Genomic DNA, 57671 nt, shown 5'->3' on the forward strand with positions numbered 1-57671 from the left:
CATCCCGATCGGCCCCGCCACCACCGCAGGCGCCATCTCCACCAGCCAGAAGGCAATGCCGAACGCCAGCGGCACCGCGAACACCAGCGCCAGCAGCGTCGTCGCCACCGAGCCGAACACCGGCGCCGCCGCCCCGAAATGCTGCGATACAGGATTCCACACCGTGCTCCACACAAAGCCCGGTCCGAACGCCGACCACGCCGAAAGCCCGCCCCACGCCAGAACCGCGATCAACCCGCCCAGCAGGCCAAGCATCAGCCACCCGGACAGACGTACCAGCCCCGCAAACACAGGGTCCCCCACCCCGCCGGTCGCGCGGGGCTGAACAGGAGAAGCCGCGGCAGACGACGCGGACGAAGACCCGGGCGAAGACGGGGACGATGTTTGATCCATGCGGACTCCGGACAGCAGGACGCCCCACATGGAAGCGACGTCAGGATCGGCCGCGCCGGACCGGCGCGAACGCGCGACCATTACTGGAGCGCACCCCGATCCGGCAACCTTCCATCGCCCCGTCTCAGCGCTTTATGGCGATCCGATGCCAAAGCGCGACAGGCGCTCGATCACCAGATCGAAGTAACCCTCGGCATCCACCCTGTTGAGAACAAGGGCGTTCGGATGCCCGCCGGTCACGCTCCACCAGTCGATCACCGTCATGCCCCGCGTCAGCGTTCCGTGGCATTCGACCGCGACATGCGCCAGCCGGCCGCTGAACAGATCCGGGCGCAGCAGCGCCGCAATCACCGTCGGATCATGCAGCGGCCCGCCATCCGTGCCCCACTGGCGCGCATTGAAGCGCTTGTTGAAGGTCAGCAGGTGATAGAACGCCTCGGCCAACGGCGTGCCGATCGCCCGCAGCCGTGCCATGCGCGCCGCCGTCGTCAGCGCCCGGTGCGTGCAGTCCAGCGGGATCATCGTGATCGGAACGCCCGATTCGAAAATCCGCGCCGCGGCTTCCGGGTCGACATGGATATTATATTCCGCCGCCGGGGTGATGTTTCCCCCCTCGGTCCGCGCCCCGCCCATCAGCACGATTCCGTGCAGGTGTTCGGCCAGGCGCGGCTCGCGCGCCATTGCCAGCGCGATATTGGTCAGCGGCGCCAGGCAGCACAGCGTCACGCTGTCGCGCGGGCGGCTCATCACCAGTTCGACGATCCGATCAGGGGCGAAGCCCTCGGCCGCCTGCAGCGAAGGCGGCGGCAGGTCATAGCCATCGAATCCGGTGGTGCCATGCACATGCTCGGCGGTACGCAGCGCCCCCACCAGCGGCCCCGCCGCCCCGGCATAGACCGGCACATCCCCCCGTCCCGCCAGTTCCAGCGCCATCAGGGCGTTTCGCGTGGTCAACGCCAGCGGCACGTTGCCCCCCACCGTCGTCAGCGCCAGCACCTCCAGCTCGTCGGGCGACGCCAGCGCCATGAGGAAAGCGACCGCATCGTCCGGCGACGGGTCAGTGTCGATAATGATGGCGCGCGCCACAATATCCCTCCTTCAATCGGACCGATCGTCCGGCACCCAGTACAGCATCCGCGCCAACGCCCGGTCCACCCCCCACCAGAGCAGCACCGTCATCGTCGCCAGTACCAGCAGCGCCGCGAACATCAGGTCGGTCTCGAAGCGTGTATTGGCCGTCTGCATCAAAAAGCCCAGCCCGGACGACGCCCCCACCCATTCCCCCACCACCGCGCCCAGCGGCGCGATCGCGGCGGCCACCCGCAGGCCGGAGGCAAAGGCCGGCAGCGCCGCCGGCAGCCGCAGCCGCAGCAGCACCAGCCCAGGCCGCGCATCCATGCTCCGCGCCAGATCCAGCCAGCCCGGCGGCGTGCGGCGCAAGCCATCGAAGAAGGACGAGGTGATGGGAAAGAAGATCACCAGCACCGCCATCACCACCTTCGAGGCGATGCCGAAGCCGAACCACAGCACCAGCAGCGGCGCCAGCGCAAAGACCGGCACCGCCTGACTGAGCAGCACCAGCGGCATCATCCAGCGCCGCACGGGGGCCGACGCCATCATCAGCAACGCCAGAACGCCACCGCCCAACGTGCCCAGCAGCAGCCCCGACACGGTTTCCAGCAGGGTCGTTCCCGCCGCGCCAGCCAGCAATCCACGCTGCGCCCACAGGGCCCGCCCCACCGCTCCCGGCGGCGGCAACAGATAGGGCGGCACCCCGCCCAGCCGGACGATCCCCCACCATAGCAGGCCCAGCCCGCACAACGTGCCCACCAGCCGGCCCAGCCGCCCCGCGATTCGCCGCATGCTCATGGCCCCGCCGCATCCAGCATGCGGCGCAGCAGCACCCCCTGGGCATGCAGCACGGATTCCTCATCCGCCGGCCGGGGCACCGCGCCCTCCGGCACCGCAATGCCCGCCACACGCACCGGGTCCCCCGCCATCAGCAGGATTTCCTGCCCCAGCCGGCAGGCCTCCAGCGGGTCATGGGTAATCAGCACCACCGTGCGCCCATGCAGCGTCTCGGCCGCCAGATCCTGCATCCGCGCCCGCGTCGCGCTGTCCAGCGCCGAAAAGGGCTCGTCCATCAGCACGACCGGACGATCCTCGTACAATGTCCGGGCCAGCGCCACACGCTGGCGCATCCCGCCCGACAGTTCGGCCGGCAGCGCCGCCAGCCGGTCGGCCAGCCCCATCCGCCGCAGCAACTCCGCCGCCCGGTCGCGATCGGGCCGCCGGCCGCGCAGCCGATCGCCCAGCATCACATTGTCGATCACCCGCGCCCAGGGTTGCAGCAGGTCGCGCTGGCCCATCCAGGCCACCCGGCCCGCCAGCGGCGCGCCGTCATCGGCCGCGACCGTGCCCACCGCCGGGCGGTCCAGCCCCGCGATCACACGCAGCAGGCTGGTCTTGCCCACCCCGCTGGAACCCAGCAGCACGGAAAACACCCCGGCCGGCAGCGTCAGGTCCAGTCCGGTGAACAACACGCGCCCGCCATGCGCCACGGCCAGATCCCGCAGCCTCAGCGCAGGTGCCGGTGCCGTCACCGGCGGCGAACGGGATAGGCCAGCCCCAGCGCGTCGCGTGCCGCCGTGGCCAGCCGGTCGACCCGCTCGTTATTCTCGTCGCCCGAATGGCCGCGCACCCAGCGCCACTCGACCTGGTGGCGCTTGCTGATCTCCAGCAGCCGCCGCCACAGATCCATGTTGGCGACAGGATCGCCCGAGGCATTGCGCCAGTTCCGACGCACCCAGCCGGTGTGCCAGCGGGTGATGCCGTTGCGCACATATTCGCTGTCGGTATGCAGTACCACGATGCAGGGGCGCTTCAGCGCCTCCAGCGCTTCGGCTGCCGCCGTCAGTTCCATGCGATTGTTGGTGGTCTCGGCCTCGCCACCCGAAATCTCGCGCTCGGTGCCACGGAATTTCAGCAGCGCCGCCCAGCCGCCCGGGCCGGGATTGGGCTTGCAGCCGCCATCGGTCCAGATCTCGACCGGCGCGGACGCGTTCGGCACGTCAAGCTCGAATGCGGCATCGGCCTCGATCGGCCGGTCGGTATCAGACGCCATAGACCGACGCATCCTCCGCCGCACGATGAAAGCGCAGGCGGCGCAGGTAATCGAGCGGGTCCTTGCGCGTCACCATCGCGCCGGGTGGCGTGTTCAGCCAGTCATACAGCCGGGTCAGCAGAAACCGCATCGCGGCCCCCGCGGCCAGCACCTTCATCGCCCGCCGCTCGGCCGGACTGAGAGGCCGCACCGTTTCATACCCCGCGATCAGCGCCCGCGCCCGCTCGGGCACGAACGCGCCATCTTCCTCGAAACACCAGGCATTCAGGCAGATCGCAATGTCATAGGCCAGGAAATCGGTGCAGGCGAAATAGAAATCGATCAGCCCCGACACCCTGCCCTCCAGAAAGAAGACATTGTCAGGGAACAGATCCGCATGGATCTGCCCACGCGGCAACGCGTCGGCTCCCGGCCAGGCCGGCAGGATCGCGGCCAGCGCGGCATCCAGTTCGGCCCCAAGGCCCGGCGACACCGAATCCGCGTCCGCCCGGCAGGAGTCCAGCAGGGGCGCCCAGGCGGCCGGCCCCAGCCCGTTCGCACGTTCGGCCGTATAATCCCGCCCCGCGACATGCAGCGCCGCCAGCGCGGCCCCCACCGGCGCACAATGCTCCACCCGCACGTCGCGCGGCCACACACCGGGCAGAAAGGTCGTGATCGCCGCCGGCCGTCCGGCCAGGCTGCGCAGGGCATCGCCGTCGCGCCCCGCCACCGGGCGCGGGCAGGACAGGCCGTGATCGGCCAGAGCCCCCATCAGCCCCAGGAACCAGGGCAGATCGGCGGGATTCACCCGCCGCTCATACAATGTCAGGATAAAATCGCCGTCCGTGGTCCGCAGGACGAAATTGCTGTTCTCGACCCCTTCGGCAATGCCCCGATAAGCCGTGAGTTCACCGATATCGTAGAGGGACAGGAACGCCCGCAGCGCCCCATCCGACACATCCGTATAGACAGCCATGCGAACCGGGCCTGATCAGCCCAGCGGCGCCGGCAGGCGGAAGGTCACATTCTCTTCCTTGACCGTCCGTTCCTCGATTTCCAGCGTGAAATGCTTGGCCAGCGCCGTCACCATTTCCTGCACCAGCGCCTCGGGGGCCGAGGCCCCGGCGGTGATGCCCAGCGTGTTCACCCCGTCCAGCACCGACCAGTCCAGGTTGCTCAGGCGCGGCACCAGCAGGGCGCGCGGCGCGCCGGAGCGTTCCGCCACCTCGCGCAGGCGCTGGGAGTTGGAGGAATTCGGCGAGCCGATCACGATCACGAGGTCGCAACCCGGCGCAATGGCCTTGACCGCTTCCTGGCGGTTGGTGGTGGCGTAGCAGATATCCTCGCGCTTCGGCCCTTCGATCAGCGGGAAGCGGCGGCGCAGGATCTCGACGATCTCGGCAGTGTCATCGACCGACAGCGTGGTCTGGGTGATGAAGGCCAGGCGCGCGGGGTCGGCCGGCTGCACGGTCCGGGCCTCTTCCGCGTCGTTGATCAGGGTCACCGCGCCGGCCGGCAGCTGGCCCATCGTGCCCACCACTTCCGGGTGTCCGGCATGGCCGATCATCAGGATGTGGCGGCTCTCCGGGCCACCATCGGCGAAATGACGCTCGGCCTCGCGATGCACCTTGGAGACCAGCGGGCAGGTCGCATCCAGATACAGCAGGTTGCGCCGCTCGGCCTCGGCCGGCACCGTCTTGGGCACGCCATGGGCCGAGAACACCACATGCGCGTCGGCCGGCACCTCGTCCAGTTCCTCGACGAAGATGGCACCCTGCGCTTCCAGCTCCTCGACCACGGTCCGGTTATGCACGATCTCGTGCCGCACATAGACCGGCGCGCCATAGCGGCGGATCGCTTCCTCGACCACCCGGATCGCGCGATCCACCCCGGCGCAGAAGCCGCGCGGCCCGGCCAGAAGAACCTTCAGCGACCGCATGGGCGCCTCGACGGAAGCGGAATCGGAGGTCTGAATCATCTGGTCGGGCATGGTGTTCCCCAAACGGCCGGCGAGCGGTATAGGATACGGGCCGGGGGCTGCGACCGGCCGGCCGCGCATCCCGGTGCTGGTCCGGCCCTACGCAAACCGGGGCCATGGCGCAAGCCATTTTCCTGTAACCCCGGTGCATTTGGACATACAAGTCCAGCCGGCGCCACACAAGCAGCCCGTCCACATGGCGGTCCCCGCAACCATGACCAAGCACGAGACCCCGGAACCCGCATGACCTCCCGCATGACCATCGTCAGCCCGAGCGGCCTTCGCCGCTTTCGCCCCGCCCATCTCAGCGGCCTGGCGATCCTGCCGCTCGCCATGTCGCTGGCGGCATGCAGCCTGGACAATCCGGATGCCTTCGCACCGTCCTGCCCGATCGTCGAGGTCCCCGGCGCGGCGGCCGACCTCGTCGCCTTCACCGGCCCGTCGCACGATATCGGCCATCTTGCCTCCCGTGCCAGCGTGACGCGCGTCACCGGCCAGTGCCATAAAGGCGAGGGAAAATCGGCCTCGGTCGTCGCCGATATCAGCCTGGGCCTGAACGTCACGCGCGGCCCCGGCGCCGGGCGCACGCTCGAAATCCCGTATTTCGTCGCCGTGGTCTATGGCGACGAGATCAAGAACAAGAAGCAGTTCACCGAGACGGTGCAGTTCCCGGCCAACGTCACCCAGATGCTGACCCACACCCGCATCGTGCCGATCACGCTGCCCGTATCCAAGCATGTCACGATCGACGGCTACCGGCTGGAAGTCGGCCTCCAGTTGACGAAGGAGCAACTGGATTACAACCAGACCCACCTGATCGCGCCGACCTTCCATCACATGTGACCAGCAAGCGGCCGCAGGCGCGCAACCATGCCGGCGGCGGCCGGCGCCCGCCCGCGGCCTTCACCGACAGACCAAGCGATATCAGCGACATGAAGACAGCATGACGGACACCGCCCTTTCCCAGACCGCGCCCGCCCTCAGCCAGCGGGAAATGACCGTGCGCGGTTTTATCCTCGGTGCCCTGATCACCATCGTCTTCACCGCCTCCAACATCTATCTGGGGCTCAAGATCGGCCTGACCGTCGCGTCGTCGATTCCGGCGGCCGTGATCTCCATGTCCGTACTGCGGGCGATGGGCGGCTCCACGATCCTCGAGAACAACATGGTCCAGACGCAGGCCTCGGCGGCCGGCACGCTGTCCTGCGTGTTCGTCTCGCTGCCCTGCATGATCATGATCGGCTACTGGCAGCATTTTCCCTATCTGGAGACGACGCTGATCACACTGGCCGGCGGCATGACCGGCGTGCTGTTCACCGTTCCGCTGCGCCGGGCCATGGTGACCAACAGCGACCTGCCCTACCCCGAAGGCGTCGCGGCGGCCGAGATCCTGAAGGCTGGGTCCGAAAGCGGCAGCCCCGAGAGCCTGCGCGCCCTGCTGACCGGCGGCATCCTGTCGGCCCTGGTCACGTTCGCCACCGGCGGGCTGCGCCTGCTGGCCGACGGCGCGGCACTGACCGCGACCTGGGGCGGCGCCGTCTTCCGCGCCTCGACCGGCTTCTCGCTGGCCCTGCTGGGCGCGGGCTACCTGGTCGGAATCGCCGGCGGCCTCGCCATGCTGATCGGCACCCTCATCGCGTGGGACGTCGCGGTCCCGATCCTCAGCGTCCGGCTGCCCAATCCCGGCCACCTCGCCGCCGGCGATTTCGCAACCCAGCTCTGGACGCACAAGGTGCGGTTCCTGGGCGCCGGCACCATCGCCATCTCCGCCATCTGGACACTGGCCCTGCTGGCGCGCCCGGTCGCGGCCGGCATCCGCGACATGATGCACGCCCATGGTTCGGACGGCGAGGACGGGCGCATGCGCGACCTTACGCCGCGCACGCTCCTGCTGCTGACCGGCCTGTGCCTGGCCATCCTGTTCGTCCTGTTCGTCGCCTTCCAGTATCCCTTCGCCCATGGCGGTGCCATCGTCACGGCGGCGCTGGCGGCGGTGGCGTTCTGCGCCCTGTTCGGCTTCCTGGTCGCCGCCGCATGCGGCTACATGGCCGGCATCGTGGGGTCCTCCTCCTCGCCCCTCTCAGGCATCGCGATCATCGCCATCGTCCTGGTCGCATCCTTCATGCTGGTGCTGGAACCGCTGGGCGTCCTGCCCACCGCGATGTCCGCCAACGGCCGGCACCTGGCCGTGGCCTTCGCGCTCTATATCCTCTCGGCCATCGTCGCCTCCTCGGCCATTTCCAACGACAACCTCCAGGACCTCAAGACCGGTCAATTGGTCGGGGCCTCGCCCTGGCGGCAGCAGGTGGCGCTGCTGGTGGGCTGCGTCAGCGGCGCCATCGTCATTCCGCCGGTGCTGGAACTGCTGTACCAGGCCTATGGCTTCGTCGGCGCCATGCCCCATGCGGGCATGAACCCCGACCATGCCCTGCCCGCACCGCAACCCGCCCTCCTGACCACCATCGCCATCGGCATCTTCCAGCACCAGCTCGACTGGACGATGATCCTGATCGGCATCGCGCTGGGCGTCGTACTCATCGTCGCCGATCTGGGCCTGCGCCGCATCGGCGGGGCCCTGCCGCCGCTGGCGGTCGGCATCGGGCTGTATCTTCCCCCGGCGGTCAGCGTCACGCTGGCCATCGGCGCCATCATCGGCTGGGCCTGCGCGCGCGGTGCCCGTCAGGCCGAAGGCGGCGTTGCCACCATGCTGGCCTCGGGCTTCATCGTAGGCGAAAGCCTGACGGGCGTGCTGCTGGCCGGCGTCGCCGGCGCCACCGGCCGCGACGACACGCTGGCCATCCTCTCACCCGACACGACCACGCTGCCGTCGGTACTGGGATTCCTGGTCTTTGCCGCCATATGTGCATGGTTCGGCCACCGCATCCGCCGCGCCTGATGGGACATGCGCGCTGGCGGCGATCCAGCCCACATGTCCCATCAGGCCCTGAGAGCGTCGACACGAACGGCAAAAGGAGTTTCGGACGTTGATCCCCTTCTCGGTCCTCGACCTGTCCCTGATCGTTCGCGGCAGTGACGCCGCCACAGCTTTTCGCAACAGCCTCGACCTCGCGCGCCATGCCGAGGCGCTGGGCTTTCACCGCTACTGGGTGGCCGAACATCATGCCATGCCGGCCATCGCGTCGGCGGCGACCGCCATCCTGATCGGCCATCTAGCGGCGGGCACGCAGCATATCCGCGTCGGCGCCGGAGGCATCATGCTGCCCAACCACGCCCCCTTGATGGTGGCCGAACAGTTCGGCACGCTGGAAAGCCTGTTCCCCGGCCGGATCGACCTCGGGCTGGGCCGCGCCCCCGGCTCGGACCAGGAAACGATGCGCGCCCTGCGCCGCGACCCCACCAGCGCCGATCGCTTCCCGCAGGACGTCGCCGAGCTGCTGCATTATTTCGCCCCGCCCCAGCCCGGCCAGCGCGTGCAGGCCGTGCCCGGCGCGGGCATGGATATCCCGGTCTGGCTGCTGGGATCGTCGCTGTTCTCGGCCCATCTGGCAGCCCATCTGGGCCTGCCCTTCGCCTTTGCCTCGCATTTCGCACCGGACATGATGGAAGAGGCCGTCACGCTCTACCGCCAGCATTTCACCCCATCCGCCCGGCTGGCGCAGCCCTACGTCATGCTGGGGCTGAACGTGGTGGCCGCCGACACCGACGCGCAGGCCCGGTTCCTGTTCACCTCGCACCAGCAGCAATTCGTCGCCCTGCGCCGGGGCCGGCCCGGCCAGTTTCCGCCCCCAGTTGCCGAAACGGAAGGACTATGGACCCCGGCCGAACAGGCCGGAATCGACCGGGCGCTGGCCTGCGCCGTCGTGGGCGGCCCTGACACCGTGCGCACCGGCCTGGCCCGCTTCATCGCACGCCACCAGCCCGACGAGCTGATGATCGTCGGCGCGATCCACGACCACGCCGCCCGCCTGCATTCCTTCGCCCTCGCGGCGGCGGCGCGGCACGCGCTGGCCGGGGCTTGACCGCACAGGACCGTGGACGGGCCGTATCGCGAATGCGATGATGCAGCCATGTCCATCCAATTCGCCGACCTCACTTTCCCTCCCCCCTCCGCCGAAAGCCTCGATGCGGCCTTCGGCGCCGTATCCGCCCTGCTGGACGAAGGCGACCGCGCCCAGGCACTGGCCCGCTTCGACGCCGAACGCCGGGCCTATGACAGTTGGGCCTCGATGGTCGCCCTGCGCTTCTCCCAGGACACCACCAGCCAGCAGGCCCGCTCCGATCGCGACCTGGCCGACCGCCTGACCCCGCACGTGACCGAGCTTGAAGTCGCCATCAAGCGCCGGCTGCTGGATGATCCCGACCGCGCGGGCCTCGCCACCGCCATCGGCACCCACACGGTCCGCCTGTGGGAAACCGACATCACCACCTTCGATCCGCGCATCCGCGAGGCCCTGGAAGAGGAAGCCCGGCTGGGCGCCGACTATACCGCCCTGCTGGCGGCCGCACGCGTGACGGTGCAGGGCCAGACGGTCAATCTGTCCGGCCTCGCCCCCTTCGCCGAACATCCCGACCGCGCCGTCCGCCACGAGGCCGAGAAGGCGCGATGGGACTTCTTCGCCGCCAACGGGCCCGAGCTGGACCGGATCTACGACCAGTTGGTCCGGGTGCGCCACGGCATGGCGCGCACGCTGGGCTATGATACCTACACCCCCCTGGGCTACCGGCGGATGCGCCGCGTCGATTACGGGCCCGAGGACGTCGCGCGCTTTCGCGACGACGTGCTGGCCCATATCGTGCCGCTGGTAAGCGCGATCATGGAAAACCGCCGCCTGACCATGAACTGGGACCGGCTGCATTTCTGGGACGAATCGCTGATCGACCCGCTGGGCAACCCGAAGCCGGCCGGCGACCACGACCTGCTGCTGGAACGGGCCCAGACGATGTTCGACCGCATGGGCGGCGATCTGGGCGCGTTCTACCGCCAGATGGTCGCAGGCGGCTTCCTCGACCTGCGCAATCGCGAGGGCAAGGCCGGCGGCGGCTTCTGCACCGCCTTTCCCAGCGTCGGGATGCCCTTCATCTTCGCCAATTTCAACGGCACCCAGCACGACATCACCGTCTTCACGCACGAGATGGGCCACGCCTACCAGAACTGGAAGAGCCGCGACCTGCCGGGGATCGACCTGCTGTGGCCAACCATGGACGCCGCCGAGATCCATTCGATGGCGCTGGAATTCCTCACCTGGCCGCAGATCGACCTGATGGTCGAGGAGGGGCTGGCCGACCGCTTCCGCCGCATGCACCTGATCGGCTCGCTGAGCTTCCTGCCCTACGCCGTCTGCGTCGATCATTTCCAGCACGAGATCTACGCCAACCCCGATATGACGGCCGCCGAACGGCATGAAACCTGGCAGCGCCTGGAAAAGCTGTACCTGCCCTGGCGCGATTACGGCGACCTGTCATGGCCAGCCGGCGGCGGCCGCTGGCAGGCCCAGGGCCATATCTACCGCTCGCCGTTCTATTATATCGACTACACGCTGGCCCTGTGCTGCGCGATGCAGTTCTGGCTGCACAGCCGGGCCGACCAGGCAGGCGCGATGGCAATCTATGCCGACCTCTGCGCGCTGGGCGGCTCGCAGCCCTTCACCGGCCTGGTCGACGCCGCCGGCCTGATCAGCCCCTTCAAGCAGGGCACCCTGGCCGACATCGTGCAGGAGGCCGACCGCTTCCTGCACACGCGCTAAAGGCTGCTTGCAAAGTCACCCTGCCGGCGATCCGGCGTGCCGCTTCGCGGCACCCTCACCCGGCAGGCCGACTTTTCAAACAGCCTTTCGAATCAAGAAAGGCGGGGGAAACCCCCGCCCTTCCATTCAGGCCCCGCGCCCGTTCCAGCCGGCCAGCAGGTCAACGACCGCCTGGGCCGACATGCGCCGCGCATTCCCCAGTTCCAACGTACCGTCCGGGTTCAGCAGCCGCCCCTGCGGCGTGACGATCAGCACCGTGGGCACGGCCTTGATCGTCACCCCATAATGCTGGGCGATATCCAGGTTGGTATTGATCCGCCCGACATTGACCATCACGGTAACGAAATGCGCCGCCACCCAGGGCGCGACCGAGGGCAGCGCCAGAACACCCGACAGCATGCGGCAATCCGGGCACCAGTTGCCGCCGAAATCGATCAGCACATTGCGGCCGGATTCCTTGGCCGTCTTGAAGGCGGCATCGACCTGCGCCTGCGCACCCTCGGTCGGCCCATAGGGTGCGGCGACCGGCTTCGGCGTTTCCTGCCCCACCTGGGGCACGGGCGGCAGGTCGGCCAGGGCCGGGGTGGCGGCCAGGCCGGCCATCAGGACGGTCAGGGGAAGAAGGCGGCGGAAAATCATGAAATTCAGTCCATGAAGCCAGGGATGAACAAGGCATAATATCAGGTTAAGATGGATCTTACGCGGCGAAAGCCATACAGATCCATCATGACGATAAAAGGATCTTCTCCCGGATGACAGAGGCCGCGCAACCCGGCATCGCCCGCACCCTGATCAAGACCGCCGCCATGGTGGCCGTGACGGCCGGCCTGATGGCCACCCTGCGCTACAGCGCCCATGTCGCCTACCTGGTCGATCACATTGCCGGAACACGGCTGTGGAGCAGCCTGTATGGCATGACCGGCGCCTCGGACGCCGAGGCGCGCGAACGGCTGATCGTGATGGGGGTCGCCGTCGCCTGCTTCCTGCTGGCCCTGCCGATCGTGCAGGGCGGCGAATGGGCAATCGACCGGCTACGCGCGCGCCGGTCCTCAGCCGGGCGGTAACGGCCCGGCCTGCGCCGCCGCATCGCGGTCCCACAGAAACGTCAGCTCATGCTTGTTGTGCCACAGATGCAGCACCCGCCCGCCGGCAATCGCGGCGAAGGCGGCAGCGGTCTCGTGGTCGGTGGTGCCCTGGAACTTGATGGTCATCACGATGCGCCGCGCCGTGCCGCCCGCGATCCAGCGCCGCGCCAGCGCCAGCAGGCGCGTCGGATAGGCGATGATATCGGAGAACATCCAGTCCACCGCCCCCAGTTCGGCGGGCTCGATCCCGAACGCGCTTTCCCGGCGCAGCGTCACGCCCGGCATCGCCGCCACCTGTGGCGCGAGGTCCGCACGATCCACCGCCACCACGTCCGCCCCACATTGCGCAATCGCCCAAGTCCACCCGCCGGGCGACGCCCCGAGATCGACGCAGCGTTCGCCCGGCATGGGCCACGCACCCAGCCGGGCGCAGGCTTCCCATAATTTCAGATAGGCGCGCGAAGGCGGCCCCACCCGATCCTCGACGAACGGCACCACCCCGTTCACGAAGGGCGAGGATTTGCGCGTCGACAGCAACAGCGTATCCGGCGCCAGCAGCGTCCACCCGCCCAGATGCCCGGTGGGCGCCGCGGCGGGAAAGACCAGCGGCCGGGCGGCTACCGGCGGCAGGCGATCGGCAATCAGCGCCGCGCGACGGTGATGGCGCACGGCATGGCAGGCCCAGTTGCGCTGCCGGCCGCGCAGCAGCGCCACCGCCGCGCCGATCGAGGCGACGGAATGGATCTCGGGCTCCAGCCAGATATCCAGCGCCCATGCCGCCGCAACCGGCGGGCTGGCCGAAAGCGCCAGCCGCCCATGCCACGCCATGATGTCCGCGCCCTGCCGGCCCAGTTCCTCGGCCAGCGCATCCTCGAACCCTTCGGCCGCCAGATAGGCCCCACGTACCGGGTGCGGCAGCACGACCGGCGCCTCATCGCCATGAACAGGTGCGGTCATCGGCGCAGCCCGTCCACCGCCAGCAGCAGCCACCCCAGCATCAGCAGGCTGCCACCCGTGGGCGCAACCGGGCCCAGATGCCGCCCCGTCACGCCGGTCCAGCCGACGGCACCGCTGAACAGCACCACCCCCAGCGCAAAGGCGGCGCCGGCCAGCAGCAGCGGCACCCGCCGCCCCCGCACGCACAGCAGAATGCCGACCGCCAGCAGCGCGGGCGCATGCCACATGCCCATCTGCACGGCCTCGCGCGCCAGATCACGGCCCGAGGAAGTGGCGAACATCGCATCGGGCAGGTGCGCTGCCAGCGCGCCGCCCGCCACCGACAGCAGCCCCAGCAGGCCGCCCAGCGACAGGAAAAGCCGGGCCGGGCGCGGCACCGAACAAACCGAACAAGGAGAACCAGACAAAGTCATCACGACCGGCAGTCTAGCCGGGCGCCCCTGTTGCCGTATAGTCGCCCCATGCCACGCCACGACCTGTTTCCGGACATCGCGCCGTACGAAAGCGGCACCCTGCCTGTCGGCGACGGGCACGAACTCTATTGGGAACAGGCGGGCAATCCGGCCGGGCGGCCGGTCCTGTTCCTGCATGGCGGCCCCGGCGCGGGCAGCGGGGCGGTCCATCGCCGCTTCTTCGATCCCACGCACTGGCGAATCGTGCTGTTCGACCAGCGCGGCGCGGGCCGCTCGCGCCCGCACGCCTCGGTGGTCGCCAACACCACGCCGCACCTGGTGCAGGATATCGAGCGCCTGCGCACGGCGCTGGGCATCGCAGACTGGCTCCTGTTCGGCGGTTCATGGGGCTCGACGCTGGCACTATCCTACGCCCAGGCCCACCCCGAACGGGTGCGGGCGATGATCCTGCGCGGCATCTTCCTGGGCCGGCCGAGCGAACTGGACTGGTTCTTCCACGGGCTGGCCCAGGTCTTTCCCGACGCGCATGCGGCCTTCCTGTCGCACCTGCCCGAGCATGAACGCCACGATCCGCTGGCGGCCTATTGCCGGCTGCTGTTCGATCCCGATCCGGCGATCCACCTGCCGGCGGCGCGGGCCTGGTCGGGCTATGAGGGCACATGCTCCACCCTGATCCCGGCCCCCGCCGCCGTCGCCGGCTTCGCCCGCGACCGCGCGGTGATCGGCCTGGCGCGGATCGAGGCCCATTATTTCCGCCACGGCCTGTTCCTGCCACCCGGCGGCCTGCTGGCCCATATGGAGCGGATCGCCCACATTCCCGGCATCATCGTCCAGGGCCGCTACGACATGATCTGCCCCTGCACCTCCGCGTGGGACCTCGCCCGTGCCTGGCCCGGCGCCACACTCAGCCTGGTGCCCGATGCAGGACATTCCGCGCTGGAACCGGGAATCCGCCGGCGGCTGGTCACCTGCGTCGAAGAGATGCGCACGCTCTAGCCGCATCGCCCGAACCCCTTGGGGATGCCCACGTTGGACCTGTGTCCGCCATGCCGGGAAAGGATCAGGGACCGATGACGAAACATGATCGCTGGGTGCTCTCCGCATTACTGCTGCCGCTGGCCGCCTGCGCCACCGCACCGAAACCCGCACCCGCGCCGCCGCCCGCCCTGACCGAGACCGACGCCACGTTCATCGACAAGGCCGCCCGCAGCAACGATTTCATCATCGCGACGGCAAAGCTGGCCGCCACCCAGGCCCGCAACCCGCATGTCAAGGATTTCGCCGCCCGGCTGGTCTCCGACCACACAGCCAGCCAGGACCGGCTGAAGGCCATCGCCGACCGGCATGGCACCACCCTGCCCGACGATCTGAACACGGACGAGGAACATGTTCTGGACAGTCTGAAGGCCGAAAAGGGGCGTGCCTTCGACCGCGACTTTACTGCCCTGCAGATCGCGGGCCACAATGACGCCGCCCCGCTGTTCCAGGCCGAAGCCGCTAGCGGGTCCGACCCGGCCCTGAAAACCTACGCCACCGACATGCAGGCGGCCATCCAGTCCCATCTGGACATGGCCAGGACATTGGGCCAACACGGGCACCATCGTCGCCCACATCACTGACCGGAACGAAGCTGCAGCCGGTCCCCCGACCATGAGGAACCGACACGCACCATGAGCATCCGAATCGATCGCATCGTCACCCGCGGCGGCGATGGCGGGCAGACCGCGCTGGGCGACGGAACGCGGGTGGACAAATCCTGCGCCCGCATCGAGGCCCTGGGCGCGGTGGACGAGGCCAATGCCACGATCGGCGTCCTGCGGCTGCATGTGCCGGCATCCTCGCCCGATGCCGCCTGCCTGGCACGCATCCAGTCCCTGCTGTTCGATATCGGCGGCATCCTGTGCGTGCCGGAATCCGGCCCGGCCGATACCGACAATTTCCGCGGCGGCGACGCGGCGGTCGCGTTTCTCGAACAGGCGACGGAACGGCTGCGCGCCTGCCAGGCGCCCCTGCGCAGTTTCGTGCTGCCAGCCGGCAGTCCGGGCGCCGCCCACGCCCATCTGGCCCGCACAGTGGCCCGCCGGGCAGAACGCCAGGTCGTGACGCTACGCCATGCCGAACCCGTCAGCGCGTCCGTCCTGCGCTGCCTGAACCGGCTGTCCGATTATCTGTTCGTACTGGCCCGGCACCTGAACAATGACGGACAGGACGACGTGCTGTGGCATCCCGGCAGCCCGGATATCTGAGAGCCCGACCGAAAATGCGCGCTGGCGGCGATCCAGCACGTGTTGCCTGCGCTTCGGTGTTCATGACCATCAAGGCCACTCCACTCCGATGCCTCGGCAAACACATGCCGGACGCGGCTCCTTGGGCCGCTCTCGCTCGCCAGCCCCCATTTTCGGTCAGGCTCTGACAGCGGCGTGCCTATCCGGGCCCACGGGATCTTCATTTTTTCAAATCATGTCGGCGCACCCGGCATCGCCATCCCGGCGGAATACAGGATCGAGCTAGACATCACGGAAACGTGATGTTTATTATCCCGCCAATTCCAGAACCCGGGGAAAAGACGAAAAGCCCCCCTGCTTCCTCCCACATCCCCCCGGTAATCAAGCAGGAAATACCCTACCCATCCAAAATCATCAGGATTTAAACAATAAACAATTACAACATTCCAATGCTATACCAAAAATACAATAGAATAGAAGAAAGAATCACCTTCCACAGAAACAAAATCCCACAATGAACACAAAAAATACACAATCTATCCATTCAATACGGCAATATTCGTAATTATTTACGACAATTTAATTCTAAATATTGCACAAGGGTGAAATTTTGCACATGCGGTATCAATTCAGCGCACAGCACCGGAAGAACATGCGATCAGCCCGGCCTTGCATTTTCTTCGGGAAAGAGAGTATATGAAACTTATTGGATCAAATTCTCTTATCCATAATGCGCTTCGCACCCACCGGTTCAGAACCGGTTGCCTGCCTTGAACCGGCGGTCGGTCATTCGGCGCAGCGCAACAACAGCTTCCGTTTCGTCCGGAATGAAATGAACAAGACAAGAAAAACGCCCCCACATCGGCATATTTTCAAACATTCCCCACGATTTTCATCTCCTGTTTGAGAGCCCCCATGTCCGCATCCTATAACGATACCTTCCCCTTTTCCGCAGATACCGAACAGCCCGACATCGACAATCGCGATGAGGTCAACGAACAGGCGCTGCGTCTCGCCCTGTCCCGTCTCGGTTCGAAACAATCCACCCCGGCTTCCTCCGCGCCATCGGCGCCCCGCGCCAACGCCCGTCCCTTCGATGCGGCACAGCGGCGGCGGAAATTCGTCCAGGACGGCGATGTCCGGGTCGAACATCATGTCCTGAACCGCCCCACGGCCCGCGCGATGCATGCGCCGCAGGACGATGGCGGCGAAATCGAGCGCCTGCGCCAGCAAGTCAAGCTGCTGCAAAAGCAGCGTGACGATGCCGACCGCGCCAGCCACGATGCCCAGACCAGCCTGCGCTCGCTGGAAACCCGCATCGGCCATGCCGATATCATCCTGGCCGAAGCTCAGGCCGGACTGGCCAGCCGTGACGAGGAAATCCGCGCCCTGCGATCCAGCCTGTCCGCGGCCCGTGCCGAAATCGCCCGCCTGACAGAGGAGCTTTCCACTCCCAGGACGCGCGCCGCGGCCCCCCAGCCGCCCAGGCCCGCACCGGTTCCCCGTCCCCGCCGCGCCCCGGCCCCCGAGGTGCTCGAGGACGAACCCGAGCCCGTGAAATGGTGGATCAGGAAGAAATAGGCCCGATCATCCGGACAATACGGCCCGTTCGCGCGGATTGGCGCGCCGGCCCTTGATCCGCGGCACGCGGAGCATGCCCCGCTTTTCCATCATGCTTGAACGGCTCGCGATCGTCCTGGTCATCGCCAGCATGGCCGGCGCGGCCGCAATCCTGATGATGGCGCCGCTGGTCAACGGGCTTTTCCTGCTGCTGCGCGATATTTTCGGCATCCTGTTCCTGCCCTTTTCCTTCCTGTTCGGCATGGCCGGACAGACGGACCATGCGCGGGTCATGGGCAATGTCGTCGGCGGCATGGGGATGGAACTGCTCTCTCACCCCCTGCGCACACTGGCCGCCGCCATCGCCAGCGCCGCCAGCGCCGTGCTGTTCGTCGTGGCGCTCAGCGCAGCCGGCCGCATCGTCATGGCCGCCTCGCTGGCCGCCGGGCTCGTGGCCTTCTGGCTGGCCGGCGCCGCGACGGGAATGATCCTGCTCCCCGGCCTGATCATCGAAATCCTGTACCTTCTGCGCCCTGCCCGCCCCGGCGGTACCATGCCGGGCGAGTAACGATTATGAGCAGGCACGACATAGGCAACCGGAGGCCGAAGGGTCGCCTTCGGCCCCGTATGCCGCCAGTGGCTTTCCCCCGCGCCTCGGTAAAGGCGCGGGTCACGGTCGTCAGATTGGCGCCCAGATATTCCGCAATCGTCCGCTGGGGCGGCAGCCACCCCCACGCCGTTTCCGGCCCGGCATGCTATCCTCCCGCACCGACGACCCGGTTACGAGACACAGAGCATGACCCGACCCGCCTCCCCCACGGCCTATCGCACACTGGACCCGGCCGGCATCCGCGCGTTTCTCGCCGCCCAACCCGCCCTTGCGGCGCGCCTGGGCGGCCAGCCCGACGTGTGGCGGGTGCACGAGGTCAGCGACGGCAACCTCAACAATGTGTTCCTGGTCGACGGCCCGGCCGGCGGCATCTGCTTCAAGCAGTCCCTGCCCCATGTCCGGGTCGACCCGAATTGGAAAATGCCGCTGGACCGCACGGCGTTCGAGGCCGCCTATCTGCGCGCCGTCCGCCCCCATGTCGGCGACCTGACGACCGAATTGCTGCATTTCGATCCCGACCTGTTCGTGCTGGTGGTCGAAAGCCTGGACGGCCATGTGGTGCTGCGCCATGGGCTGATGCAGGGCGGCGACTGGCCCGACGCGGCGGCCGCCATCGGTCGCTTCGTCGCCCGCGCAACCTTCCCGACCTCGCCGCTGGCCCTGAAATTCGAGGATGCGTCGACCCTGCTGGCCCCCTTCGCCCGCAATCACACGCTCACCCGCATCACCGTCGACCTGGTGCTGACCGACCCGTACCACCCCCACCCGCGCAATCGCTGGCTCAGCCCGGAACTGGATGCCACGGTGGCCGCCCTGCGCGCCGATCCGGCCGTGCGCCGACGGGTGGGACAGATGCAGGCCCGTTTCCTCACCTGCCAGCAGGCCCTGCTGCATGGCGACCTGCACACCGGCTCGGTCATGGTCTCGGGCAGCGACACCCGCGTCATCGACGGCGAGTTCGCCCTCCCCGGCCCGATCGGCTTCGATTGCGGCCTGTTCGTCGGCAACCTGCTGATGCACCTGTTCGCCACTCCCGCGCCCGAGGGCCGAGCCCGTGCGCTTCGCGACATCGACCGGTTCTGGACCCATTTCCGGCAGGATTTCACTACCCTCTGGACCAACGCGATCGCATGCGGCCAATCCGGCGACGCCTACGCCGCCCCCCTGTTCCGCGACGATCCCGCATCCCTGCAACAGGTGCAGACCCAGTTCCTCGACGACATCGAAGCCGACACGATCGCCTTCGCCGCGCTGGAAATCATCCGCCGCACCACCGGCTACGCCCACGTCGCCGATTTCGACCTCATCACGGACCGCACCGCCCGCGCAGCCAGACAGGAAGCCGCCCTGCGCCTGGCCCGCGACATGCTGGCAGAACCGGCACGCACACCCACCATCTCGGCACTCGGCGCGCTGGCCGCCGCACGGGCGGCCTGAACGCACGCCGTGCCGCCCCACTGTTTACGGGGTACAAGGGCTGCGCAATAAGGGCGCTCCCGCTCCGCCCCCCCTTCGGCATCTGAGGCCCCATGATCCGTCTCGACACTATCAGCAAGCATAATGGCCATCGCGTCATCTTCATCGAGGCCTCGGCGGCGCTGCAGAAGGGCGAGAAGATCGGGCTGGTCGGCCCGAACGGCGCGGGCAAGACGACGCTGTTCCGCCTGATCACCGGCCAGGAAGAACCGGATGAAGGCCATATCCTGACCGATCGCGGGGTCACTGTCGGCTTCTTCAACCAGGACGTGGGCGAGATGTCGGGCCGCAGCGCGGTCGCCGAGGTGATGAACGGGGCCGGCCCGGTGGCCGAGATCGGGGCGGAACTGGCCGAGCTGGAAACGGCGATGGCCGACCCGGAACGGTTCGACGAGCTGGACACCATCCTCGAACAGTTCGGCGAGGTCCAGGCCCGCTTCGAGGAACTGGGCGGCTACGCGCTGGACGGGCGCGCCCGCGAGGTCCTGCACGGGCTGGGCTTCAGCCAGGAAATGATGGACGGCGATGTCGGCCGCCTGTCGGGCGGATGGAAGATGCGCGTGGCGCTGGCCCGCATCCTGCTGATGAAGCCGGACGTGATGCTGCTCGACGAACCGAGCAACCATCTCGACCTGGAAAGCCTGATCTGGCTGGAGCAGTTCCTGGCCGGCTATGACGGCGCCCTGCTGATGACCTCGCATGATCGCGCCTTCATGAACCGCATCATCAACAAGGTGATCGAGATCGACGGCGGCGTCCTGACCAGCTTCTCGGGCGATTACGAATTCTACGAGCAGCAGCGCGCCCTGAACGAGAAGCAGCAGCAGGCGCAGTTCGACCGCCAGCAGGCGATGCTGGCCAAGGAAGTCGCCTTCATCGAACGCTTCAAGGCCCGCGCGTCACATGCCGCACAGGTGCAGAGCCGGGTCAAGAAACTGGACAAGATCGACCGCGTCGAGCCGCCGAAGCGCCGCCAGACGCTCGCCTTCACCTTCCCGCAAGCCCCCCGGTCGGGCGACGCGGTCGTCAATCTGCGCGGCGTGGACAAGACATACGGCAGCCGGGTGATCTATCAGGATCTCGACCTGCTGATCCGCCGGCAGGAGCGCTGCTGCGTACTCGGCGTCAACGGCGCAGGCAAATCGACACTCTTGAAGCTGGTCACCGGCACCACCGAACCCGATGCCGGCACGGTCACGCTCGGCGGCAGCGTCAAGATGGGCTATTTCGCCCAGCACGCCATGGACCTGCTGGACGGCGACCGCACGATCTTCGAAACCCTGAACGACGCCTTCCCCCTCGCCGCCCAGGGCTCGCTCCGGGCGCTGGCCGGCGGTTTCGGCTTCTCCGGCGACGATGTCGACAAACTCTGCCGCGTGCTCTCCGGCGGCGAAAAGGCCCGCCTGGTCATGGCGCTGATGCTGTACGATCCGCCGAACTTCCTGGTGCTCGACGAACCGACCAACCATCTCGACATCGCCACCAAGGAAATGCTGATCACCGCCCTGGCCGATTATGACGGCACCATGCTCTTCGTCTCGCACGACCGTCATTTCCTGGCCGCCCTGTCCAACCGCGTCCTGGAACTGACACCGGAAGGCATCCATCGCTACGACGGCGGCTATACCGAATATGTCGCCCGGACCGGCCGCGAAGCGCCAGGCCTGCATGCCTGACGCTTTATCCACAGGCGACCGCCAGCCACAGACCGGCCCTCAGAACTCCGCCGAAAGGGTGAAGTGGTAGACGCGCGGCAGGCCCGCATACAGGGTTGATGCCGCGCCCGACGTCCCGCTCGGCGCACCCGTATAAACCGATGCCCAATACCGTTCGTTGGTCACGTTGCTGACGCCGAAACGCGCGACCCACGGAAACCGGGCGACATGGAAGGCATAGCGCGTACCCAGTTCCAGCGTCGTGTACGATCCGGTATGCAGCGTGTTGGTCACGTTGGCCGCGCGGTTGCCCATATAATGGATACCGGCATTGAAGGCCCAGCCCGACGCGAAGGCGCCCAATGAAGCCGGCAGGCGGTAATCCAGCAGCAGACTGGCCTGCAACGGTGCCGCGCCCACAATCTCCTTGTTGTCATAGGCGGCGGTCCTGCTGTCGACCAGTTCCGCATCCAGCCAGGTCATGCCGGCAAGAACCGAGAGGTTCGGCAGCACTTCGCCCGAAACCTGGGCTTCCACCCCATAATTGCGCTGCGTTCCGCCATATGTGTAGGTCTGGCACGTCGTGCCGCCCGCGCACGTGCCATTTGCCGCGCCGACATACATCGCATAAGGCGACGTCATGCGGAAACCCGCAATGTTGAGCTGCATTTTCTGATAGCGCAATTTATAGCCGACTTCATATTCTTCCGAATGCGCAATCGGCAATGCGATGTTTGTATTGGTATAATATTGACTGTTCGGCGTCACCGGCCCCGCCTCGACCGACCGTCCATAGGTAAAATAGAAGGTCTGGTTGTCGGTCGGTTTATACATCAGGCTGGTCGTCGGGCTGAAAGCCGCGTCGGCCGAAAAGGTCTTTTTCAGCGCACTGCTGGCATTCAGCGCGCCCGCCTGGTCGATCCAGCTCCAGGCGAGCGTACCCATGATCGACCAATGTCTGTTGATCGTCAGCGTATCGCCCACGATAATGGACTGGCTGGTAATGGTACTGGACTTGTAACGACCCCGATAATAAGGCTGCGTGCCGCTGATGGGCGCGGCAGCATACATATTGTATGTTCCCAGGCTCTGCGCAGGTGTTACCGCACGTGTCGGGTTATAATTTCCCATCATGTACCCGTTGGTGCCGATGACCAGGTCATGCCTGATCGGCCCGGTATAAACACGGCCGTTGAAATACGCCATGTTGCTGCCGACGCGGAAATCGTTTGCCGTCGTTGTCGCAGTGGCCTTCGCAGAATAGAACCCATCCGTTCCGCCAGCCGCGGTCAGCGTATCGCTGATACCGAAGGACTGCCGCATGGCATCCTGGTAGAGCCCACCCAGCGTAAAGCTCCAATCCTCGCTGATCTGATGCCTGACCTTGGCGAGGAACGTATTGGTCTCCATGTTATAGCCGCTCCAGTCAGGAGCCAGACGCTTGCCCAGATCAGGTGCCTCGGGCAATTGCCCGCCAATACCGGTGGGGTTGGCGGCGGTGCCGGCAGGAATCCCGAAGCCTGGCGCCAGGCCACGCGCGGCGTAGGTATAATGGCTGGCGTCAATCTCGATAACCGTCCTGTCGTCCAGGTGGATATCGAAATCGGCGCTGACCATTTCGCGCCGTATCCAGCTTCCCGACGCGTAGGCCGTGCCATCGGCATGCAGCATGTTCAGGCGGTAGCCAAACCAGCCATTCCTGCCGACACGACCGGAGATATCGCCATTGACGATGGGGGTGCCGATGGAATCCACCCCGACCGAAAGCCGTTCGGTCCGCCGGTCGGTCGGGCGCTTGAGCGTATATTCAAAGACGCCGGCCGGATTCTGCGGCCCATACATCGCCCCGGCCAGACCGTTGAGGACTTGCAGGTTATCGACCCATTCGGCCGGATAAGGGGTGGTGGACACCACGTTCAGCCCGTCAAGGCGGGAATTGGCGACCACATCGGCCTCGAACCCGCGCGACTGCGGGCGGGACGTATTGGGGTCGCCCCGGATTTCGAGCTGCACCGAGGGCAGATACTGCGCCATGTCGTTGATGTTGCGGATCTGCTGGTTGACCACAACGTCATGCGGAACGCCCATGATGGAATAAGGCGTATCCAGCGTGTCCCGATTGCCCAGCGGCCCGAGATAGACGCTCTTGTTCATATATTTGGCGGCCGTGCCGTCCGCCGCATGATGGCCATGAACGGTCACGGTCTCGCCGTTGGAACCATCCAGTATCCCGGCGATCGGGGCCGTGGTGGCCGATGTTCCGGCAGCCGGCGTCCTGGCGGGGGGCGTTTTTACGGCGGCCAGGCTGCCAGTCCTGCCCTGCGGTGTGGAAGCAGGCGGTGCAGCCAGCGCCGAAGTGGCCAGCAGAGAGGCGCCAAACGTGCCGGCGATGAACAGGGCATGAAAACGATGGGGCATGAATCTGGCGCATCCGGACTATGAACAAAGAACGTAAGATGTGTTTTTCTGCCCGCCCTGAGACGGGGCTGTCTATATACCTCCGTACATAGATCTGTATATGGGTGGATATAATCACAGACTGTTGCCGGAATAATACAGGTCCGCGAAACAGGATGCTGGAAGAATGCCCATGGCGTTCGTCCACCCGGGCGACCTTTCAGCGGGCCAGGGACGAAAGGATGGATATGGCCATCCCCCTGGCTTCCACGCTTGCCGTCATCCTCTTACCGCAGGCATGATCACTCTCATGCGCCGTTTCCTGCCGATCCTCGCCCTGCTCCTGCCCAATGCGGCGGCGGCGGCACCAAGCCCCAGCCCCTCCGAGATCGTGGCCCACGCGCCCGACGCCGCCTGGGCCGACGTGCCACCGGACCGGCTGCTGGTCATGACGCTGGCCGACGGCGCGCAGGTCGCGATCGAACTCGCCCCCCAATTCGCACCAATCCACACCGGCAATATCGTGCATCTGGCGCGCGCGCATTGGTGGGATGGCGGCGCGATCATCCGCGTGCAGGACAATTATGTCGTGCAATGGGCCGCGCGCGACGAAAAGGCCAAGCCCCCCGCAGGCTTTATCGCCCATCCACCAGCGGAATATGATCGCACGCGTCAGGATATTGCCATTCGTCCGCTCGGCTTTCCCGATCCCTACGCGCCATCGACCGGGTTCTCGTCAGGATGGGCCGTCGCCGCGGATGGCGACCGGGTCTGGCTCCCCCACTGCTACGGCATGGTCGGCGTCGGGCGCGACATGCCCCCCGATACCGGCGACGGGCAGGAGCTGTACGCCGTCAACAGCGAAGCCCCCCGCCAGCTCGACCGCAATCTCGCCATCGTGGGGCGGGTTCTCACCGGCATGGAGCGTCTCGGCGCATTGCCGCGCGGCACGGCCGCCCTGGGCTTTTACGCCAGCAAGGCCCGGAACGTCGCGATCCGGAGCATCTCGCTCGCCGCCGACCTGCCCAGCGCCAGGCAGCCGCATCTTCAGGTCATGCGCACCGACAGCCCCACATTCACGGATTACCTGAACGCCCGCGCCAACCGTACGGACCCGTTCTTCGTCCGCCCCGCCCATGGCGTCGCGCTGTGCAATGTGCCGGTGCCTGTGCGGCTGAAACCGTGAAGTCGCGTTGTTCTTTTTTGAAAAAAAGAACCAAAAAACTTTTGTTCGTTCAGGGACCTTGTGCCGGGGGCACAAGATTTCCCTGAACGAACAAATCTTCCTCTATCGCAGGCCGGCTACGAAATCGGCGATCCGCGCGCAGGCTTCACGCAGCACATCGTCACTGGTGGCGCAGGAGAGGCGCAGGTAAGACCCCAGCCCGAAGGCGCTGCCATGCACGCAGGCCACATGCTGCTCGTCCAGCAGGGCGCGGGCAAAATCCTCATCCGTCCGCACCGCCTGCCCGCCCCGGCTGGTCCGCCCCAGGCAGCCGGCAATGCCCGGATAGGCATAGAACGCCCCCTCCGGCATGGCGCAGGTGACGCCGGGAATGGCGCGCAGAGCCTCCACCACCATCGTGCGGCGCCGCGCATAGGTATCGCGCATCTCCGCGATCAGCGACGCCGGCCCATCCAGCGCGGCAGCGGCGGCAGCCTGCGCGACCGAACAGATGCCCGAGGTCGCATTGCCCTGAATCCGCGTCATCATGCGGATCAGCCGTTCCGGCCCACCCGCATAGCCCACGCGCCAGCCGGTCATGGCGTAGGATTTCGACACCCCGTTCACCGTCAGGATGCGCGACGCCAGATCCGGCGCCACGGCCGCCAGCGAATGATGGCGCGCCCCGTCGAAGACCAGATGTTCGTAGATCTCGTCGGACAAGATCCACGCTTGCGGATAGCGGCGCAGCACCTCGGCCACGGCTTCCAGATCCGTCAGCCCCATCACCGCCCCGGTCGGATTGCTGGGAAAGTTCAGCACCACCCAGCGCGTGCGCGACGACATCGCAGCCTCAAGCGCCGGGGCGGTCAGACGGAATCCGTCTTCCTCGCGACATTCGGCCGCCACCGGCACGCCGCCGAACAGCCGCGCCGCCAGCGGGTAGCTGACCCAGTAGGGTGCGGGGATCACCACCTCGTCGCCGGCATCGATGGTCGCCATGAAGGCGTTGAAGATCACCTGCTTGCCGCCGTTGGAAACCATGATCTCCGACAGCGCGTATTCCAGCCCGTTCTCGCGCGCGAACTTGCGCGCGATCGCGGTCTTCAGCGCCGGGGTGCCATCGACGGGCGGATATTTCGTCTGCCCGTCCAGCGCGGCCCGATGCGCGGCCTCGATCACCGCGCGCGGGGTGGCGAAATCCGGCTCGCCCAGCGCCAGCGACAGCACCTCATGCCCCTCGGCCCGCAGCGCCCGCGCCCGCACCGCCATGGCGATGGTGGCGGGCGATTCCAGCCGCCCGGTGCGGGCGGCGAAGCCGGGCTCCTCCGATGTCATGTACCGGTCCTCAGCGCAGGCCGGCGCAGAAGCGCTGGATGCGGGCACACGCCTCGCGCAGGCTCTCCGTGTCCGTGGCATAGGAAATGCGGAAATGGCCGGCGAACATGAAGGCCGCGCCATGCACCGCCGCCACGCCCTCTTCCTCCAGCAGCGCGGTGACGAAATCCTCGTCATTGCCGATGGTGCGTCCGCCGGCACTCACCTTGCCCAGGCAACCCTCGACCGACGGGAAGACATAGAACGCCCCCTCCGGCCGATGACAGCTCAGCCCCTTGGCCTGGTTGAGCATCCCGACGACCAGGTCGCGCCGGTCCTGATAGGCTGCCACCATCTCGCCGATGAACGCCTGCGGCCCCGACAGGGCCTCCAGCGCCGCCGCCTGGCTGATCGAGCAGGTGCCCGAGGTCGACTGGCTCTGCAGCTTGTTCATCGCCTTGGTCAGCACGGCCGGCGCGCCCGAAAAGCCGATGCGCCAGCCGGTCATGGCATAAGCCTTCGACACGCCGTTCATCGTCACCGTCCGCTCGCGCAGCTTCGGCTCCACCTGCACGATGGTCGCGGGCACGAAACCGTCATAGACCAGCTTGTCATAGATATCGTCGGTGAAGATCCACACATCCGGATGCCGCAGCAGCACGTCGCAGATCGGTCGCAGATCCTCGGCGGAATAGGCCGCCCCGGTCGGGTTGCAGGGCGAGTTGAGGAAGAACCATTTGGTCCGGGGCGTGATCGCGGCCTCCAGATCCTCGGCCCGCAGCTTGAAGCCGGTCTCCGCCGGGCACGGCACGATCACCGGCACGCCGTCGGCCAGCGCCACGATGTCGGGATACGACACCCAGCACGGCGCGGGGATGATCGCCTCGTCCCCCGGATTCAGGGTCGCGACCATGGCGTTGTAGATCACCTGCTTGCCGCCGGTCGAGACGATGATCTCCTCGGCCGTGTAATCCAGTCCGGAATCGACGCGAAACCGCTCGGCCACGGCCCGGCGCAGCGCCAGCGTGCCGGCCACGTCGGTATATTTGGTCTGCCCCTCCGCGATCGCGCGGATCGCCGCGTCCTTGATGTTCTGCGGGGTGTCGAAATCGGGCTCGCCGGCCGACAGGCTGATAATATCCTGTCCAGCCGCCTTCAAGGCACGCGCCTTGGTCGAAATGGCGATGGTCTGGCTGGGGCTGACCTTGTTCAGACGGGCGGCGATAAGATCCATGACACCAAGTCCACAGTAACGGGGGAACACACCGGCACCACGGGCGGGCCGATGCGGGCGCACACCGTAATGCGAAGCGCGGGCCGAGGAAACCGCCGATCGCAGCAGATCACGCCGGAAAGGGCGCTTTTCCCGTCGCCGCGTCGCGCACGGCCTGCGGGCTCCATCCCGCCTCGCGCAGCGCGCGCAGGGTCTGCGCCCGGTCGCGCTTGGCCAGCCGCCGGCCATCTTCATCCAGCAGCAGGGGATGGTGCAGATAATCCGGCGCGGGCCAGCCCATCAGCACCTGCAACAGGCGATGCACCGCCGCCGCGGGGCGCAGATCCTCGCCCCGCGTCACCAGGCTGACCCCCTGCAACGCGTCGTCATGGGTGACGCAGAGATGATAGGAGGCCGGGCAATCCTTGCGTGCCAGCACCACATCGCCAAACGGCGCGACCGGTGCCGACAGCACCCGCCGCCCGCCCCCATCCTCCCATTCGTGCCAGCTCATGACCTCGCCGCCCGCCTCCCGCATCGCACGCGCCATGTCCAGCCGCAGCACATGCGGTACGCCCCGGGCAATGCGCTCGGCCCGCTCCGCCGCCGACAGGCCACGGCAGGCGCCGCCATAGGCCAGCGTGCCGTCGGGGGCCTGATGGGGCGCATGCGCGGCCTCGGCCGCTTCGCGCTTTATATCGGCGCGGGTGCAGAAACAGGGATAGAGCAGCCCCCGCCCTGCCAGCCCGTCCAGCACGGCGCGATAATCCGCCATATGGTCGGACTGCCGGCGGACAGGCCCATCCGGCACGATGCCCAGCCAGGCAAGATCCTCAAGGATCGCCTCTTCATATTCCACCCGGCAGCGGCCGGGATCGATATCCTCGATCCGCAACAGGAAACGCCCACCCGACTCGCCGGCCCCCTTCCATGCCGCAAGCGCTGCGGCAGCATGCCCCAGATGCAGAAAACCGGTCGGACTGGGCGCAAAACGCGTCACCCAGCCCCGCCCGCCACCCCGATTTCCACCCTGAAAACAGCAGGATGCCATCATACCGCCACGCTCCCTCACCCGTCGCCCCGTCGCCGGACTGGCACGCATGCCCCCGCCTCCCTTGCGGAAACGCGGAATATTTGCGATATGGATTGAAGGTTCTCAACGGCGCATATCATTCGGCGTTCGGATTTTGAGTAACAACGCCTGGTGATGGTGTGGCGGCATCGCGAAAGGATGCGCCCCTTGCTTGCTGGCAGTCCACATTATCCGGCCCTGGTCCTGAACGCCGATTTCAGGCCGCTTTCCTATTTTCCGCTCTCGCTCTGGTCATGGCAGGATGCCATCAAGGCGGTGTTCCTCGACCGGGTCTCGGTCCTCAGCGAATATGACGAGGAAGTCCGCTCTCCCAGCCGGTCGCTCCGATTACCCAGCGTCATCGCGCTGAAGGATTATATCCCGACCGCCCGCCGACCCGCCTTCACCCGCTTCAACGTCTTCCTGCGCGACAATTTCTCCTGTCAATATTGCCTTGATCGCCTGCCGACCCACGATCTGACGTTCGACCACGTCATCCCCCGCTGCAAGGGCGGCCGCACCACGTGGGAAAACGTCGTCACCGCCTGCAGCCCCTGCAATCTGATGAAGGGCTCGCGGATGCCGTATGAACTCCATATGTATCCGCGCCGCACGCCCGCCCAGCCTTCCACCTGGGAATTGCAGGAAAACGGGCGCTCCTTCCCGCCGAATTACCTGCATGAGAGCTGGCGGGATTATCTATACTGGGACAGCGAACTGGATACCTGACGGCTCCCGCTCCCGCACGCCTTTCCCGGCAGGCTGCCCGTGGCGGAGCCTGACCGGAAAGGCGCGATGGCCGCGATCAGTCATGCGTTTTCCACGGCCGAATATCAGGTTCGGCCGCCGCGGCGCCCCTCACCCTGACAGCAGCGCCGGTTCCACGGTGGTTTTCCTTACCGCGACAGCCGGTCCGGGACCGCGCGCCTCCGGCAGACGGAATGTTTCAACCAGACCGTCGAGCCGCCGCCCCTCAGCGGCCAGCCGCCGGGATGTTTCGCTGAATCTCTCGGCAACATTCGTGTTCTGCTGCGTCGTCTGATCCAGCGAACCCACGGCGGCATTGATCTCCGACAGGCTGGACGATTGCTCCTTCGCCGCCACGGCGATGGCATCCAGATGCCCCCCCATCTCGCCGATAAAATCGGAAATCGTGCGCAGCGCCCCGCTGCAATCCCTGACCCGGCTCGAGCCATCCTTCACGTCGGCGGTAGTCGCGCGGATCACGCTCCGCACATCCCGGGCGGCATCGGCGCATTTCTGCGCGAGCAGGCGCACTTCGCTGGCCACCACGGTGAAGCCCCTGCCCGCCTCCCCGGCCCGAGCAGCCTCGACACTGGCATTCAGCGCCAGGATATTGGTCTGGAAGGCAACATTGTCGATCATGTCCACGATCGCGGCGATCCTCTCCGATCCCCGTTCGATCCGGCTCATCGCCTCTTCCGTCTCCAGCGTGACGGTGCGCGAGGTCGCCGCCGCCTCGCGCGCCCGCACGCCGATCCGGTGGGCATTTTCCGACCGCTCCGCCGTATCCGCCACGCTCCGGACGATCCCCGACACCGCCGCGTTCGTCTGCTCCAGCGCCGCGGCCTGACGTTCGGTCCGGCGCGCCAGATTCTCCGCCCCGGCCGCCAGTTCATGAGTCCCGTCGCGGATCACGCGGACGGCGCCCGACATCTGGCCGAAGGCCGCGCCAAGCTGGGCCAGGGACTGGTTGAAATCACCGCGCAGGGATTCGAATTCCGCCGAGAACGGGGTCGTGATCTGGAAGGAGAGATCGCCGCCCGCCATCCGCCTCAGCCCGTCCGCCAGCGCGCTGGTGGCCCGCAGCAGCCATTCCCGCGCCTCCGCCTCGGCCTGCTCCTGAATGGCGGCACGCTCGGCCTCCGCGCGCCGGCGCTGGCCCTCGGCATCCCGCTCCAGTTCCTGCTTCGCAATCGCGGCGACACGAAAGACCTCAAGCGAACGGGAAATCGCACCGATCTCGTCCGTCCTGTCCATCGGAAAGACCAGGTCCGTCTCGCCGCCCGCCAGCCTGGTGATGGACGTATTGATCCACTGCAGCGGCCGCAGAATCTTGTACAGAACCACAAGAACCGCCACCAGCATCACGACGAACAGCACGGAATAAGCCGCATAGACCCGTCGGATCGTCGTCCTGTAGACAGCCTCCGACTGAACACCATACGAGGCCGCATCCTTGATGCTGCCATCGAGGAACGAAGTCAGGGTCTCCGAAACCGTTTCCTCCGCATCGACCAGATCCTGGCCGGCCGTAGCAATGGCGTGGGCATGGTCCCGGGCAACCGACCAGGCCTTGAACGTCTCGTCGTGCAGGTCCTTGTACTGGTACCATTGCTCCTGAATGTTATGGAACAGCGCCTGCTCGCGATCCGTCGTGATGAACGGAACATACTGGTCGATGGCATGGGCGATCTTGTCCGAGGCCACGTCGCTCTCGCCCGAGAGCTTCGTGAAATCATCCTGCGACGACGCGGTAAGCTGCGTGATTTCGATGCCCCGGAAATTCTGGATCTCGGTGCGCAGGGTCGAAAGTGCCTTGATGCTCGCAAGCGACTTGTTGGTAATCGCCTCGACCCGGCCATTCACATAGGTCAGGCCCCCTATCGAAAACAACCCGGAGAACACACAGGAAAGGGCGATAAAAAACAGAACGATACTCAACGACCCTTTGATGCCAAGCGATCGCACAGGCCACCCTTTCGCTCTATCTGGCGCCCGTTTCCCCACATGATGGACGCACGCCGCCGCCCACGGCCGGAATGGCGGGGATACGCGCGCGACCCTACAGTCAATCCGCCGAGCGAATTATGAAGATTATATTTACTTTGCCGATCGACCGTCGGTGGAGCGGCACGCCGGCACCATCCTTGACCCAGATCATGGAATCCGGGCGGGCGCTCTCATCATACTGCACCCCCTTTCTGATCATGGAGCGCCGTCATGGCACGTGTTTCCGGCAAAGTCGCGATCGTCACCGGCGCATCCCTCGGCATCGGCAAGGCCGCCGCCCTGATGCTGGCCCGCGAGGGCGCCAAGGTCGCCGTCGCCGACCTGAAGGAAGATGAAGGCCACGCCGTCGTGGCCGAAATCGAGGCGGCCGGGGGCGAGGCCCTGTTCGTCCCGCTGGATGTCAGCCGCGAAGATGAGTGGACGCTGGCCATCGCCGCTGTCCTGGCGCGCTTCGGGCGGCTGGATATCCTGGTCAACAATGCCGGCATCGCCTATTCCGGCACGGTGGAAAGCACCAGCCTGAACGACTGGCGCCGCGTGCAGTCGATCAATCTCGACGGCGTCTTCCTGGGCACGAAGGCCGCCGTCGCCGCGATGAAGGACCATGGCGGGTCGATCATCAACCTGTCCTCGATCGAGGGGCTGATCGGCGATCCGACCCTGGCCGCCTACAATGCCAGCAAGGGCGGCGTGCGCCTGTTCACCAAATCGGCGGCCCTGCATTGCGCCCGCTCCGGCTACCGGGTCCGCGTCAACTCGGTCCATCCCGGCTATATCTGGACCCCGATGGTCCAGGGCCTGACCGGCGAAACCGCCGACCAGCTCGCCGCCCGCAAACGGCTGGAGGCGCTGCATCCCGTGGGGCATCTGGGCGAGGCCGACGACATCGCCTACGGCATCCTCTACCTCGCATCCGACGAATCGAAATTCATGACCGGCAGCGAACTGGTCATCGATGGCGGCTATACCGCCCAGTAAGCACCGGTTTTACGGGGCGAAGAGCCGCCGCAAGCAGCTTTTCGTCCACATACGCTTCAAAAGGCGATGTTCCAGGCACATTTCGTTACGATGGGATTAGACATTTTTCCGGTCCCGCTGCTACCGTCCCGACATCTTTAACCATTGGGACACGCTCCTCCATGAGCAAGGCTTTCATCGCCGCCGTTCTTCAGGATTCTCTTAACTGCACGGGCGTTGCCGCCGGCAAGGCCGCCAACGACCTGATCGATGCGATCGTGGCCACGTTGCACGAGGAAGGCGGGTTCACGCTCCCCTCCTTCGGCACGTTCACCGTGCACAAGACGAAGGCCCGCAAGGCACTCAATCCCCGCACCGGCGAGTCGGTGAAGGTCAAGGCCGGCAAGACCGTCCGCTTCAAGGCCAGCCCGAACCTCAAGAAGGCGGTCTGACCCCCCCAACCGGCATCGGAGGGGCGGCCGGTCCGCCCCCATGCATCCTTTGCGGGACCGGCCGCGTTCCCATCCGGGACCGGCCGGGCGGAATGGCTCCGCCCATCGCCTTGGGAAAGCCCCCGCCATGCCCACCCAGCACCCGCGCCTGACGATCCGCTACTGCACCCGCTGCAACTGGCTGCTGCGCGCGGCCTGGATGGCGCAGGAACTCCTCTCGACCTTCGGCGCCGCGCTGGGCGAGGTCGCACTGATCCCCGACGACAGCGGCGGCCGCTTCGAGATCATGCTGGATGACAGCCTGCTGTGGGAACGCACGCGCGACGGCGGCTTCCCCGGCCCGAAAGAACTGAAGCAGCGCGTGCGGGACATTGTAGATCCGCAACGGTCCCTAGGCCACACCGACCGCTAGGAGGCGGCTGCAAAAGCCCCGCTGGCGCCAGCCACGCTTCCACTCACCATCGGGGCTTTTGCAGCCGCCTCCACCCTCCACGAACCCTGCGCGCTCCGGGCATCGTTTCTACCCCCACATTCCACTTCATCGCGCTTCGCAGTAAGAGGGGCTGACGTTCGACGACCGGAGCATGTCCATGACCCACCAGCCTGCCGATCAACGCGTCACCCCCGACGACCTGCTCGGCGCTGTCGAGGCGATCCTGGCCGGAGAGCCCGATCTCATCGCCAATGCGGCGAATGTCGCCGCCCTGCTGTTCGAGGCGCTGCCCCGCATCAACTGGGCCGGCTTCTATTTCCTGCGTGACGACCAGTTGGTCCTGGGGCCGTTCCAGGGCCGGGTCGCCTGCACCCGCATCCCGCTGGACAAGGGCGTCTGCGGCGCCGCGGCCAGCCGGCGCGAGACCATCGTGGTGGCGGATGTCCACGCCTTTCCCGGCCACATCGCCTGCGATGCGGCCTCGGCCTCGGAAATCGTGGTTCCGCTCATCGCCGGCGACCGGCTGATCGGGGTGCTGGATATCGACAGCCCGATCCGCGACCGCTTCACGCCGCAGGACCGGAAACGTGTGGAAGAGGTGGCCGCACTGCTCGTCCGCGCTCTTCCGGCATGACGCCCCGCTCCAAGGTCACCACGGCGGTGCCATCGCGGGGCAGGTCGGCATGGAAGGCCACCGTATTCCGGCCCGCAGCCTTGGCGTGATACATCGCATGGTCCGCGCACGATAACAGATACGCCGGTGTATCGGCATCGTCCGGCACCGCCGCCACCCCGATGCTGGCCGTCACGGGATAGGTGACGGCATCGACGCGGAAGCCGCCGCGAAACTTCAGCAGAAACGCATCGATCAGCCTCCTGACCACGTCCCCACGCGGATCGGCCAGCATCAGTGCGGTGAACTCGTCGCCCGACAGCCGCGCCACGACTCCCATCGCCCCGACACCGTCCTCGGTCGCATCGCGCACCGTGGCGGCCAAGGCATTCGCCACCGCGCCCAGCAGCGCATCTCCGGTCCGGTGACCATGCACGTCATTGACCTGCTTGAAATTGTCCAGGTCGATGAACAGCATCGTCAGCGGACGGCCGGTCGTGGCGCTGATGTGAAAGAACTGGTCCAGCTTGTCGTTGAAATAGATCCGGTTGCCGATCCCGGTCACCGAATCCGTCTCGTACAATTGTCGGATCTGGCGCAGCGATCGCGTCAACTGGCCATGCAGCATCCGCACATTCGCCGCCAGCCGGCCGACTTCCCCCATGTCGGGCACGTCGATATCGTTCCGGCGATTTTCCATGATCGCCGTCACCTGGCGGTCCAGTTCCTCGACCGGTGCGATGACATAGCGGCGCACCAGCATCATCAGCACCCACACCGACACCAGGCTGAGGCCGATGACGAACAGGCCGGTCACGGCGGCAAAGCGCGTCAGCGGGCCGCGCAGATAGGCGACGGAGGGGGTTTCATGCGCATAGAGGCCCGGAGCCAGCGCGATACCGGCGGATAATTCCCGATACGATATCTGCGGCGTGCCGCCCAGTTCGACCGGCGCACCATATTCATGGGCCATGGTGCGCCGGATCATCTCGAAACGGCGGGGCCGCACCGCAACCTGCATAACGAGCGACTGATCCGGCTGCGGCCCCACAAGCCCCACGCCACCGGTACGCGCCTGCACTTTCCCCGCCATCACCAGATAGGTCGTGCCGTCTCCTTCGGTCACCAGCCCCGAACGCGAGGCCACCTCGTCGTTCAGCACCGCATGCGCGAATGCCGACTGGCCCGTCCCCAGCGTCTGGAACGGGTCGGACCCGTTGTCGAAATAGAAGATCTGCCTGCCGTCCGACTGAAAGATGCTGCACGACACGCTCGTCCCGTCATTGGGAACCAGCGATTGCAGACTGTCCTGGACACCGATCGCCAGAACCCTCGTCCGGTATTCGGCGTCGCTTTCATCGATAAAGGTCAGGAAGGCGGAGCTGTTGCGCACGACATACAGCAATTGCGAATCCAGCGCCGCATATTCGGCATAGGCGCTCTGGAGCTGTGACAGATTCTGCTGAAGCCTGGCCATGTTCTGCGTGATCAGGGCATGGCGATAGCCCAGATACGCCGCCCCGCCCGCCAGGATATGACCCAGCAGGACGATGGGGAACAGGACCGCGAACGCGCGTCTATTGAGTGTCATGGATCGCCAGCAGGGCACTGAGGATACGGCGCCGCAACGGCAGGCTGTCGGTCGGAAAGGGCCCGCGATAGATGATGGGATAGCCCGGCGGCGGATAGATCTGCGGGTCGTCGCGCATCGTATCCGGCAGCAATGCGGCCGCATGCGGGTTGGTCGGCGGCTGGCGCAGGAAGATCGCATTCGCCGCCCCATTGTCCGGCTGCGCCAGAAACGCGACGAACCGTTCCGCCAGGCCCGGATTATGCGCACGCTTCAGCACGACCAGGCAGTCGGTCCACACCATCGCCCCCTCGCGCGGCGTCACGAAACGCCAGACCTCCTTTCCCCCGCCGGCCATGTTCAATGTCTTCTGGTCTCCCGTTCCGCCCAGGCCGATAAAGATCTGGCCCCTTACATCCCGACGCTGCTGCGCGGTCGATGGCAGCCCGTAGGTCAGCACGGCGGGCGCCTGCGCGCGCAGCAGTTCGAAGGCCCGCCGCAGGTCTCCCGGATCGCCGCTGTTCATCGGGCGTCCCATGAAATTCAGGGCGGCGGCCAGCAATTCCTCCTGGTCGTCGGTCATGGCGATATGCCCCACCAGGGCGGGCCCCGGCTTCAGCAGGTCCGCCCAGGATTGCGGGGCCTCCTTCAGACGATCGGCGCGATAGACAATTCCGGTATTCCCCCAGCTATAAGGCACGCCGTAACGCCCGCACATGCCGCGCCACCGGTCCTCGCTCCGCGCCGTCTCGGGCAGCGACAGGCCGGACTGGTCCAGCAGCAGCCCCCGCGCGCCAAATGCCTGAACATGCGCACTGTCGATCACGGCCAGATCGACCGGCGCATTGACATTCGCGATCAACAGGTCCCGCCGGTCTCCATTATCAAAGACGATCTGGTTGATCTCGACGCCGGTCATGGCTGTCCATGCCCGCACCAATTCGGGACTGATTCCCCATTTCCAGACAAGCAGGTTCAAGGCATTGGCATGCGCCTCGAAAGGCCGCAGGACCGACAGGACCAGCATGAAAACGCCTGTCCCCAGCAGGACAGGCCAACGGGAAGACCGGCCCGCCGATGCCCCGACGCGACCAGCCGCCCACGCCGCACTCAGCCCCCGGCGGCACACCCGCCCGGCAGATCGCCCTTTCAAACAGCCTTCCCGACAGGCGCGCACGCTATACCAATCCGTCAAAAAATCGCCTCGTCCGGCAGTGTTGTGTCCGCATGCCCATATCGGTCGTCACAACGAAGAAAGACGAGCAATCTCAACCGAGCCGCCGCCAAGTATCGCCGACGTGCTATTACGCATTTCGCTCTCGCAATCAACTCTCCGGAAGAGGCGGCGCACGCGGCAGGCTGGAATTGCCGAACGCCTTATAATCCCTACCACAATCGCGCACACACGACAGAAGTTTATTTCGATCTTGAATCAATGATTATAATTGACGGCAATATTGATAACAATGATGCGCCCCTGGATCGCGGAGAGCGATCGCACCCCTCCCGCGCACCGTCCATGCTTTCCCGCCCCCACCGGTTTGGATAGTCTGGCCGCCCGTCCAGCGAAGGTTCGCGCGTGCTCGACTCCTCCCCCCTCGTTCCACCGATGCCGCCTCTCCTGTCGGAAGGCGCCGGGGGCCTCCGCGTGCTGGCGGCGCTGCGCCGCAACGGCTATTCGGCCTTTCCGCCCCGTTGCCTGACGGAACCGGTCGTCAGCCTGCGCGCGCTCGGCCGTCCGCTGGTGCTGGCCGCCGGGCCCGACTCCATGCAGACCATCCTGACATCGGATGCCGGGCATTATCGCCGCATGCGCGTCGGCCAGCGCGTTCTCAGCCCCATCGTCGGGCGCGGCCTGCTGGTCAGCGAGGGCGATACGTGGCGGCGGCAGCGCCGCGCCATGGCCCCGGCCTTCACCCCGCGCACGGTGCCGGTGCTGGCCGGGCATATCGCCGCCTGCGCCGAACGGGGTTGCCGCGATCTGGACACCGACCGGCCGGTCGATCTGTTTTCCGCCATGCGCCGCCTGGCGCTGGATGTCGCTGCGGTGTCCATGTTCTCGCTGGATATCGGAGCGTTCGACCAGCCCCTGCGCGATTCCGTCACCCGCTTCATGACCGGCATCGGCACCCCGCGCCCGTCCGACTTCCTGCTCCCGCCCGGCACGCCCACACTGCTGGGCTGGCGGCGCGCGCGTTTCCGCCGCCAATGGGTGGCGCTGGTCGGCCAAATCATCGCCGCCCGCCGCACGCCGGGTCAGGCAGAGGCCCCACGCGACCTGTTCGACCTGCTGCAGGCGGCATTCGGCGACCAGGACGGCGGCACCACCTCCGAACTGATCGACGAAGTCGCCACCATGATCGTCGCCGGGCACGAAACGACGGCGTCGGTCCTGTTCTGGGCCTGCCTGCTGCTGGCCCAATCCCCCCGCTGGCAGGACGAAGTGGCGCGGGAAGCGCGCGACAAGGACCTGACACCCGATGGCGCCGCCACCTCCCTGCCCGCCCTGCACGCCACCACCGCCGTGGTGCGCGAAACGCTGCGCCTCTATCCACCCGCCTTCATGAGCGGCCGGGAAACGGTGGGCGAGACCGAACTCTGCGGCCACGCTCTGCCCGGCAACGCGATGGTGCTGCTGCCGTTCTGGATGCTGCACCGCAATCCCGCCTTGTGGCACGCCCCCGCGCAATTCGATCCCCAGCGCTTCCTGGACCGCCCCGATCCGCCGCGTTTCACCTTCCTGCCGTTCGGCGCCGGTCCGCATGTCTGTATCGGCGCGCAACTGGCCATGACCGAGGCCGTGCTGGTGCTGGCACGGCTGCTCCAGGATTTCGCCCTCACCCTCGCCGACCATCGGCCGGTGCTGCCGGTGGGGGTGCTGTCGACGCGGCCCGACCACGCCCCGGCCTTCCGGCTGCGCCGCCGCTGACAGCACGCCCCTCCGCGCGACTGGCGGTCAGCGATACACCATCCCGCCATCGATCAGGACCGATTGGCCGGTCATGTAATCGGAATCTGGGCCCGAGAGGTACGACACCAGCCCCGCCACATCCTCCGGCGTTTCCGCGCGGCCCAGGGCGATGCCGTCGACATATTTGCGGAACGTCGCCCCCTTCTCCGCCCCCGTGATCTCGGAGAACAGCCGGTCGATCTCCACCCACATATCCGTCCCCACCACACCGGGGCAGTAGGCGTTCACCGTAATGCCCTTGCTGGCATATTCCTTCGCCGCCGCCTGGGTCAGCCCGCGCACGGCGAATTTCGTCGCCGAATAGACGCCCAGCAGCGCAAACCCGTCATGCCCCGCGATCGAGCATGCATTGATGATCTTGCCTTTCCGGCCCAGGGCGATGAACCGGTCGGCCGCCGCCTGGATGCCCCACAGCACGCCCTGGACATTGATGCGGAAAATCCGCTCCACATCCTCCGGCGTTACCGACGCCAGCGCCTTGACCTGCGCGATGCCGGCATTGTTGACCATGATGTCGAAACCGCCCAGCACCTGCGCGGCGTGGCCGACCGCCGCCCGCACCTGCTCGCGGTCGCCCACATCGGCGACAAAGATCGTGGCCCTGCGCCCGATCGCCTCGATCTCGGCCGCCACCGAGGCCAGCGCCTCGGCCTTGAGATCGACCAGCGCCACATCGGCGCCGTCCCGTGCCAGGCGCAGGGCAATGCCCCGGCCAATTCCCTGGGCCCCGCCCGTGACCAGCGCGACTTTTCCTGCGATTGCCATGCAATCTTCTCCCCTTCAGCCATGCGAACCGCCGGCTACCGGGCATGAGATCGCCACAGGCGCATGCGGCGCGAAAGAGGCCGCACCCCCTCTCTCGCGCCCTCGTGACAGGTCCGCGCAACACCTGTCGCGGACCTGCGACAGTGGCCGGTGGAGAGAACATCAAGGGCGGGATCACGATGGCCGGACGGCGGCCACCGGAAACATCACGCCCGCCCCACGACAGTACCGCACAAGGGCACTGTCGCCGGACGAAGGCGGCGCGCGCGGTCCCTACAGGGACGCGCGCGCCGCGCCGTCAGTCATTGCCGCCAAAGGCCGGGCGCGTGGATTCGAACAGGAACCATGTCCGGCGCTCGGTTTCGTCGATCCAGACTTCCAGCAGGCTCGCCGTCGCCACGTCGCCGCCCTCGTCGCAGATCGCATGCACCGCGCGCAGGCGGCCGGTCAGCGCCAGATTGTCCTCGCGCAGCTCGGCCAGCATGTCTTCCGGGGTGACATAGAGCGCATCATTGTCCGCCACCTTGGTCAGGCGGCTGATCTCGCCGATCGAATGCAGGGTCGTACCCCCCAGCTTGCGCGCGCGCTCGGCCAGCGGATCTGTCATGGCGAAGATCTGGTCGCTCTGCTCGTCCAGCAGCACATGGAAGTCGCGGAAATGGCGGCCGCTCATATGCCAGTGGAAATTCTTGGTCTTGATATAGAGCGCGAAGACATCGGCCAGAACCGTCCGCAAACCGGCGGAAATGGCCTCGACCGCGTCTTTCTTCAGGTCGGTCGGTGTCCCGAGATAGGTGTGAACATGGGCCTCGCCGACAGCCAGGGCCTTGGTCTTGTTCGACATTGTCTTCTCCATGAACATGACGTTCGACAGGCCATGTGGGCATCGGCCGCGATATCGGCAACCCCGATCCCCGGCTGTCACGCAACAATCATATCCGGCATGCGCAGGCATCCCGGCTCCGGAATCCTGCGGATTTCCGGACCGCCCTATCCAATAGACCAATATCCCGACGGCCTGCCCTTCCCGTCAGCCGTCGCGCATATCCCCATCCCGGGCATGCCGCCTTTTATGTTGCAATTGATATTCATTCTTACTATTGGTCAGGAACTCACGGCGTCACGACAGTTTCCCAACCGTCGATTTCCCAACCCTCGCGCCGTGAAACCTCTCGCGGCATCGCCATCCTCCCGATGGCGGTGCCGTTTTTTCATCCGTCGCGCGACCGATCCTCAAACCGAGAACAGATCCCGGTACCGCGACGGCTGGCAGCGCAGATACTGGTCCGGCGCCTTCACCCGCGCCCCCAGATGCGCCGCCGCATGCCATGGCCAGCGCGGGTCATACAGGATCGTCCGCGCCAGCCCGACCATGTCGGCATCTCCGGTGGCGACAATCGCCTCGGCCTGGTCGAAATCGGTGATCAGCCCCACCGCCACCACCGGCACATCCACCTGCTGCCGCACCGCGCGGGCCAGCGGAACCTGATAGCTGGGCGCCACCGGAATATCCTGCAACGGGCTCAACCCCGCGCTGGAAACATGCACGGCATCGCACCCGCGCGCCTTCAGGCCCTGCGCAAAGGCCACGGTCTGGTCGATCGTCCAGCCCCCCTCGACCCAGTCGGTACCCGAAACACGGACCGAGACAGGCCTGTCGGGAAAGGCCTGGCGCACGGCATCGAACACTTCCAGCGGAAAGCGCATCCGGTTTTCCAGCGTGCCGCCATATTCATCCTCCCGCTGGTTGGACAGCGGCGAGAGAAACTGATGCAGCAGATAGCCATGCGCGGCATGAAGCTGCACCAGATCCAGCCCCAGCCGCGCCGCCCGCTTCGCCGATGCCGCAAAGGCCTCGCGCACCCGCCGCATCCCCTCGCGATCCAGGGCGTCCGGCGCATGCGTATCCGGCGTAAACGCCAGCGCGGACGGCGCCACCGTCCGCCATCCGTTCGCGGCATCGGGCGCGATCTGCCGCCCGCCCTTCCATGGCACCTCGCACGATGCCTTGCGCCCGGCATGGGAAAGCTGGATGCCGACCGGCATGCCCGACCACGCCCGCACACTGTCCAGCACGCGGCGCAGCGCCTCTTCCGTGCCGTCATCCCACAATCCGACATCGCCATAGGTGATGCGCCCCTCGGGCAGCACCGACGTGGCCTCGATCGTCAGCAGGCCGGCACCCGACAGCGCCAGATTGCCCAGGTGGATCAGATGCCAGTCCGTCATCCGGCCCTCGACCGCCGAATACTGGCACATCGGGGCGATGACGATGCGGTTGCCCAGCGTCAGCCCGCCGATCCTGATCGGCTGGAACAGCCTCGATTGCGGCATGGATGCCCTCCCTCGATGTTTCGGCGAGTCTCGCCTTACGCGGCCCGGTAGGAAAACCCGCCGCAGCGCCTCAGATATGCGCGCAATTCGCGCAGGAACACATCCACATTCGCCCGCGCCCCCTGGCGGTGAGGCCGCAGCGCGTAGAAATCGATCCCTTCCCCCGAAAGCTCCGGCAGGACATGCACCAGCTTGCCGGATTTCAGATCGTCATGGACATCGCACATCAGCTTGTAGGCGATCCCCTGCCCCGACAACGCCCAGTCATGGATGACCTCGCAGCTCGTCGAGGACAGGCGCGGCTGCACCGTGACCACCTCCCGGTTCTCCTCGTCGCCGAACGCCCAGCGATTGACCAGGGTCATCGACTTGCTGCGCCGCAGGCACAGGCAATCATGTGCCGCGAGGTCCTGCAGCGTGGCGGGGGCAGGATGGTGCGCCAGATAGCCCGGCGAGGCGCAGAGAATGCGCGTCGTCGAGGCCAGATGCGTCACGATGGCGGTCGGCATGTCGGGCATGCCCAGCCGCACGATCAGGTCGAGGCAGTCGCCGAATTCGTGCCGCCCCTCGCTGACCAGCGCCAGCCCGATCTTCAGCTCCGGATAGCGTTCGTTGAAGGCTTCGACGAAGGGCGCGATCAGGCGGCGCCCCAACTCCAGGGGCGCGCCGATATTCAGGCTGCCTTGCGGCATCCGCTCGGCCGACGCGATCTCGGCTTCCAGATCGGTGATGTCGGTGACGATCCGCAGCGCGCGTTCGTACAGGATCTGCCCCGTCTCGCTCAGCTTGAACCGCCGCGTGCTCCTGTTCACCAGGCAACTGCCCAGCCTGCCCTCCAGCCTGGCCAGCCGGCGCGATATCACGGCCGGAGAGGTCCCCATGCCGCGCGCGGCCTTCGTCATGCTCTGCGCCTCGGCCAGCATCACGAAAAACCTCAGATCGCCGACCTCATCGTAGATCATTTTTCCGACGGCTCCGATTTTTGTCGATTCAGCATAAATCTTTTGTCCCGTTTTTGATAGAAAAAATCACGAAAACGGCATATACCTTCCATATACCCATGAATATTTATCCACAAAACGACCCTGTAAACAATTAACAAAAGAACAAGTAAAATATTTACAGACGCCACACGGCTCCCCTTACTTGATTCTTGCTTCAAGAGGAACCATTCGGAAAATGACGCGGGTACACGGTGAGAATTCCAGCGATCTGGCACAGCAGCTTATTGGCACGTGGAAGCTTGTTTCCTACCAGGTAGAGGACAAGAAAAGCGGCGAAATGATCGAGGCCATGGGCGATTGCCCGCGCGGACGGGTCATTTTTACCGCGGATGGCTGGGTCGCCTTCAACCTGGAAGGCAGCCTCCGCCAGCCCGCCGTGACAGACTGGGACCGCGCGCAGCTCATGAAAACCCTCGTCGCCTATATCGGCCGCTACCGGATCGAGCACGATCAATGGATCACGCGCGTCGAGACGGCCTGGGCCCCCGAATGGGTGGGCACGGAACAGCGGCGGACCGTCACCGTGGACGGCGCCCATGCCACCGTCGTCACCCCCTGGCGCGAAATGCCCAACTGGGCCGATCGCGGTCCCTCCCGCAGCCTCATCCGCTTCCGGCGAGCGTGAGCGGAAATGCGCGCTGGTGGCGATCCGGCGCGCGTTTCCTGCGCGGCACTCTCGCTCACCAGCCCACATTTCCGCTCACGCTCGAACCAGGGGGCGTGCATGCATATTGCGGGAGGCAGCACGCCACGAATTGCCGATTGAGCGCACATCCCGAATCTGTTCCGATGGCATTCATCCGGACGGATTTCGCTGCGGGGAATGTCCTCACATCGTGACGGACCTGATCGTGATTTGAATAGTCTCAGGCCTTTCCTCCCCTGTTCTTTCCGGACAACGATGCATGGCAGGTTCAGCCCTGTCCGGAGATGATCATATGACAAAGGCATCCGACCTCCTCGTCGCGTCCCTCGAGAACGAGGGCGTCGATCGGATTTTCGGCATTCCCGGCGAAGAGAATCTCGATATCGTCGAATCCCTCCGCACCTCATCGATCAGGCTGACGATCACCCGCCACGAACAGGCCGCCGCCTTCATGGCCGCGACCCATGGCCGCCTCACGGGCCGGCCGGGCGTGTGCCTCGCAACGCTCGGCCCCGGCGCGCTCAATCTCGCGACCGGCGCCGCCTACGCCCATCTGGGCGCAATGCCGATGGTGATGCTGACAGGGCAGAAGGCGATCCTGTCCGAACGCCAGGCCCGCTTCCAGATCGTCGATGTCGTGGCGACGATGCGCCCGCTGACCAAGATGGCCCGGCAGATCGTCTCCGCCCACATGATCCCGACCCTGATCCGCGACGCCTTCCGCGTGGCGGCCGAAGAACGCCCCGGTCCGGTCCATCTCGAACTGCCCGAGGATATCGCGCGCGAAGAATGCGGCAATCCGGCGCTGATCCGCCCGCACGCGATCGACGCGCCCGTCGCCAGTGAGGCTGCGATCCGCATCGCGGCCGACCTGCTGCGTTCCGCCCGGCGCCCCCTGGTCATGCTGGGTGCCGCCGCATCCCGCCCGCGCCTGGCCGGCAAGCTGCATGAATTCTTCTCGCGCACGCGCCTGCCCTATTTCACCACGCAGATGGGCAAGGGCGCGGTGGGCGGATGCAGCGATCTCTATATGGGCACGGCTGCCCTCAGCGAGCGCGATTACGTCCACGAGGCCATCGAACGCGCGGACCTGATCCTGACGATCGGCCACGACACCGCCGAAAAGCCGCCCTTCATCATGGGCGCCAACGGGCCGGACGTCGTGCATTTGGGCTACGAGCCCGCCCATGTCGAGCAGGTCTATTTCCCGCAGACCGAAATCATCGGCGATATCGGCGCCTCCCTGTCCCGCCTGGCCGACCAGGTCGCAGGCCGCCTTGCCAACGCCGACGCCCTCCTGGGCCTGCGCGACGGCATCCTCGACCATATCCTGGAAGGCTCCACCGACAATCGCTGGACACCGCAGCGCGTCGTCGCCGATATCCGCAGGGTGATGCCGCAGGACGGTATCGTGGCGCTGGATAACGGCATGTACAAGATCTGGTTCGCGCGGAACTACCGCACCAGCGTCGCCAACACGCTCCTGCTGGACAATGCCCTGGCCACCATGGGTGCGGGCCTGCCATCGGCCATCGCGGCCGCCATCCTCTACCCCGACCGGCGCGTGCTGGCCGTCTCGGGCGATGGCGGGTTCATGATGAACAGCCAGGAAATCGAAACCGCCGTCCGCCTCAGGCTCAATCTCGTCTCCCTGATCATCGATGACGGCGCCTTCGGCATGATCCGCTGGAAGCAGGCGGTCGATCATTTCCCCGATTACGGCATGACATTCGGCAACCCCGATTTCGTCAAATATGCCGAATCCTACGGCGCCAAGGGCCATTTCGTCGAAAAGATCGAAGATTTCGCGGCAACTCTCGAACGCGCCTTCGTCGAGGGCGGCGTGCAGATCATCGCCATCCCGATCGATTATTCCGACAATATCCGCGTGCTGATCGACGAATTGGGCAAGCGCATCCCCGTTACCTGAAGCGCCCCCGACCGGGCAGAAATCCGGCGCGCCCTTCATGCACAGGGCGACAAGACGATATCCGAACCCCATCGGCCGCCCGGCGTTCACCCTGTCGGGGCTAACGCCGTCCGGCCGCCTTGCATCGTCCGGCACCAATTCCCCCTCATGCCGATTTTCCGGCCCGGTTTCACGCCTGATCCCGCCGCAAGGAGTGCCATGACCGCTTACTCCCCCGTCCAGGTAAAGCCGCCATCCACACTGGCCACGCCCCGCCGCCTCGAGCGCTTCCTGTGTCTCGATGATTTCGAGACCGTCGCCCGACGGCGCCTGCCCCGGCAGATCTATGGCTATTACTCGGGGGCTGCGGAGACCAACCGCTCCCTGCGCGCCAATCGCGAGAGCTACGCCGCGCTCGCCCTGCTGCCGCGCGTGCTCGTCGATACGCGCGCGCGCTCGACGGTGGCGTCCCTCTTCCGCAAATCCTTCAGCCTGCCGGTCGGCATCGCGCCCATGGGCCTGTCCGCCCTGTCATCGTTCCGGGGCGACATCGTCCTGGCGCAGGCCGCGGCCGCCGAGGACGCGCTGATGGTGGCCAGCGCCACCTCGCTCACACCGCTGGAAACGATGGCCATCGAGGGCGGAACGCGCTGGTTCCAGGCCTATCTTCCCGGCGACAGAGAACGCATCGGGGCAATGCTCCGCCGGGTCGACGCGGCAGGGTTCGAGACGATCGTCCTCACCGCCGACGTGCAGGTTCCCGCCAATCGCGAGAACAATGCCCGCACCGGCTTCTCCATGCCCCTTCGGCCCACCCCGCGCCTTTTCTGGGACGGGGCACGTCGTCCGCGATGGTCGCTCGGGACGTTCCTCCGCACACTCGCGCGCGGCATGCCGCATTTCGAGAACATGGATGCATTTCGCGGGCCGGCGATCCTCTCGCGCTCCGCCGAGCGCAATATCGGCACCCGCGACGGGCTGTGCTGGGAACATGTCGCCTTCATGCGCGACAACTGGAAAGGCCGGCTCGTCGTCAAGGGAATCCTTTCGCCCGAAGATGTCGCGCTCGCCCGCACGGCAGGTCTCGACGGCGTCTGGCTGTCCAATCATGGCGGACGCCAGCTCGACTCGGCCATCGCCCCGCTGCTCATGCTGCAGGAGGCCGCGCGCGAGGCAGGCGAGATGGCGGTACTGATCGATGGCGGCATCCGGCGCGGCACCGACGTACTCAAGGCCCTGGCGCTGGGTGCGGATTTCGTCTTCGTCGGCCGGCCGTTTCTGTATGCCTCGGTCGCGGCGGGCACGGCCGGGGTGCGGCACGCGCTGCATCTGATGCGGGCGGAAATCGCGCGCGACATGGCGATGCTTGGCGTGAACACGATCGGCGAACTGTCCCCCGCCCATGTCCGCCGCTTCGCGGCCCCGTGAAAGGCGGGGTCGAACGCACATGTCCTGCGGGAAGGCCGGGGCTCCGCTCAAACGCGCGAGGGGCCGGGGGGCCACATACCCTCACGCCCCTCCGTAAAACATGGCCCCGCCCCGCACGTCGTCCCGATGGACCGAGAAACTCACACGCGCATGCCGCCGGTCACATGCTTGTTGGCCACGGCGGAAATCGAAACCGGAATGCCCGCAGCCTGCATGCCAGCGCCCGAAAGGCGCGGGGGCGCCCCAATCCCCAGTGCGGCCATTTCCTTCCCTGCGACGGCACGAAGCTGCTCGGGCTTATAGCCCATTTGGGTGAATGCCCGGAGCAGCATCGCGCACCCCATGCGGACGGTATTCCAGGGCAGCTTCGAACGTCCCGCGACGCTGAACAGCCCGATCGCATTGCGTATGCGTGCCTCGAAGTCGCCAACCCGCCTGCCATCGGTCAGATAGCCGCCATAGACATGCATTCCCTGGGGATGGTTCTCGAAACAGGCCATCAGCCCGCGTACTTCTTCCCTCGGATCGACCTTGTCCTCCGCGAACGTATCGTAGATCGGGCCGCTATAGAGCGGCCTTGTATGGGTCATCGGCACTTCATCCACGATCGCCGCGCGGTAGGCGGGCGCCTTCATCAGCATCGCCCAGATCAGATCCGTGCCCCAGCCCGTGAAATGCCGCTCGAACATCGGCAGAAGCGTGCGCAGATAGGACGATTTGATGCAGCACGCCATGGATTCAAGAAAAGTACTGTACCGAAGCCGAAAACCCGGCATCCGCAGGACGACGGCGTGCGAAAGGTAGCTTTCGATCGTCATGGCCGGCTGCGCCATCGTCAGGTCATATTCCACCGCGATCTCGAACAGCCGGTTGATATCCGCCGCCTCCATCAGCACATCGTCATCGGGGAGCATGATATACTCATAACGATCCAGCAGCTCCGGATTGGCCCTGAAATGGCGTGCGATACTGTCCCACTTGGTACCGTAATCGAATACCGGCGGCAGATCGCCATCCTGGCAGAGTGAAACATCCTTGGCATACGAATTCAGTTGCAGGTCCCAGTTCCGCGTGACCGTCCTGTCCGCGATCCAGCTATGGTGCAGCGACTTGTCACCAACGCGACCAAGGACGAGAAAGCGCCTGTTTTCAGATTGAATATTTTGTTCCGGTTTCATCACAAATCCTCCATGACTGGAAGCTGACGATCTCATGCGAACTGCCGGAGGCGGGGCATGCGGCCCGTGACGAAAAATGCGCATGACCCACGCGGCGATGATTGTACTGGACCGGCCCATCCTCTAAGTCGGAACAACGCCGATGGTTCCTCCATGGCCGAAGCGCGATTCCCTGCCGCTGCGGAATATTCAGAAAATCGGCGGCGCCCCCCGTTGCAGGAACGGCCAGGAGGCATCCTTCGGCGAGACACCGCTTACATCCAGAGGCCACGAAATCCCGACCAGCGGATCGTCGTGGCGCAGGCCACCCTCCATGCTGGGCGTATAGGCGGCACTGACGGGATAGAAAACCTCGACATCATCCGTCAGCGTCTGGAAACCATGGGCAAAGCCGGGCGGCACATAGAGCAGCCGGTGATTTTCGGCGGTCAGATGAAAGGCTTCATGCTTCAGGTAGGTCGGCGATGTCCCGCGCAGATCCACGATCACATCGACGATCTCCCCCCTCGTGCAGCGCATCAGCTTGGCCTCGGCATAGGCACCACGCTGGAAATGCAACCCCCGCACAGTGCCCTTGCAGCGCGAAAAGGACATATTGTGCTGCACGAAATCGGAAATCAGCCCATGTGCCGCGAATTCCTCCCGGCACATCATCCGGGCGAAGAAACCACGGTCGTCACCCCGTGGCTCCGGCTCGATCAGCATTGCATCCTTCAGCGTGGTTTCATGAAAGATCATAAACCACCTCTTCGACCACGACGGAAGGCGCGAAGACGGCCTCCTGCTCCGCATAAAGCCGGTCGATCGTCCGCCCTTCGGGCACATCGATATCGGCGAAGGTGATGGGCCGGTCCCGCGGAATGGGCCTGTTCACCCGCCCGCCGATCGCAAGTCCCAGCGGGATCAGGTTTTCCGCCCGGATCGTCTCGATATTCTCGATCATGCCATAGGCTTCGAACCCGCCGAGCGCGGAGATGACATCCCCCGGCGCGAGATCCTTCTTGGCCAGCGCGATGACACCGACGCTCGGCCCCGCCAGCGGCGTCAGCGTCGCATCCCCGAACAGCACCGCCCGCGCGACCGAACCCGGAACCTCGAAATGGCACAGGTGGAAGGGGGTGTAGAAACAGTAATAAGGCCCCGGCCCCATCTTGTAATAATTCAGGAAATGCCGTTGCCGCGCATCCTCCATCGTCCCGATGACGAACACACCGGGACCGGGCCGCGCACCGATCACGTAATCGACAAAGCCCGGGCCGCCGGCGGCGAGATGCGCGTCGAGATAGGCGGCGAAGGCGCTGGTCGTCTCCTCAAGCGGCACCAGCGGCGCATAAGGATCTCCGCCGGAGAAATCCGGCCCGATCATCCCGCGCCTCGCCACCTTCATGCCGGTGCCATTGGCAATCACCGTCTGCTCGAACGAGATCTTCGTGCCATCGGCGAACGACGCCGCCATGGCCGGGTCCAGGCCCCATTTCTGCGCGAAGGACACCTGCGTGTCCGGCGTACGATACGGGTCGTACAGTCCCTTGATGCTGCCGCACAGTACCGGCCGGACGCCGATCCCTTCCATGAAGCGCACCAGATTCATCATCACGCCCGGCTGGTCGCCATCGCCTGCGGTATAGACGACACCGGCCGCATCCGCCTTCACCTTCAGGATCGGACCGATGGTGCCATCGAGTTCCGCATTCACCTGGATCAGGTGCTTGCCCCCCTCGATCGCGGCCAGCACCGCACGGGCGGCATATTCCATCGATCCGGTCGCCTCGATCACGGCATCGATGCCTGTCGCCCCGGCCAGCAGCAGCGGATCGCCGGTGACCGCCCGCGCCCCCGCCGCAAGGGCGGCGTCAAGGGCCGCGCCGTCCGGGCACCAGACCGGATCGAGTCCGAGTTCGGTAAAGACCGCCTCGCCATTCGCGCGCGTGCGGTTGGCCACCGCGACGACGCGCATGCCGGGTGTCGCAATCTCGATGGTGCGGGCAATGGCCCGCGCCTGGGTGCCCGCGCCGACGATGGCGACGGTCACAGGCCGCCCTTCCGCCTCGCGCTTTTTCAGTGCCGTATCGACGATGATCATGTTCCGGCTCCTGCCAGTTGTGTCATTTCCGATGGTCTCGCGTCACACGGCTCCGTCCGCCGTGCGATGCGCATGCCGTCCCCGGACGCTCTCCCGGCGATGACACGCTCTCCGCCATGGCGTGCGTGAGGCCGCCGCCTGTCAGTCGGACCATACTTTCCAGGGCGCTGCCTTGGTTGCCCACGCCGCCTCCAGGACCTGCTTGTCGCGCAGCGTATCCATGCTCTGCCAGTAGCCGTTGTGTACGAAGCTCGAGAGCTTGTCGCGCGCGATCAGCCGATCCATCGGCTCGGCTTCCCATGTGGTCAGATCGTCGTCGATCAGATCGAAGATCTCAGGTTCGCACACAAAGAAACCGCCATTGATCAGCCCGCCATCCCCAGCCCGCTTCTCGCCGAAGCCGCGCACGGCGGCGCCGTTGTCGCTGAGATTCAGCGCACCGTAACGGCCGGGCTGGACCACTGCCGTCAATGTGCACCACGTATCGCGGGATTTGTGAAATGCCACGAGATCGCTGATGTTCACATCGCTCACGCCGTCGCCATAGGTCAGGCAGAACGTGCCGCCTTCCAGATAGCGGCGCGCCCGCCGGATGCGTCCGCCCGTAAGGGATTCCTTGCCGGTGTCCAGCACCGTGATGCGCCAGTTCTCGGCCTGCGCCTGCAGCCAGTCCACTTCCCCGGTGCCGAGGTCGATGGTGAAATCACTGAGCGATGCCCGATAGCGCATGAAATAATCGCGGATGAAATCGACGCGATACCCGCCCAGGACGACGAAGTCCGAAAATCCGTAATGGGCGTATATCTTCATGATATGCCATAATATCGGCCGGCCGCCGATCTCGGCCATGGGTTTTGGGCGGATCATCGTCTCCTCGCTGAGCCTCGTTCCAAAACCGCCGGCTAGTATCGCGACCTTCATGTCCCCACCCCTCCCATTTTCATGTTATTGGCCCGTCTCCCGCCCATGACGGGAGACGGCGCCAGGCGGAATACGCAGCGCGCGCCTCTCAGGGGCGCGCGGATGCCTGCCAGACCAGCGATGAATCGAGGCGCCCCGCTTCCATATGCGCTTCCAGAACCTTGAGGCGGATCAAGGGCGAATTGCGGAAATCCGCATTGCCGAAATGCATGCGTTCCAGCCCCGCCTTCAGCTCTTCGATGGAATCGCGCAGCGTCACCTGCGGCTGGTGATCGGGCGCGAGTGATTTGTAGAGCCCGAAATCGACCCGGTAAGACCGGCTGTCCACCGGTGCTTCGGTATTGACGCTGACCTCGGTCCCCGGCAGCGCCTCGGCTACCGCATCAGCGATCTCGCGCACCTGATAGTTGCGGTCGTCGCTGCCGACATTCACCGCCAGGTAGCGCCCACCCGCCTCCGCCGAGCGGTCCACCGCCCAGTCGATCGCGCGCGCCATGTCGGCGGTATCGATCATCGGCCGCCACGGGGTTCCATCCGAAAGCACGCTGAGTTTGCCGGTCACCATGGCGGATGCGACGAAATCATTCAGCACCAGATCGAGCCTCAGCCGGTCGGACATGCCGCAGGCAGTAGCGAAGCGGAGGCTGGTGATCACCATGTCGGTGTCGATCTGCTCCAGCGCCTTTTCCGCGCCGATCTTGGATCGGGCATAGGCCGTCACCGGATTGACCGGATCGGTCTCCTTGCGCGGACCGCCCTCGGCGATGCCGTAGATGCTGCAGCTCGACGCAAAAACGAAATTTTTTACGCCCGCGGATGCCGCGGCCCGAGCCAGCGCGATCGTGGTATCCTGGTTGATGTCGTATGTGATCTTCTCGAATTTGTGTCCCATCGGATCGTTCGATATGGCGGCGAGCTGAACGACCGCGTCATATCCGGCAAGCCGCTCGGGCGTGATGGACCGCACGTCGCCATAGAACTGCGCATCGAGATTCTGTTCCGGTAGGCGCGTGGCACCGGTCAGGCAATGGGCGAAATAGGCATTGTCGAAACCATGCAGCACCGCATCGGGCCGGGCATGCCTCAGATATTTGCATACCGTGGATCCAACATAGCCCATATTTCCGGTAATCAGTATTCGCATCGCAACCTGTTCCTCACCAGCGGCTAAGGTTCTCAATCCGCGACCTGCCGAAATATCGGCGCATTATTATTGTATCGACAAACTTTCATGAAACTGCCGATCAATGCCGGCACATCCCACAATTCACGAAGAGCTGAAAAACCACACACTCAGGGCGGCTCGTCAGCTTCGTGACAAAAGATTAAAGTATTCGGAAGAGAAAGGTTTCGCTATCCGCCAAAAAAATTTTGCTGTTTTTAAGAAGAGTTTTTTCGTTTTCGACCAGATCTCAAGTCGTAAAAAAAACGTTAAAATATCGAATATTATGCTTTCGCACCCAAACTTCAGTAACAGGTACGAGATATCGTCCCGGATACCATATTCGGGCGATCGGACGAGCCGCCCCGGGTCATGCTGAACGAGCGCGGCGGCCCGCCCACGCCGGGCTGGCAAGCCGCATGAATCCTGCTCGCGTGGCGCGATGAGGCAGATGCCGTGATCCCCCGGCCCTGAACCAGGTGGAACTTCACCCGTTCTTCACCCAATCGGCCGTTCGCGAATACGACCGGACGTCGAGCATCGTGACCCAGGCCTGGTCGCCCATCGGGGGCGTCATGCGTTACCGGGGTGATGACAGGCCGCCGGAAGACGATCCGCTGGCACACCCCACCATCATGGCAATCGGACGAAAATACGACAGGGCCCCGGCGCAGGTCATCCTGCGCTGGCTTCGACTTCACGCTTACAGCCGACGACATCGCCGCGATCGAGACCCTGGATCGCAGCCGGCGCGGCGGCCCCGATCATCTTCCCGATGCATTCTACAACCGCACGATCCCCGACTAAGGGGCAGTCTGCACAGTCACCCGCCGACGCCAGCAGCGGCCTCGGCGAGGCCGCCGCGCGCCATCTGGCAGCCAACGGGGCGAAGCTGGTTCTCGGCGCGCGCCGCCTCGACCGGCTCCACGTCCGCCCCGGCAACGCCGTCTATGCCGCAACCAGGGCCGCCGTGCTGATGTTGTCGGAGGGCCTGCGGCAGGAAGCCAAGCCCCACAACATCCGCACGACGGTCATCTCGCCCGGGGCCGTCCAGTCCGAACTGCCGCAGAGCGTCATGGCCCCCGATGCCGCGCGCAACATCGCGGCGTTCTACAAGAGCTACGCCATCCCGGCGGACAGCTTCGCCCGCGCCGTCGCCCTCGCTATCGGCCAGCCGGACGACATGGACATCAACGAAATCCTCTTCCGCCCCACCGCGCAGGAATTCCAACCGGCCAGGGAAGACAACACCAACGCCCCGGCACACCCTCAGCTAGATCGCGCGCTCACCCGACCCGCCTCCCGCATCGGGCTTCGGCGGCGTCAGCCGCCACGCATTTTCCTTTGACCATCCAAATCATTCATGACAACACAAGAAAATTCTTCTTTCGATCAAGCCGGAACATAAGCCCGGCAAGCCGCCGCCAGCCGGTTCGGCCCATCAATCGGATCCATCCGCCTTATGAACAGTGACGGGCCAGCGCCCAACGATGCCTCGCCCCTTGCCTATATGCGCCAGAAGATGGACCAGGCCGATTCAGCGTTCAGGCGCGATCTGCAAGCCGCCACCGGCGAGGCCGATCTCGTTCTTCTGGCCCGGCGCATTCTCCGGCTCTGCGATGAGGTCGCGGAGACGTTGAAACGCCTCAGCCCCACCGCGCCGCTAGCCTGCACGAAGGGCTGCGATACGTGCTGCCACAGCCTTGTGCAGGTCAATCCGCTGTTCGCGATCCTCGCCGTTCACGAGGCACGGCACACATTCCCGCCGGAGCGCCTCCAGCTCCTGAAGGAACGGCTGGCCTCGCCTCCAGCTTTCTGTCCGTTCCTCTTCGATGGAAGCTGCGCGATCTATGCCGCCCGCCCCATGGTGTGCCGAGGCTATTACAGCCTGAATTTCGATCTCTGCCGGCAGGGAGAGTTCTGCGAGAAGCCTCTCGGCTATCAGGGCGACCAGGCGCACGCCGCCCACCAGTTCATGATCTTCCTGTTCGCACTGGAAAAACGCCTGGAAAGCATCGAAACCGAGTTCGGCCTCCAGGACGATCCCGTCTTTCTCAACATGGCGGCACGCACGCTGCTGGAAACACCCGGCGCGGCCGAGCGCTGGCTGGCCGGCGCCCGGTAAAAGCACGCCCCCTCGGGCGGTCCCGCACTCTACCCGGCAGAGCCGCCGCACCGGCCACGCACCGAAGCACAGGGAACCCACCGGGCCGCTCGTCCGTTGACCTATGCTTTTTTATGCACAAGGCATGCCTGCGGGCCATTTGAAATTGCACGCTCATTACGGGGATGCTTCGATACGATCGTTGGTCGCTATTTTTTCTATCAACACTCTATTTTGGTAATTATACGGAGCCGATCGTATTATATCAGCCGCGATACGTTGTTATTCATATTGTCATAAGGCTCAGTAGAAATGGAACTGCCGGCCCTGATCTATTTTACGAGCCTGATCAACGAGGGCTCCGCCGCCTCGGCCGCCCCGGTGCTTGGCGTCAGCGCATCCACGCTCAGCCACAGCGTGTCCGCCCTGGAGCAGGCCATGGCGACATCGCTGCTGTCCCGCTCGTCACTGCGCCGGGGCAGCAGGGCCGTCACGACCGCGCAGGGCGAGAGCCTATACCGTTCCGCCCTGCACCTGCTGGGCTGGTGCCTGACCCTGATCGAGGACGATAATCGTTCCCACCTGGCCCCGCCGGAACGCGACACCGCCGGCCCGCTGCCGACGCATCGCCTGCGCGCATTGCTGGGCTCGGGCCTGACGCTGCGCATGATCGGCTATTTCCTCTCCGTTTACGAAACCCGGCGGATCGCCGCCGCCGCGCAGCGCCTGTCGCTGACCCAGCCCACGCTCTCCCGCCAGATCGGCCGGCTGGAGACGATTCTCGGCCGGACATTATTTGTACGCAGCCCCCATGGCGTCATGCCGACGGCAGAGGCCGAGGCGCTGCGCCAGGGCTGCCAGCAGGTGGACCAGACTCACCGGCAGATCATGCGCGACGAGAATTTCAGCTATTTCCGCGCGTTCAGGACCCTGAAGCTCGCATCGATGATGCCGACCAGCAGCGACAGTTCCCTGACATTCCTGCTGGCCAATCTGGTCCGGCTGTGGCGCCACCGCCGCTACCAGCCGCCCCTGACGATCTCGACCATCGCCGCGCCGCAGATGGTGGAGGGGCTGCTGGACGGACGGTTCGATGCCGGCCTGTCCGACCTGATCGACATCCCGCTGGACCTCGACAGCGCGGAACTGGAAAAATCCGCGATCTTCCTCGTCTTCGGCCGGGCGCACAGCCCGCCGCCGGGCCAGACGCCCCGGATCGCCCTGGCCTCGTACCTGCTGACGGTGCCCGCCCTGGGCACGGGGCTGCGCCGGGTCACGGACCGCTATCTGGACCAGGAAGGCATTACACCGGGCGGCATCTTCGAGACCCAGTCGCTTTCGCTGATGCTGCGCCTGGTCGAGGACGGCACCTGCTGCGCCATCCTGCCCGCCGGCTCGTTCCGCTCCCATGCGGTCCATGCCGTCCCCCTGCCCGACCGCTACCGGATGACGACGCGCCTGATCTGGAAGAAGGAGCACCCCAACCTCGCCATCATCGGCCGGTTGCAGGCCGGCCTGGCGGAAATCCAGGCCGAGGCCGGCTCGGCGGGACGGAAATCCGTCGCATGAGCAGCACCGCCTCCATCCTCTCCCCCGCCCTGCGCCGCCGGCGCCAGATCACGCTCCTGCTCCTGATGGCGGCCGGATGCGTCAGCTATATCGATCGCGCCGCCCTGTCGGTCAGCAATACGGCCGTGATGGCCGACATGCACATGTCCTACACCCAGATGGGCCTGCTGCTGTCGGTCTTCGCCTGGGCCTATCTCGCCGGGCAGATCCCGACGGGCCTGCTGGCCGACCGGTTCGACAGCCGCTTCCTTCTGGGGGCGGGCCTGGTCCTCTGGTCGTGCGCGCAGATGGGCTTCGGTCTGATGCACGGCATCGCCGGCCTGTTCGTCGCGCGTATCGGGCTGGGACTGGGCGAAACCCCCTTGTTCCTGTCCGGCACCCGCGCGCTGGTCCGCTGGTACCAGCCTCGCGAACGCGGGCGTCCGCTCGGCCTCTTCAACGGGTCCGCCGCCCTCGGGCCGGCCCTGGCCCCGCCGCTGCTGCTCGCGATCATGGCGCTCTGGGGCTGGCGGGGCATGTCGGTCGCGATCGGTGCCGCCAGCCTGGTGCTGGCCTTCGTGTGGATCCGCTTCTATCGCGACCCCGCCGACCTGACTCTGAGCGCCGCGATGCGCAAGGCCCTGCCCCGCCCCGGCGCCCCGGTGCCGGCGAGCATCGTGCAGTCGCTGCGCGCCGATCTCGGCTATCTGCTGCGCCGGCGTTCAAGCTGGGTCCTGACGGCCGGCTATGCCGGCGTGATCTATCTGACCTGGCTCTACGCCACATGGATGCCCGCATGGCTCCAGACCTCCCGCCACCTGACGATCGGGCAGGCCGGGATGCTGTCCGCGCTGCCGCAATTCTGCGGTTTCGCGGGCAACGTGCTGGGTGGGGTGGTCGTCGACCGCCTGGCCGCCCGGGGCGTGGGGCTGCTGAATGCCTGCCGCGCCCCGCTGGTGCTGGCCATGCTGGTGGCCGCCATCGCGACCACGCTGACCACGCTGCACACGCCATTGGCGGTCATGATCGCCTTCATGGCCATCGCCCTGTTCGCGGGCGGCCTGGCCATCAGTTGCGGCTGGATGCTCGGCACCGTGATCGCGGCCGAACACCGGGTCGCGACCCTGCAGGCCATCCAGAATACCGGGGGCTCGCTCGGCGGCGCACTGGCCCCGGCCATCACCGGGCTGCTGGCCGACAGGTTCGGCAGCTTCACCCCGTCCCTGCTTACCGCCGGCGCCATCGGACTGGGCACCGTCGCGATCTACCAGATCGGCCTGCGCCCGGAAGACGTCGCCGCGCACGCCTCCCTGCCGAACGGCCAGCCGCCATCCCGCCTCCCAGGCGCCACAGGATGCAACAAGGAATGACCCGATGACATCACGACGGATTCTCGCGCTCTCCACCATGCTCGGCGGCCTCGCGATCGCACCCCAGCTCCACGCCGCATCCCCCACGCCGGAGGCCCGCCGCACGCCTGCCCCGGCACAGGCGACCTCGCGCCCGAGCGCCCCGGCCACCACCCATCGCGCCGCCGGCACGACCGGCGCGGGCAAGGCGGCAGCCGGCACCCCGGCCCCCGCCAACGAGGCCATCTCGGTCTTCGGCCATGGCTCGACCCGGCAGATGACCAGCGTGACGCGCACCATGATGCAGCAGAGCGTGCCGGGCACCTCGCCGCTGAAGGTCCTCAGCCAGCTTCCGGGCGTACTCTACCAGTCCGCCGATCCGTTCGGCGCCTATGAATATTCCAGCCAGATGTTCATGCGCGGCTTCAACCAGTCGCAGCTCGGCTTCACGCTCGACGATATTCCCCTCGGCGATCAGCAGTTCAACAATTACAACGGCCTGTCCGTCACACGCTCGATCATCTCCGACGATGTCGGCGGCGTCGACGTCTCGCAGGGCGCCGGCGCGATTGACGTGGCCTCGACCAGCAACCTGGGCGGCGCGATCCAGATCCGTTCGATCGATCCGTCCCATGTGCGCGGCGGCACGGTCGCCCAGACCTTCGGCAGCAATTCGACGATGCGGACCTACGCGCGCTTCGAAAGCGGCGATCTCAATCCAACCGGCACCCGCTTCTACGTCGCCTATGCCCGGCTGAACGGCAATCTGTGGAAGGGCGGCGGCTACGATCATTCGGACCAGGTCAACGCCAAGCTGGTCCAGCCGCTGGCGCGCGGCTCGTCCCTGAAACTGTTCTTCGACTGGAGTTCGATCCAGCAGTTCGACTATCAGGACATGACCAAAAACTGGCTGAACACGGTCGGCCCCAACCTGGCGAACTACTACCCCGACTATACGGCCGCGTACAACGCGGCACGCGGGACCTATCCCGCGCCCCTGCAGAAAACGAACGACCCGTTCGATGCCGCCTATTACGCCGGCACCGCCAACCGCACCGACTATCTCGGCGGGCTCACGCTCGACGAAAATCTCAGCGAGACGCTCAACTGGAAGACGACGTTATACGGCCACGCCAATAACGGCTACAGCACCTGGACGACGCCCT

Annotated in this window: 53 protein-coding genes and 1 pseudogene (1 of these 54 running past the window's edge); 27 read left to right on the forward strand and 27 right to left on the reverse strand. The window is 65.9% G+C overall.

Going from position 1 to position 57671, the window contains the following annotated elements:
* The 7 genes and pseudogenes from pstC to ispH all read right to left on the reverse strand — a co-directional run.
* A pseudogene (gene pstC / locus HLH36_RS13590) lies at positions 1-303 on the reverse strand (phosphate ABC transporter permease PstC); the annotation flags it as partial.
* A 222-nt stretch (positions 304-525) separates the two neighbouring features.
* The gene (locus HLH36_RS13595) at positions 526-1479 is read right to left on the reverse strand and encodes a nucleoside hydrolase (protein WP_182986905.1); all 954 of its coding nucleotides are present in this window, start codon (positions 1477-1479) and stop codon (positions 526-528) included.
* Positions 1480-1491: 12 nt separating this feature from the next.
* Entirely contained in the window at positions 1492-2256 is a 765-nt protein-coding gene (locus HLH36_RS13600) for an ABC transporter permease (protein WP_220792852.1), read from the reverse strand.
* Between the two features lie 2 nt (positions 2257-2258).
* Positions 2259-2996 carry an ATP-binding cassette domain-containing protein gene (locus HLH36_RS13605; protein ID WP_182986907.1) on the reverse strand — a complete coding sequence of 246 codons (738 nt, stop codon included), beginning with the start codon at positions 2994-2996 and terminating at the stop codon, positions 2259-2261.
* Positions 2993-3517, reverse strand: coding sequence for a ribonuclease HI (gene rnhA, locus HLH36_RS13610; protein WP_220792845.1), 525 nt, complete (start codon positions 3515-3517; stop codon positions 2993-2995). Before rnhA ends, HLH36_RS13605 begins: the two co-directional genes overlap by 4 nt.
* Positions 3507-4472 (reverse strand): homoserine kinase, encoded by a 966-nt coding sequence (locus HLH36_RS13615; protein WP_182986908.1) that lies wholly within the window; start codon positions 4470-4472, stop codon positions 3507-3509. Before HLH36_RS13615 ends, rnhA begins: the two co-directional genes overlap by 11 nt.
* A 15-nt stretch (positions 4473-4487) precedes the next feature.
* Positions 4488-5486, reverse strand: a complete 999-nt coding sequence (ispH, locus tag HLH36_RS13620; protein ID WP_182968434.1) for a 4-hydroxy-3-methylbut-2-enyl diphosphate reductase — start codon at positions 5484-5486, stop codon at positions 4488-4490.
* A 231-nt stretch (positions 5487-5717) separates the two neighbouring features.
* Between ispH and HLH36_RS13625 the strand changes: the two genes are divergently transcribed.
* From HLH36_RS13625 to HLH36_RS13640, 4 genes are all read left to right on the forward strand, one after another.
* Complete coding sequence (locus HLH36_RS13625; RefSeq protein WP_182986909.1) at positions 5718-6317, forward strand: hypothetical protein; 600 nt, start codon at positions 5718-5720, stop codon at positions 6315-6317.
* Between the two features lie 100 nt (positions 6318-6417).
* Positions 6418-8370: an OPT family oligopeptide transporter gene (locus HLH36_RS13630; protein WP_246376852.1), complete on the forward strand. Its 1953-nt coding sequence runs from the start codon at positions 6418-6420 to the stop codon at positions 8368-8370.
* An 88-nt stretch (positions 8371-8458) separates the two neighbouring features.
* Positions 8459-9454: an LLM class flavin-dependent oxidoreductase gene (locus HLH36_RS13635; RefSeq protein WP_182986910.1), complete on the forward strand. Its 996-nt coding sequence runs from the start codon at positions 8459-8461 to the stop codon at positions 9452-9454.
* A 48-nt stretch (positions 9455-9502) separates the two neighbouring features.
* Positions 9503-11179, forward strand: a complete 1677-nt coding sequence (locus HLH36_RS13640; RefSeq protein ID WP_182986911.1) for a M3 family oligoendopeptidase — start codon at positions 9503-9505, stop codon at positions 11177-11179.
* A gap of 126 nt (positions 11180-11305) precedes the next feature.
* Here HLH36_RS13640 and HLH36_RS13645 read toward each other — a convergent pair whose 3' ends face one another.
* Complete coding sequence (locus tag HLH36_RS13645; RefSeq protein ID WP_182986912.1) at positions 11306-11818, reverse strand: thioredoxin family protein; 513 nt, start codon at positions 11816-11818, stop codon at positions 11306-11308.
* Positions 11819-11931: 113 nt separating this feature from the next.
* Between HLH36_RS13645 and HLH36_RS13650 the strand changes: the two genes are divergently transcribed.
* The gene (locus HLH36_RS13650) at positions 11932-12243 is read left to right on the forward strand and encodes a hypothetical protein (protein WP_182986913.1); all 312 of its coding nucleotides are present in this window, start codon (positions 11932-11934) and stop codon (positions 12241-12243) included.
* Here HLH36_RS13650 and HLH36_RS13655 read toward each other — a convergent pair.
* A complete protein-coding gene (locus HLH36_RS13655; RefSeq protein WP_182986914.1) occupies positions 12229-13221 on the reverse strand; it encodes an SAM-dependent methyltransferase in 993 nt (330 codons plus the stop codon). The two genes, HLH36_RS13650 and HLH36_RS13655, sit on opposite strands and share 15 nt — an antisense overlap.
* Complete coding sequence (locus HLH36_RS13660; protein WP_338030460.1) at positions 13218-13598, reverse strand: DUF423 domain-containing protein; 381 nt, start codon at positions 13596-13598, stop codon at positions 13218-13220. The genes HLH36_RS13655 and HLH36_RS13660 overlap by 4 nt, the downstream gene beginning before the upstream one ends.
* 84 nt (positions 13599-13682) lie before the next feature.
* Here HLH36_RS13660 and pip point away from each other — a divergent pair, with 84 nt between their 5' ends.
* The 3 genes from pip (at position 13683) to HLH36_RS13675 (ending at position 15880) form a co-directional block, all read left to right on the forward strand.
* Complete coding sequence (gene pip / locus HLH36_RS13665) at positions 13683-14630, forward strand: prolyl aminopeptidase (protein ID WP_182986915.1); 948 nt, start codon at positions 13683-13685, stop codon at positions 14628-14630.
* Between the two features lie 74 nt (positions 14631-14704).
* Entirely contained in the window at positions 14705-15253 is a 549-nt protein-coding gene (locus HLH36_RS13670) for a DUF4142 domain-containing protein (RefSeq protein ID WP_182986916.1), read from the forward strand.
* 51 nt (positions 15254-15304) lie between these two features.
* Positions 15305-15880 (forward strand): cob(I)yrinic acid a,c-diamide adenosyltransferase, encoded by a 576-nt coding sequence (locus HLH36_RS13675; protein ID WP_182986917.1) that lies wholly within the window; start codon positions 15305-15307, stop codon positions 15878-15880.
* Between the two features lie 730 nt (positions 15881-16610).
* Here the strand turns inward: HLH36_RS13675 and HLH36_RS20090 are convergent.
* Positions 16611-16739 (reverse strand): hypothetical protein, encoded by a 129-nt coding sequence (locus HLH36_RS20090; RefSeq protein WP_275943804.1) that lies wholly within the window; start codon positions 16737-16739, stop codon positions 16611-16613.
* A gap of 35 nt (positions 16740-16774) precedes the next feature.
* Between HLH36_RS20090 and HLH36_RS13680 the strand changes: the two genes are divergently transcribed.
* The 4 genes from HLH36_RS13680 (at position 16775) to HLH36_RS13695 (ending at position 21181) form a co-directional block, all read left to right on the forward strand.
* On the forward strand, positions 16775-17440 hold the full coding sequence (locus tag HLH36_RS13680) for a coiled-coil domain-containing protein (RefSeq protein ID WP_182986918.1): 666 nt from the start codon (positions 16775-16777) through the stop codon (positions 17438-17440).
* 73 nt (positions 17441-17513) lie between these two features.
* The gene (locus tag HLH36_RS13685; RefSeq protein WP_246376854.1) at positions 17514-17987 is read left to right on the forward strand and encodes a hypothetical protein; all 474 of its coding nucleotides are present in this window, start codon (positions 17514-17516) and stop codon (positions 17985-17987) included.
* A 228-nt stretch (positions 17988-18215) separates the two neighbouring features.
* On the forward strand, positions 18216-19466 hold the full coding sequence (gene mtnK, locus HLH36_RS13690) for an S-methyl-5-thioribose kinase (protein WP_182986919.1): 1251 nt from the start codon (positions 18216-18218) through the stop codon (positions 19464-19466).
* 92 nt (positions 19467-19558) lie between these two features.
* Positions 19559-21181 carry an ABC-F family ATP-binding cassette domain-containing protein gene (locus tag HLH36_RS13695; protein WP_182986920.1) on the forward strand — a complete coding sequence of 541 codons (1623 nt, stop codon included), beginning with the start codon at positions 19559-19561 and terminating at the stop codon, positions 21179-21181.
* A 39-nt stretch (positions 21182-21220) separates the two neighbouring features.
* Here the strand turns inward: HLH36_RS13695 and HLH36_RS13700 are convergent, their stop codons facing one another.
* On the reverse strand, positions 21221-23578 hold the full coding sequence (locus HLH36_RS13700) for a TonB-dependent siderophore receptor (protein ID WP_182986921.1): 2358 nt from the start codon (positions 23576-23578) through the stop codon (positions 21221-21223).
* A 289-nt stretch (positions 23579-23867) separates the two neighbouring features.
* Between HLH36_RS13700 and HLH36_RS13705 the strand changes: the two genes are divergently transcribed.
* Positions 23868-24743 carry a peptidylprolyl isomerase gene (locus HLH36_RS13705; protein ID WP_182986922.1) on the forward strand — a complete coding sequence of 292 codons (876 nt, stop codon included), beginning with the start codon at positions 23868-23870 and terminating at the stop codon, positions 24741-24743.
* A gap of 102 nt (positions 24744-24845) precedes the next feature.
* On the opposite strand, the gene HLH36_RS13710 is transcribed toward HLH36_RS13705, so the two are convergent.
* The 3 genes from HLH36_RS13710 to gluQRS form a co-directional block, all read right to left on the reverse strand.
* Positions 24846-26060 carry a pyridoxal phosphate-dependent aminotransferase gene (locus HLH36_RS13710; RefSeq protein ID WP_182986923.1) on the reverse strand — a complete coding sequence of 405 codons (1215 nt, stop codon included), beginning with the start codon at positions 26058-26060 and terminating at the stop codon, positions 24846-24848.
* A gap of 10 nt (positions 26061-26070) precedes the next feature.
* Complete coding sequence (locus HLH36_RS13715) at positions 26071-27273, reverse strand: pyridoxal phosphate-dependent aminotransferase (RefSeq protein ID WP_182986924.1); 1203 nt, start codon at positions 27271-27273, stop codon at positions 26071-26073.
* A gap of 109 nt (positions 27274-27382) precedes the next feature.
* The gene (gene gluQRS, locus HLH36_RS13720) at positions 27383-28306 is read right to left on the reverse strand and encodes a tRNA glutamyl-Q(34) synthetase GluQRS (protein WP_182987021.1); all 924 of its coding nucleotides are present in this window, start codon (positions 28304-28306) and stop codon (positions 27383-27385) included.
* Positions 28307-28483: 177 nt separating this feature from the next.
* On the opposite strand from gluQRS, the gene HLH36_RS13725 reads away from it, so the two are divergent.
* Entirely contained in the window at positions 28484-29053 is a 570-nt protein-coding gene (locus HLH36_RS13725) for an HNH endonuclease (RefSeq protein ID WP_182968405.1), read from the forward strand.
* Positions 29054-29182: 129 nt separating this feature from the next.
* Here the strand turns inward: HLH36_RS13725 and HLH36_RS13730 are convergent, their stop codons facing one another.
* Positions 29183-31075 carry a HAMP domain-containing methyl-accepting chemotaxis protein gene (locus tag HLH36_RS13730; protein ID WP_338030461.1) on the reverse strand — a complete coding sequence of 631 codons (1893 nt, stop codon included), beginning with the start codon at positions 31073-31075 and terminating at the stop codon, positions 29183-29185.
* A gap of 213 nt (positions 31076-31288) precedes the next feature.
* On the opposite strand from HLH36_RS13730, the gene HLH36_RS13735 reads away from it, so the two are divergent.
* The 4 genes from HLH36_RS13735 to HLH36_RS13750 all read left to right on the forward strand — a co-directional run bounded on the left by HLH36_RS13735 (position 31289) and on the right by HLH36_RS13750 (position 33554).
* A complete protein-coding gene (locus HLH36_RS13735) occupies positions 31289-32056 on the forward strand; it encodes a glucose 1-dehydrogenase (protein WP_182968403.1) in 768 nt (255 codons plus the stop codon).
* Positions 32057-32217: 161 nt separating this feature from the next.
* Positions 32218-32487, forward strand: a complete 270-nt coding sequence (locus HLH36_RS13740) for an HU family DNA-binding protein (RefSeq protein WP_182968402.1) — start codon at positions 32218-32220, stop codon at positions 32485-32487.
* Positions 32488-32614: 127 nt separating this feature from the next.
* The gene (locus HLH36_RS13745; protein ID WP_182986926.1) at positions 32615-32899 is read left to right on the forward strand and encodes a SelT/SelW/SelH family protein; all 285 of its coding nucleotides are present in this window, start codon (positions 32615-32617) and stop codon (positions 32897-32899) included.
* 178 nt (positions 32900-33077) lie between these two features.
* Positions 33078-33554, forward strand: a complete 477-nt coding sequence (locus tag HLH36_RS13750; RefSeq protein ID WP_182986927.1) for a GAF domain-containing protein — start codon at positions 33078-33080, stop codon at positions 33552-33554.
* Here HLH36_RS13750 and HLH36_RS13755 read toward each other — a convergent pair.
* Both HLH36_RS13755 and HLH36_RS13760 read right to left on the reverse strand, forming a co-directional pair.
* On the reverse strand, positions 33487-35124 hold the full coding sequence (locus HLH36_RS13755; RefSeq protein WP_182986928.1) for a GGDEF domain-containing protein: 1638 nt from the start codon (positions 35122-35124) through the stop codon (positions 33487-33489). The genes HLH36_RS13750 and HLH36_RS13755 overlap by 68 nt on opposite strands.
* Positions 35111-36130, reverse strand: a complete 1020-nt coding sequence (locus HLH36_RS13760) for a polyamine ABC transporter substrate-binding protein (RefSeq protein ID WP_182986929.1) — start codon at positions 36128-36130, stop codon at positions 35111-35113. Before HLH36_RS13760 ends, HLH36_RS13755 begins: the two co-directional genes overlap by 14 nt.
* Before the next feature lie 552 nt (positions 36131-36682).
* On the opposite strand from HLH36_RS13760, the gene HLH36_RS13765 reads away from it, so the two are divergent.
* Positions 36683-38032, forward strand: a complete 1350-nt coding sequence (locus tag HLH36_RS13765) for a cytochrome P450 (RefSeq protein ID WP_182986930.1) — start codon at positions 36683-36685, stop codon at positions 38030-38032.
* Between the two features lie 27 nt (positions 38033-38059).
* Here the strand turns inward: HLH36_RS13765 and HLH36_RS13770 are convergent, their stop codons facing one another.
* From HLH36_RS13770 to HLH36_RS13785, 4 genes are all read right to left on the reverse strand, one after another.
* On the reverse strand, positions 38060-38839 hold the full coding sequence (locus HLH36_RS13770) for an acetoin reductase (RefSeq protein WP_182986931.1): 780 nt from the start codon (positions 38837-38839) through the stop codon (positions 38060-38062).
* A 298-nt stretch (positions 38840-39137) separates the two neighbouring features.
* A complete protein-coding gene (locus HLH36_RS13775) occupies positions 39138-39683 on the reverse strand; it encodes a Dps family protein (protein ID WP_182986932.1) in 546 nt (181 codons plus the stop codon).
* 389 nt (positions 39684-40072) lie between these two features.
* Positions 40073-41173, reverse strand: coding sequence for an NADH:flavin oxidoreductase/NADH oxidase (locus tag HLH36_RS13780; protein WP_182986933.1), 1101 nt, complete (start codon positions 41171-41173; stop codon positions 40073-40075).
* Between the two features lie 35 nt (positions 41174-41208).
* Positions 41209-42135 carry a LysR substrate-binding domain-containing protein gene (locus tag HLH36_RS13785; protein WP_182986934.1) on the reverse strand — a complete coding sequence of 309 codons (927 nt, stop codon included), beginning with the start codon at positions 42133-42135 and terminating at the stop codon, positions 41209-41211.
* 217 nt (positions 42136-42352) lie between these two features.
* On the opposite strand from HLH36_RS13785, the gene HLH36_RS13790 reads away from it, so the two are divergent.
* The 3 genes from HLH36_RS13790 (at position 42353) to HLH36_RS13800 (ending at position 46160) form a co-directional block, all read left to right on the forward strand.
* Positions 42353-42802 carry a lipocalin-like domain-containing protein gene (locus HLH36_RS13790; RefSeq protein WP_182986935.1) on the forward strand — a complete coding sequence of 150 codons (450 nt, stop codon included), beginning with the start codon at positions 42353-42355 and terminating at the stop codon, positions 42800-42802.
* A gap of 313 nt (positions 42803-43115) precedes the next feature.
* Positions 43116-44753, forward strand: coding sequence for an acetolactate synthase large subunit (locus HLH36_RS13795; RefSeq protein ID WP_182986936.1), 1638 nt, complete (start codon positions 43116-43118; stop codon positions 44751-44753).
* Between the two features lie 198 nt (positions 44754-44951).
* On the forward strand, positions 44952-46160 hold the full coding sequence (locus HLH36_RS13800) for an alpha-hydroxy acid oxidase (RefSeq protein ID WP_182986937.1): 1209 nt from the start codon (positions 44952-44954) through the stop codon (positions 46158-46160).
* Positions 46161-46300: 140 nt separating this feature from the next.
* On the opposite strand, the gene HLH36_RS13805 is transcribed toward HLH36_RS13800, so the two are convergent.
* From HLH36_RS13805 to HLH36_RS13825, 5 genes are all read right to left on the reverse strand, one after another.
* Positions 46301-47338 (reverse strand): DUF707 domain-containing protein, encoded by a 1038-nt coding sequence (locus tag HLH36_RS13805; RefSeq protein WP_182986938.1) that lies wholly within the window; start codon positions 47336-47338, stop codon positions 46301-46303.
* 189 nt (positions 47339-47527) lie between these two features.
* Entirely contained in the window at positions 47528-48076 is a 549-nt protein-coding gene (gene rfbC / locus HLH36_RS13810; RefSeq protein ID WP_182986939.1) for a dTDP-4-dehydrorhamnose 3,5-epimerase, read from the reverse strand.
* Positions 48063-49421: an NAD(P)H-dependent oxidoreductase gene (locus HLH36_RS13815; protein ID WP_182986940.1), complete on the reverse strand. Its 1359-nt coding sequence runs from the start codon at positions 49419-49421 to the stop codon at positions 48063-48065. Before HLH36_RS13815 ends, rfbC begins: the two co-directional genes overlap by 14 nt.
* A 141-nt stretch (positions 49422-49562) precedes the next feature.
* Positions 49563-50342: a glucose-1-phosphate cytidylyltransferase gene (gene rfbF, locus HLH36_RS13820; RefSeq protein WP_182986941.1), complete on the reverse strand. Its 780-nt coding sequence runs from the start codon at positions 50340-50342 to the stop codon at positions 49563-49565.
* 88 nt (positions 50343-50430) lie between these two features.
* Positions 50431-51486, reverse strand: coding sequence for an NAD-dependent epimerase/dehydratase family protein (locus HLH36_RS13825; RefSeq protein WP_182986942.1), 1056 nt, complete (start codon positions 51484-51486; stop codon positions 50431-50433).
* Positions 51487-52279: 793 nt separating this feature from the next.
* On the opposite strand from HLH36_RS13825, the gene HLH36_RS13830 reads away from it, so the two are divergent.
* The 5 genes from HLH36_RS13830 to HLH36_RS13850 form a co-directional block, all read left to right on the forward strand.
* On the forward strand, positions 52280-52852 hold the full coding sequence (locus HLH36_RS13830) for an SDR family oxidoreductase (RefSeq protein WP_182986943.1): 573 nt from the start codon (positions 52280-52282) through the stop codon (positions 52850-52852).
* A gap of 114 nt (positions 52853-52966) precedes the next feature.
* Positions 52967-53629 carry a hypothetical protein gene (locus HLH36_RS13835; protein WP_182986944.1) on the forward strand — a complete coding sequence of 221 codons (663 nt, stop codon included), beginning with the start codon at positions 52967-52969 and terminating at the stop codon, positions 53627-53629.
* Positions 53630-53920: 291 nt separating this feature from the next.
* Positions 53921-55177, forward strand: a complete 1257-nt coding sequence (locus tag HLH36_RS13840) for a LysR family transcriptional regulator (RefSeq protein WP_182986945.1) — start codon at positions 53921-53923, stop codon at positions 55175-55177.
* Complete coding sequence (locus tag HLH36_RS13845) at positions 55174-56526, forward strand: MFS transporter (protein WP_182986946.1); 1353 nt, start codon at positions 55174-55176, stop codon at positions 56524-56526. The genes HLH36_RS13840 and HLH36_RS13845 overlap by 4 nt, the downstream gene beginning before the upstream one ends.
* Positions 56527-56530: 4 nt before the next feature.
* On the forward strand, positions 56531-57671 hold the 5' portion of the coding sequence (locus tag HLH36_RS13850) for a TonB-dependent receptor (protein ID WP_182986947.1). 1250 nt of this gene lie beyond the right edge of the window; the window shows 1141 of its 2391 coding nt (coding positions 1-1141); its start codon is at positions 56531-56533; its stop codon lies off the right edge, out of view.

Origin of the sequence: Gluconacetobacter aggeris, assembly GCF_014174395.1 — a bacterium.
Lineage (GTDB): Bacteria > Pseudomonadota > Alphaproteobacteria > Acetobacterales > Acetobacteraceae > Gluconacetobacter > Gluconacetobacter aggeris.

Coding starts and splice junctions, on each gene's coding strand:
- HLH36_RS13630 (WP_246376852.1), top strand. CDS start 6,418: ATGACGGACACCGCCCTTTCCCAGACCGCGCCCGCCCTCAGCCAGCGG.
- ispH (WP_182968434.1), bottom strand. CDS start 5,486: ATGCCCGACCAGATGATTCAGACCTCCGATTCCGCTTCCGTCGAGGCG.
- HLH36_RS13675 (WP_182986917.1), top strand. CDS start 15,305: ATGAGCATCCGAATCGATCGCATCGTCACCCGCGGCGGCGATGGCGGG.
- HLH36_RS13780 (WP_182986933.1), bottom strand. CDS start 41,173: ATGCCGCAATCGAGGCTGTTCCAGCCGATCAGGATCGGCGGGCTGACG.
- HLH36_RS13685 (WP_246376854.1), top strand. CDS start 17,514: ATGCCCCGCTTTTCCATCATGCTTGAACGGCTCGCGATCGTCCTGGTC.
- HLH36_RS13840 (WP_182986945.1), top strand. CDS start 53,921: ATGGAACTGCCGGCCCTGATCTATTTTACGAGCCTGATCAACGAGGGC.
- HLH36_RS13700 (WP_182986921.1), bottom strand. CDS start 23,578: ATGCCCCATCGTTTTCATGCCCTGTTCATCGCCGGCACGTTTGGCGCC.
- HLH36_RS13655 (WP_182986914.1), bottom strand. CDS start 13,221: ATGACCGCACCTGTTCATGGCGATGAGGCGCCGGTCGTGCTGCCGCAC.
- HLH36_RS13735 (WP_182968403.1), top strand. CDS start 31,289: ATGGCACGTGTTTCCGGCAAAGTCGCGATCGTCACCGGCGCATCCCTC.
- HLH36_RS13750 (WP_182986927.1), top strand. CDS start 33,078: ATGACCCACCAGCCTGCCGATCAACGCGTCACCCCCGACGACCTGCTC.
- HLH36_RS13645 (WP_182986912.1), bottom strand. CDS start 11,818: ATGATTTTCCGCCGCCTTCTTCCCCTGACCGTCCTGATGGCCGGCCTG.
- HLH36_RS13785 (WP_182986934.1), bottom strand. CDS start 42,135: ATGATCTACGATGAGGTCGGCGATCTGAGGTTTTTCGTGATGCTGGCC.
- HLH36_RS13650 (WP_182986913.1), top strand. CDS start 11,932: ATGACAGAGGCCGCGCAACCCGGCATCGCCCGCACCCTGATCAAGACC.
- pip (WP_182986915.1), top strand. CDS start 13,683: ATGCCACGCCACGACCTGTTTCCGGACATCGCGCCGTACGAAAGCGGC.
- HLH36_RS13795 (WP_182986936.1), top strand. CDS start 43,116: ATGACAAAGGCATCCGACCTCCTCGTCGCGTCCCTCGAGAACGAGGGC.
- HLH36_RS13830 (WP_182986943.1), top strand. CDS start 52,280: ATGCATTCTACAACCGCACGATCCCCGACTAAGGGGCAGTCTGCACAG.
- HLH36_RS13680 (WP_182986918.1), top strand. CDS start 16,775: ATGTCCGCATCCTATAACGATACCTTCCCCTTTTCCGCAGATACCGAA.
- HLH36_RS13760 (WP_182986929.1), bottom strand. CDS start 36,130: ATGCTGGTCCTGTCGGTCCTGCGGCCTTTCGAGGCGCATGCCAATGCC.
- HLH36_RS13770 (WP_182986931.1), bottom strand. CDS start 38,839: ATGGCAATCGCAGGAAAAGTCGCGCTGGTCACGGGCGGGGCCCAGGGA.
- rnhA (WP_220792845.1), bottom strand. CDS start 3,517: ATGGCGTCTGATACCGACCGGCCGATCGAGGCCGATGCCGCATTCGAG.
- HLH36_RS13615 (WP_182986908.1), bottom strand. CDS start 4,472: ATGGCTGTCTATACGGATGTGTCGGATGGGGCGCTGCGGGCGTTCCTG.
- rfbC (WP_182986939.1), bottom strand. CDS start 48,076: ATGATCTTTCATGAAACCACGCTGAAGGATGCAATGCTGATCGAGCCG.
- HLH36_RS13740 (WP_182968402.1), top strand. CDS start 32,218: ATGAGCAAGGCTTTCATCGCCGCCGTTCTTCAGGATTCTCTTAACTGC.
- HLH36_RS13705 (WP_182986922.1), top strand. CDS start 23,868: ATGCGCCGTTTCCTGCCGATCCTCGCCCTGCTCCTGCCCAATGCGGCG.
- HLH36_RS13710 (WP_182986923.1), bottom strand. CDS start 26,060: ATGACATCGGAGGAGCCCGGCTTCGCCGCCCGCACCGGGCGGCTGGAA.
- HLH36_RS13715 (WP_182986924.1), bottom strand. CDS start 27,273: ATGGATCTTATCGCCGCCCGTCTGAACAAGGTCAGCCCCAGCCAGACC.
- HLH36_RS13640 (WP_182986911.1), top strand. CDS start 9,503: ATGTCCATCCAATTCGCCGACCTCACTTTCCCTCCCCCCTCCGCCGAA.
- HLH36_RS13670 (WP_182986916.1), top strand. CDS start 14,705: ATGACGAAACATGATCGCTGGGTGCTCTCCGCATTACTGCTGCCGCTG.
- rfbF (WP_182986941.1), bottom strand. CDS start 50,342: ATGAAGGTCGCGATACTAGCCGGCGGTTTTGGAACGAGGCTCAGCGAG.
- HLH36_RS20090 (WP_275943804.1), bottom strand. CDS start 16,739: ATGTTTGAAAATATGCCGATGTGGGGGCGTTTTTCTTGTCTTGTTCAT.
- HLH36_RS13805 (WP_182986938.1), bottom strand. CDS start 47,338: ATGAAACCGGAACAAAATATTCAATCTGAAAACAGGCGCTTTCTCGTC.
- HLH36_RS13835 (WP_182986944.1), top strand. CDS start 52,967: ATGAACAGTGACGGGCCAGCGCCCAACGATGCCTCGCCCCTTGCCTAT.
- gluQRS (WP_182987021.1), bottom strand. CDS start 28,306: ATGATGGCATCCTGCTGTTTTCAGGGTGGAAATCGGGGTGGCGGGCGG.
- HLH36_RS13725 (WP_182968405.1), top strand. CDS start 28,484: ATGCGCCCCTTGCTTGCTGGCAGTCCACATTATCCGGCCCTGGTCCTG.
- HLH36_RS13755 (WP_182986928.1), bottom strand. CDS start 35,124: ATGACACTCAATAGACGCGCGTTCGCGGTCCTGTTCCCCATCGTCCTG.
- HLH36_RS13800 (WP_182986937.1), top strand. CDS start 44,952: ATGACCGCTTACTCCCCCGTCCAGGTAAAGCCGCCATCCACACTGGCC.
- HLH36_RS13815 (WP_182986940.1), bottom strand. CDS start 49,421: ATGATCATCGTCGATACGGCACTGAAAAAGCGCGAGGCGGAAGGGCGG.
- HLH36_RS13845 (WP_182986946.1), top strand. CDS start 55,174: ATGAGCAGCACCGCCTCCATCCTCTCCCCCGCCCTGCGCCGCCGGCGC.
- HLH36_RS13625 (WP_182986909.1), top strand. CDS start 5,718: ATGACCTCCCGCATGACCATCGTCAGCCCGAGCGGCCTTCGCCGCTTT.
- HLH36_RS13790 (WP_182986935.1), top strand. CDS start 42,353: ATGACGCGGGTACACGGTGAGAATTCCAGCGATCTGGCACAGCAGCTT.
- HLH36_RS13825 (WP_182986942.1), bottom strand. CDS start 51,486: ATGCGAATACTGATTACCGGAAATATGGGCTATGTTGGATCCACGGTA.
- HLH36_RS13695 (WP_182986920.1), top strand. CDS start 19,559: ATGATCCGTCTCGACACTATCAGCAAGCATAATGGCCATCGCGTCATC.
- mtnK (WP_182986919.1), top strand. CDS start 18,216: ATGACCCGACCCGCCTCCCCCACGGCCTATCGCACACTGGACCCGGCC.
- HLH36_RS13745 (WP_182986926.1), top strand. CDS start 32,615: ATGCCCACCCAGCACCCGCGCCTGACGATCCGCTACTGCACCCGCTGC.
- HLH36_RS13775 (WP_182986932.1), bottom strand. CDS start 39,683: ATGTCGAACAAGACCAAGGCCCTGGCTGTCGGCGAGGCCCATGTTCAC.
- HLH36_RS13600 (WP_220792852.1), bottom strand. CDS start 2,256: ATGCGGCGAATCGCGGGGCGGCTGGGCCGGCTGGTGGGCACGTTGTGC.